The 57,671-nt window shown below is 60.3% G+C and carries 46 protein-coding genes and 1 pseudogene (1 of these 47 cut by a window edge); 26 read left to right on the top strand and 21 right to left on the bottom strand.

All coding sequences use genetic code 11. The annotated features are described in order from the left end of the window. The first annotated feature begins 24 nt into the window (after window positions 1-24). The 5 genes from H8F23_RS20865 to H8F23_RS20845 all read left to right on the top strand — a co-directional run bounded on the left by H8F23_RS20865 (window position 25) and on the right by H8F23_RS20845 (window position 7,967). The gene (locus H8F23_RS20865) at window positions 25-3,192 is read left to right on the top strand and encodes a hybrid sensor histidine kinase/response regulator (RefSeq protein WP_194935631.1); all 3,168 of its coding nucleotides are present in this window, start codon (window positions 25-27) and stop codon (window positions 3,190-3,192) included. A gap of 22 nt (window positions 3,193-3,214) precedes the next feature. Next, complete coding sequence (locus tag H8F23_RS20860) at window positions 3,215-3,862, top strand: response regulator (protein ID WP_110719356.1); 648 nt, start codon at window positions 3,215-3,217, stop codon at window positions 3,860-3,862. Between the two features lie 109 nt (window positions 3,863-3,971). Further along, complete coding sequence (locus tag H8F23_RS20855; RefSeq protein WP_194935630.1) at window positions 3,972-4,562, top strand: fimbrial protein; 591 nt, start codon at window positions 3,972-3,974, stop codon at window positions 4,560-4,562. Between the two features lie 72 nt (window positions 4,563-4,634). Continuing rightward, window positions 4,635-5,384, top strand: coding sequence for a fimbrial biogenesis chaperone (locus tag H8F23_RS20850; protein ID WP_194935629.1), 750 nt, complete (start codon window positions 4,635-4,637; stop codon window positions 5,382-5,384). 84 nt (window positions 5,385-5,468) lie between these two features. After that, window positions 5,469-7,967: a fimbria/pilus outer membrane usher protein gene (locus H8F23_RS20845; RefSeq protein WP_194935628.1), complete on the top strand. Its 2,499-nt coding sequence runs from the start codon at window positions 5,469-5,471 to the stop codon at window positions 7,965-7,967. 191 nt (window positions 7,968-8,158) lie between these two features. Here the strand turns inward: H8F23_RS20845 and H8F23_RS20840 are convergent, their stop codons facing one another. From H8F23_RS20840 to H8F23_RS20830, 3 genes are all read right to left on the bottom strand, one after another. Beyond that, complete coding sequence (locus H8F23_RS20840) at window positions 8,159-11,833, bottom strand: translocation/assembly module TamB domain-containing protein (protein ID WP_194935627.1); 3,675 nt, start codon at window positions 11,831-11,833, stop codon at window positions 8,159-8,161. Continuing rightward, window positions 11,830-13,557: an autotransporter assembly complex protein TamA gene (locus H8F23_RS20835; RefSeq protein ID WP_194935626.1), complete on the bottom strand. Its 1,728-nt coding sequence runs from the start codon at window positions 13,555-13,557 to the stop codon at window positions 11,830-11,832. Before H8F23_RS20835 ends, H8F23_RS20840 begins: the two co-directional genes overlap by 4 nt. 66 nt (window positions 13,558-13,623) lie before the next feature. Further along, entirely contained in the window at window positions 13,624-14,274 is a 651-nt protein-coding gene (locus H8F23_RS20830; RefSeq protein WP_007912451.1) for a GNAT family N-acetyltransferase, read from the bottom strand. 302 nt (window positions 14,275-14,576) lie between these two features. Between H8F23_RS20830 and xthA the strand changes: the two genes are divergently transcribed. Together xthA and H8F23_RS20820 are read left to right on the top strand one after the other, a co-directional pair. Then, entirely contained in the window at window positions 14,577-15,389 is an 813-nt protein-coding gene (gene xthA / locus H8F23_RS20825; RefSeq protein ID WP_064389273.1) for an exodeoxyribonuclease III, read from the top strand. 188 nt (window positions 15,390-15,577) lie between these two features. Beyond that, entirely contained in the window at window positions 15,578-16,912 is a 1,335-nt protein-coding gene (locus H8F23_RS20820) for a substrate-binding domain-containing protein (protein WP_194935625.1), read from the top strand. A 121-nt stretch (window positions 16,913-17,033) separates the two neighbouring features. Here H8F23_RS20820 and H8F23_RS20815 read toward each other — a convergent pair whose 3' ends face one another. Then, window positions 17,034-18,263: an acyl-CoA dehydrogenase gene (locus H8F23_RS20815; RefSeq protein WP_093434163.1), complete on the bottom strand. Its 1,230-nt coding sequence runs from the start codon at window positions 18,261-18,263 to the stop codon at window positions 17,034-17,036. A gap of 171 nt (window positions 18,264-18,434) precedes the next feature. Here H8F23_RS20815 and H8F23_RS20810 point away from each other — a divergent pair, with 171 nt between their 5' ends. From H8F23_RS20810 to H8F23_RS20800, 3 genes are all read left to right on the top strand, one after another. Next, window positions 18,435-19,364: a LysR family transcriptional regulator gene (locus H8F23_RS20810; RefSeq protein WP_016986544.1), complete on the top strand. Its 930-nt coding sequence runs from the start codon at window positions 18,435-18,437 to the stop codon at window positions 19,362-19,364. A 196-nt stretch (window positions 19,365-19,560) separates the two neighbouring features. Then, window positions 19,561-19,959, top strand: a complete 399-nt coding sequence (locus H8F23_RS20805) for a MerR family transcriptional regulator (protein WP_042559912.1) — start codon at window positions 19,561-19,563, stop codon at window positions 19,957-19,959. Between the two features lie 144 nt (window positions 19,960-20,103). Then, window positions 20,104-21,003 carry a hydroxymethylglutaryl-CoA lyase gene (locus H8F23_RS20800; protein WP_134178262.1) on the top strand — a complete coding sequence of 300 codons (900 nt, stop codon included), beginning with the start codon at window positions 20,104-20,106 and terminating at the stop codon, window positions 21,001-21,003. A gap of 668 nt (window positions 21,004-21,671) precedes the next feature. On the opposite strand, the gene H8F23_RS20795 is transcribed toward H8F23_RS20800, so the two are convergent. Beyond that, window positions 21,672-23,369 carry an AMP-binding protein gene (locus H8F23_RS20795; RefSeq protein ID WP_194935624.1) on the bottom strand — a complete coding sequence of 566 codons (1,698 nt, stop codon included), beginning with the start codon at window positions 23,367-23,369 and terminating at the stop codon, window positions 21,672-21,674. Between the two features lie 295 nt (window positions 23,370-23,664). Here H8F23_RS20795 and H8F23_RS20790 point away from each other — a divergent pair, with 295 nt between their 5' ends. Genes H8F23_RS20790 through H8F23_RS20775 form a run of 4 tightly spaced genes read left to right on the top strand, consistent with a single transcriptional unit; the run spans window position 23,665 to window position 29,226 of the window. Next, window positions 23,665-24,828, top strand: a complete 1,164-nt coding sequence (locus H8F23_RS20790) for an isovaleryl-CoA dehydrogenase (protein WP_194935623.1) — start codon at window positions 23,665-23,667, stop codon at window positions 24,826-24,828. A gap of 12 nt (window positions 24,829-24,840) precedes the next feature. Beyond that, complete coding sequence (locus H8F23_RS20785) at window positions 24,841-26,448, top strand: carboxyl transferase domain-containing protein (protein WP_194935622.1); 1,608 nt, start codon at window positions 24,841-24,843, stop codon at window positions 26,446-26,448. Window positions 26,449-26,461: 13 nt separating this feature from the next. Then, window positions 26,462-27,277: a gamma-carboxygeranoyl-CoA hydratase gene (locus tag H8F23_RS20780; RefSeq protein WP_099756674.1), complete on the top strand. Its 816-nt coding sequence runs from the start codon at window positions 26,462-26,464 to the stop codon at window positions 27,275-27,277. Further along, complete coding sequence (locus H8F23_RS20775) at window positions 27,277-29,226, top strand: acetyl/propionyl/methylcrotonyl-CoA carboxylase subunit alpha (RefSeq protein ID WP_194935621.1); 1,950 nt, start codon at window positions 27,277-27,279, stop codon at window positions 29,224-29,226. Before H8F23_RS20780 ends, H8F23_RS20775 begins: the two co-directional genes overlap by 1 nt. Window positions 29,227-29,266: 40 nt before the next feature. Here H8F23_RS20775 and H8F23_RS20770 read toward each other — a convergent pair whose 3' ends face one another. After that, entirely contained in the window at window positions 29,267-29,926 is a 660-nt protein-coding gene (locus tag H8F23_RS20770) for a LexA family protein (protein ID WP_194935620.1), read from the bottom strand. A gap of 130 nt (window positions 29,927-30,056) precedes the next feature. Here H8F23_RS20770 and H8F23_RS20765 point away from each other — a divergent pair, with 130 nt between their 5' ends. The 3 genes and pseudogenes from H8F23_RS20765 to H8F23_RS28935 form a co-directional block, all read left to right on the top strand. Continuing rightward, window positions 30,057-30,395, top strand: coding sequence for a DUF6124 family protein (locus tag H8F23_RS20765; RefSeq protein ID WP_093434137.1), 339 nt, complete (start codon window positions 30,057-30,059; stop codon window positions 30,393-30,395). A gap of 482 nt (window positions 30,396-30,877) precedes the next feature. Further along, entirely contained in the window at window positions 30,878-32,029 is a 1,152-nt protein-coding gene (locus H8F23_RS20760) for a M14 family metallopeptidase (protein ID WP_194935619.1), read from the top strand. A gap of 148 nt (window positions 32,030-32,177) precedes the next feature. After that, a pseudogene (locus H8F23_RS28935) lies at window positions 32,178-32,537 on the top strand (MFS transporter); the annotation flags it as partial. Window positions 32,538-32,673: 136 nt separating this feature from the next. Here the strand turns inward: H8F23_RS28935 and H8F23_RS28930 are convergent. Then, window positions 32,674-33,219: a cytochrome b gene (locus tag H8F23_RS28930; RefSeq protein ID WP_228759314.1), complete on the bottom strand. Its 546-nt coding sequence runs from the start codon at window positions 33,217-33,219 to the stop codon at window positions 32,674-32,676. Next, window positions 33,216-34,322: a catalase family peroxidase gene (locus H8F23_RS20750; protein ID WP_194935618.1), complete on the bottom strand. Its 1,107-nt coding sequence runs from the start codon at window positions 34,320-34,322 to the stop codon at window positions 33,216-33,218. Before H8F23_RS20750 ends, H8F23_RS28930 begins: the two co-directional genes overlap by 4 nt. A 157-nt stretch (window positions 34,323-34,479) precedes the next feature. Between H8F23_RS20750 and H8F23_RS20745 the strand changes: the two genes are divergently transcribed. Together H8F23_RS20745 and H8F23_RS20740 are read left to right on the top strand one after the other, a co-directional pair. Next, window positions 34,480-34,986: an RNA polymerase sigma factor gene (locus H8F23_RS20745; RefSeq protein WP_194935617.1), complete on the top strand. Its 507-nt coding sequence runs from the start codon at window positions 34,480-34,482 to the stop codon at window positions 34,984-34,986. Next, window positions 34,983-35,738 carry an anti-sigma factor family protein gene (locus H8F23_RS20740; RefSeq protein WP_194935616.1) on the top strand — a complete coding sequence of 252 codons (756 nt, stop codon included), beginning with the start codon at window positions 34,983-34,985 and terminating at the stop codon, window positions 35,736-35,738. Before H8F23_RS20745 ends, H8F23_RS20740 begins: the two co-directional genes overlap by 4 nt. Window positions 35,739-35,861: 123 nt before the next feature. Here the strand turns inward: H8F23_RS20740 and H8F23_RS20735 are convergent, their stop codons facing one another. The 7 genes from H8F23_RS20735 to H8F23_RS20705 all read right to left on the bottom strand — a co-directional run bounded on the left by H8F23_RS20735 (window position 35,862) and on the right by H8F23_RS20705 (window position 42,288). Continuing rightward, window positions 35,862-36,833, bottom strand: coding sequence for a Csu type fimbrial protein (locus H8F23_RS20735; protein ID WP_194935615.1), 972 nt, complete (start codon window positions 36,831-36,833; stop codon window positions 35,862-35,864). Beyond that, on the bottom strand, window positions 36,830-39,187 hold the full coding sequence (locus H8F23_RS20730) for a fimbria/pilus outer membrane usher protein (protein ID WP_194935614.1): 2,358 nt from the start codon (window positions 39,185-39,187) through the stop codon (window positions 36,830-36,832). Before H8F23_RS20730 ends, H8F23_RS20735 begins: the two co-directional genes overlap by 4 nt. An 80-nt stretch (window positions 39,188-39,267) precedes the next feature. Beyond that, window positions 39,268-40,056 (bottom strand): fimbrial biogenesis chaperone, encoded by a 789-nt coding sequence (locus H8F23_RS20725; protein ID WP_194935613.1) that lies wholly within the window; start codon window positions 40,054-40,056, stop codon window positions 39,268-39,270. 33 nt (window positions 40,057-40,089) lie between these two features. Continuing rightward, window positions 40,090-40,590, bottom strand: a complete 501-nt coding sequence (locus H8F23_RS20720) for a Csu type fimbrial protein (protein WP_194935612.1) — start codon at window positions 40,588-40,590, stop codon at window positions 40,090-40,092. A 4-nt stretch (window positions 40,591-40,594) separates the two neighbouring features. Beyond that, complete coding sequence (locus H8F23_RS20715; RefSeq protein ID WP_064389251.1) at window positions 40,595-41,131, bottom strand: Csu type fimbrial protein; 537 nt, start codon at window positions 41,129-41,131, stop codon at window positions 40,595-40,597. A 20-nt stretch (window positions 41,132-41,151) separates the two neighbouring features. Next, a complete protein-coding gene (locus H8F23_RS20710; protein ID WP_194935611.1) occupies window positions 41,152-41,685 on the bottom strand; it encodes a Csu type fimbrial protein in 534 nt (177 codons plus the stop codon). Between the two features lie 99 nt (window positions 41,686-41,784). Further along, window positions 41,785-42,288, bottom strand: a complete 504-nt coding sequence (locus H8F23_RS20705) for a Csu type fimbrial protein (RefSeq protein WP_194935681.1) — start codon at window positions 42,286-42,288, stop codon at window positions 41,785-41,787. Window positions 42,289-42,593: 305 nt separating this feature from the next. Between H8F23_RS20705 and zapE the strand changes: the two genes are divergently transcribed. Both zapE and H8F23_RS20695 read left to right on the top strand, forming a co-directional pair. Further along, complete coding sequence (zapE, locus tag H8F23_RS20700; protein ID WP_194935610.1) at window positions 42,594-43,724, top strand: cell division protein ZapE; 1,131 nt, start codon at window positions 42,594-42,596, stop codon at window positions 43,722-43,724. Window positions 43,725-43,939: 215 nt separating this feature from the next. After that, a complete protein-coding gene (locus H8F23_RS20695) occupies window positions 43,940-45,253 on the top strand; it encodes a leucine-rich repeat-containing protein kinase family protein (RefSeq protein WP_194935609.1) in 1,314 nt (437 codons plus the stop codon). 126 nt (window positions 45,254-45,379) lie between these two features. Here the strand turns inward: H8F23_RS20695 and H8F23_RS20690 are convergent, their stop codons facing one another. Then, on the bottom strand, window positions 45,380-46,084 hold the full coding sequence (locus H8F23_RS20690) for a YebC/PmpR family DNA-binding transcriptional regulator (RefSeq protein WP_194935608.1): 705 nt from the start codon (window positions 46,082-46,084) through the stop codon (window positions 45,380-45,382). 221 nt (window positions 46,085-46,305) lie between these two features. Here H8F23_RS20690 and H8F23_RS20685 point away from each other — a divergent pair, with 221 nt between their 5' ends. Beyond that, entirely contained in the window at window positions 46,306-47,697 is a 1,392-nt protein-coding gene (locus tag H8F23_RS20685) for a type VI secretion system Vgr family protein (protein ID WP_194935607.1), read from the top strand. A gap of 105 nt (window positions 47,698-47,802) precedes the next feature. Here the strand turns inward: H8F23_RS20685 and H8F23_RS20680 are convergent, their stop codons facing one another. Both H8F23_RS20680 and H8F23_RS20675 read right to left on the bottom strand, forming a co-directional pair. Further along, window positions 47,803-49,194, bottom strand: coding sequence for an FAD-dependent oxidoreductase (locus tag H8F23_RS20680; protein WP_194935606.1), 1,392 nt, complete (start codon window positions 49,192-49,194; stop codon window positions 47,803-47,805). A 72-nt stretch (window positions 49,195-49,266) separates the two neighbouring features. Further along, window positions 49,267-50,592, bottom strand: a complete 1,326-nt coding sequence (locus H8F23_RS20675; protein ID WP_194935605.1) for an MFS transporter — start codon at window positions 50,590-50,592, stop codon at window positions 49,267-49,269. Window positions 50,593-50,873: 281 nt separating this feature from the next. On the opposite strand from H8F23_RS20675, the gene H8F23_RS20670 reads away from it, so the two are divergent. After that, window positions 50,874-51,746: a LysR family transcriptional regulator gene (locus H8F23_RS20670; protein WP_093434080.1), complete on the top strand. Its 873-nt coding sequence runs from the start codon at window positions 50,874-50,876 to the stop codon at window positions 51,744-51,746. 97 nt (window positions 51,747-51,843) lie between these two features. Here the strand turns inward: H8F23_RS20670 and H8F23_RS20665 are convergent, their stop codons facing one another. After that, the gene (locus H8F23_RS20665) at window positions 51,844-52,704 is read right to left on the bottom strand and encodes a LysR substrate-binding domain-containing protein (RefSeq protein WP_116256038.1); all 861 of its coding nucleotides are present in this window, start codon (window positions 52,702-52,704) and stop codon (window positions 51,844-51,846) included. Between the two features lie 112 nt (window positions 52,705-52,816). Between H8F23_RS20665 and H8F23_RS20660 the strand changes: the two genes are divergently transcribed. The 3 genes from H8F23_RS20660 to H8F23_RS20650 all read left to right on the top strand — a co-directional run bounded on the left by H8F23_RS20660 (window position 52,817) and on the right by H8F23_RS20650 (window position 55,637). Continuing rightward, window positions 52,817-53,926, top strand: coding sequence for a 2-aminoethylphosphonate--pyruvate transaminase (locus tag H8F23_RS20660; protein ID WP_194935604.1), 1,110 nt, complete (start codon window positions 52,817-52,819; stop codon window positions 53,924-53,926). Between the two features lie 144 nt (window positions 53,927-54,070). Further along, window positions 54,071-54,898: a phosphonoacetaldehyde hydrolase gene (phnX, locus tag H8F23_RS20655; protein ID WP_194935603.1), complete on the top strand. Its 828-nt coding sequence runs from the start codon at window positions 54,071-54,073 to the stop codon at window positions 54,896-54,898. A 190-nt stretch (window positions 54,899-55,088) separates the two neighbouring features. Continuing rightward, window positions 55,089-55,637, top strand: coding sequence for a cytochrome b (locus H8F23_RS20650; RefSeq protein ID WP_093434069.1), 549 nt, complete (start codon window positions 55,089-55,091; stop codon window positions 55,635-55,637). A 3-nt stretch (window positions 55,638-55,640) separates the two neighbouring features. Here H8F23_RS20650 and H8F23_RS20645 read toward each other — a convergent pair whose 3' ends face one another. Together H8F23_RS20645 and H8F23_RS20640 are read right to left on the bottom strand one after the other, a co-directional pair. After that, window positions 55,641-56,567 (bottom strand): 1-aminocyclopropane-1-carboxylate deaminase/D-cysteine desulfhydrase, encoded by a 927-nt coding sequence (locus H8F23_RS20645; RefSeq protein ID WP_194935602.1) that lies wholly within the window; start codon window positions 56,565-56,567, stop codon window positions 55,641-55,643. A 200-nt stretch (window positions 56,568-56,767) separates the two neighbouring features. Further along, window positions 56,768-57,671: the end of an NADPH-dependent 2,4-dienoyl-CoA reductase gene (locus H8F23_RS20640; protein ID WP_194935601.1), read on the bottom strand. 1,136 nt of this gene lie beyond the right edge of the window; the window shows 904 of its 2,040 coding nt (coding positions 1,137-2,040); its start codon lies beyond the right edge, outside the window — the gene reads right to left on this strand; it ends in the stop codon at window positions 56,768-56,770.

Raw genomic sequence — 57,671 nt, 5'->3', positions numbered from 1 at the left:
CATCTCCGCTGGTCAGGCGCTGTAATGCCGCATACCAATGCATTTCTGGACAAACTGGCCAGCAGTTCGCTGCGTTTGAACAAAAGTCTGCTGCTGCTCGGCGCACTGGTGTTGCTGCTGTTGGGCATCAGCTATGTGGGGGTGCTGCGCATGCTCGAAGAGCAACGCGACACCCTGCAGTTTCACTTCGCCCGATTGATGGAGAACATCCACGAGCAGGAAGTGTTTCTGCGCGATATCTCGCAAGCCAGTACCAAGGGTCGATATTTCCCTTTGGTGGTGTTGCCCACCTATTCGCAAAAGCTGCTGCCCGATGAAGGCCCGAATATCTATGAAGGTCGCGGCTTGCCGTTTTCACTGCCGTTCAGTGTAAAGATCGATCCGAACAGAATCGCCGCCGACCAATACCCCAAGGTTTTCGCGCTGGGCAGTTATCTGGCCGCCTACTACAGCGCGTTCTGGGCGGCGTCGCACTATCAGTCGCCGCAAGTGATCCTGCTCAATGGCCCCGACAATTTCGACGTGGCCGTGCCCTCCGCCGGACGCTTGCGCGGTGCCGGCCCGATGCAGATCGGCGCGTTTGCTCAAGTGATGAGCCAGGTGAACCAGCATGCACGCGAGCAGCCGTCATCAGTCCCGGATCATCAAGTGCATTGGGTGCCCTACCCGCCCACTCAGGACAGCGAGTCAACACCGACGCTGCTGGCCTACGTCAGGATCAATCTGCTCCAGCCAACGCTTACCATTGAGGGAGCCGATTCCTGGGTAGTGGTCGGCACGTTGCTGAAACTGTCTCAGGTCAACAACATCGAGCGATTGATGGAGTGGTCGATTTACGACGACTTCACCTTGATCACCCCGGCCGGAGTGGTCTTGACCGGCGCACAGAGATCCGATCAGGTACTGGATGAAGGGATAAATTTCGACCGTGACGGTCTGGTGTTCAAGCTGAGCAGCCCCGGCGCACAGCACTGGACCGCGATCTACGTCATCAGCCTGCGCAGTTTTCTCAGTTACGCGCTGTGGCCATTGCTGTGCCTGGTGGCCGTGGTGCTGGCTCTGCTCGGTTGCGGTCGGGTCATCAATCGCTGGTACACCGCTCGGGTGATCATCCCCGCGCAAAGTGCGCACGCGAGCATTGCCGAAAGCGAGGCCTTCAGCCGGGCGGTGATCGACACCGCACCGACCGGCCTCTGTGTGATTCGCCGCAGCGATCACCACGTGCTCCTGGAAAACCAGCGCGCCCAGCAATGGCACGACAGCAGCCGTTTGATGAGCCTGCTCAAGTCACACAGCGAGTCCGGCCATGCCGATCTGGAAATCGACGGGCGTCATCTGCATCTGGCTTTCGTCTCGACGCGCTATCAAGGCCAGGATGCCTGGTTGTGTGCGTTGCATGACGTGACCCGGCATATCGAAGACGCCGCCGCCCTGGAAGAAGCCCGCCAGGCCGCCGACTCGGCCAACCAGGCCAAGAGCCGCTTCCTCGCCACCATGAGCCATGAAATTCGCACGCCGCTCTACGGCGTGCTGGGCACCCTCGAATTGCTCGGTCTGACACCGCTCGCCCCGCGCCAGCAGGATTATCTGGACACCATCCAGCGTTCATCCGCCAGCCTGTTCAAGCTGATCAGCGATGTGCTGGATGTGTCGAAGATCGAGGCCGGGCAAATGACCCTCGAGCTTGAGGACTTCTGCCCGCTGGAGCTGACTGAAGATGTCGTGCGTACTTACAGCGCATTTGCCCGCGCCAAAGGCCTGCAACTGTATGCCTGCATCGATTCGGGCTTGCCGGATCAACTGCGCGGTGACCCGTTGCGCATCCGCCAGATCCTCAACAACCTGCTGAGCAACGCGATCAAGTTCACCGACAACGGTCGCGTGGTGCTGCGCGTGCGAGTGTTGCAAAACGCCGCTGGCAGCGCCCAAGTGCAATGGCAGGTCAGCGACTCGGGGGTGGGAATTTCCCCGGCGCAGCAACAGCAATTGTTCGACCCGTTCTATCAGGTCAACGATGCCGACAGTCAGGCCGGCGCGGGTCTGGGCCTGGCCATTTGCAAATGGCTGTGCGAGTTGATGGACGGCCAGTTGAGCGTGGTCAGCGAACCGGGACTGGGCAGCAGTTTTACCCTGCAACTCACGCTGGAGAACAGGCCGGGCAGTTTGGCCGACTGCCCCGCCTTCGTGGCCGGCAGCCCCGCCGTTTATGTACGCGCACCGATCAGCGAACTGGCGCTGCACCTGATGGCCTGGCTCAACCGTTTTGGTCTGGATTGCCGCTTGGTGACGACCGAGATGCCGCCACTCTCGGCGCTGCTGGTGGACCTCACGCCTCTCGACAACGCTCCGCACTGGAGCGGGCCACGGATCCTCGCTTTGTCGGGCGGCCCAAATCCGGCGCAACTGAATGGCCCCGACTGGGCGGTCGATGCCGACGATGTGCGCGCGATTGCCTGGGCGATTTATCTGGCACAACACGGCGCCAATGCGCAGCGCCCAACCGCATTGCAGGCAAAGACCCGCCCACTGAATCTGCAGGTGCTGGTGGCCGAAGACAACGTGATCAACGCGGCGATCATCAAGGAACAACTGGAGGCTCTGGGCTGCTCGGTGGTCGTCGCCGCGAATGGCGAACAAGCCCTGGCGCAGTGGGCGCCCGGCCGCTTCGACCTGCTGCTGACCGACGTCAACATGCCGGTGATGAACGGCTACCGACTGGCCGAAGCGGTGCGCCAACAGGACGCCACGCTGCCGATCATCGGCGTCACCGCCAACGCCCTGCGCGAAGAAGGCGAACGCTGCGCCGCCGTCGGCATGAACGCGTGGATGGTCAAGCCGCTGAACCTCGCTACCCTGCGCACGCAACTTGAGCAACATTGCAAAATCACTGTGGTACCCGTTATCGATACCCCGCCGTCGCTATCTGCAAAAATGCGCGAGTTGTTTGTCACCACCCTGCGCCAGGATATTCAGACCACCCTGACGGCACTGGATGCCGCCGACGCCAACAGCGTGGCGCAGCAACTGCACAGCATGGCGGGGGCGCTAGGGGCAGTGCAGATCAACGCCTTGGCCAGCGCGTTTGTCGAACTGGAATGTCGCTTGACCGGCATGGCCGTGACGCCCGCTCTGGCCGTGGCGGTGCGACAAAATCTGACGCGGCTGCAAGATCTGCTTGACTCCCTCGAATAACTTCACTCTGGATAAATCACTCATGGAAACCTTCAACGTTGTCATTGCCGATGATCATCCCATCGTTCTGCTGGGGGTACGGGAACTGGTTGAGCGTGACCAACGCTTTCGCGTGGTGGGCGAAGCCGTTGGCTCCGATGAGCTGATCAAGCTGCTGGAGACTAAGCCTGTAGATCTGTTGATCACCGACTTCAACATGCCTGCCGATTCGACCTACGGTGACGGCCTGAAACTGGTGGAGTACCTGATAAGGCACTTTCCCAAGGTTCGAGTGCTGGTACTGACGATGATTTCCAATCCATTGATTCTGACGCGCCTGCAGGAGCTGGGCGTGCTGGCAGTCATTCAGAAAAACCAGTTGCACGACGAAATCGAGACCGCACTCAAAGCCATTGCCAAAGGCAACCCGGTGCGCTGGCAGGCACCCGCGCCGACATCCGTAGTGAACGACGGCGCTGATCTGGATGAACGCTTTTCCCGGTTGTCGCCCAAGGAGCATGAAATTCTGCGTTTGTTCGTTCAGGGCCAAGGCGTCAACGACATTGCCCGTCACTTGAACAGAAGTGCTAAAACCATCAGTACGCAAAAAATATCGGCAATGCGCAAACTGGAAGTCAGCAGTGATCAGGAGTTATTGACTTATTGCATCGAGCGCAACTTGTTCAACTAATCAAACGGATATTGAACTGAAACTTCCGCACATCTAGGAATCGTCTGATGTTCCATTGGTAAACCGCGCTTTATTGTGTTGCTTTAACCCCACCAATGGAAAAAGCAACATGAAAAAGTTGTCCCAAACACTTCTCGCCCTTTCGATGTTCGCTGCCGCAGGTAACGTCCTGGCCGCTGACCCGGTCGTGCCAACCAAAGCCGGCAGCGGCACCATCAACTTCACCGGCACCATCAACAATGACGCCTGCTCCGTAGAAGGCGCCGGCAGCAATAAAACCATTTCGGTCGCCATGGGCGAAGTGTCGATCAAGGACATGGGCACCGCCACGGCACCCAAAGGCAACGGCACTTTGAGCGCCGAGAACTTCGACATGAAGATCAACTGCAATGCCGGGACCAAGGTCGCCATGATCTTCGAACCGACCAAGGGCGCAGGTTCGGGCATCGTTGCCGGGACCAAAGTGCTGAAGCTGATTGACGGTCTGGGCGCGGCCAAGAACGTCGGTATTGCCTTGCTCGATTCCAACGGTGCGTTGATCGACCTGAGTTCGCCCGCTGCGGCGAAGATCGAAAACACCCTGCAGGACAGCAACACCACGCTGAAATTCTCGGCTGCCTACGTCACCACTGCTGACGTTGCAACCGTGGTTGCCGGTCGCGGCGACGCCACCCTGCCGTTCACCCTGCAATACGAATAACCCGCGCGAATACTCGAGCCCGGTGCGGGGCCACGCGGCCCCGTGCTTTCAATCACTTGCGCGGTAACCATCATGTTTTATCGTCACTCATTGTCCTTTTGCGCGGGCCTGCTGGGCCTGTTCGTGGTCAATCAGGCCACGGCCGGCATTTCCTTGAGCAGCACCCGTCTGGTCTTCGACGGCCAGCACAAGGAAGCCGGCATCACCGTACGTAACAGCGGTGCAGATGTCCTGGTCCAGTCGTGGATCGACACCGACGCCAGCGAATCCGCTTCCGTGCCGTTTGCGGTTACGCCGCCGTTGGTGCGCGTCAGCGGCGACGAACAGCAAATACTGCGGGTCATCTACGAAGGCACCGGCATGCCGAGCGACCGCGAATCGGTGGTCTGGCTCAACGTGCAGGAAATCCCGCAGAACGCGAAGACCCAGAACACCCTGCAACTTGCCGTGCGCCAGCGTATCAAGGTGTTCTTCCGCCCGGCTGGCCTGAAAAACAACGCCTACCTGGCACCAAGCGAGTTGACCTGGCGCCTGGCCGAGCGCGCCGGCAAAAGCGTGCTGGTGGTGAACAACCCAGGCCTGTATCACGTGTCCATCGCCGATATCACCCTGCAATCCGGCGCACTTAGCGAGCACCCGTTTGATTCGATGATGATCGCCCCCGGCGAGCGTAAAGAGTTCGCCCTCAAACAACTTCACTCGACTAATGCGGCAACTTTGTTGTTCAGCAGCATTAATGACTATGGCGCACAAGATCGTTTTACCGCGCAACTTTCCAACAGTGCCGAAACCAGCGCCAGTCCAAAGAAAGAAACGCCATAACTCGCGAATCGCTCTGATCGCACACTTTCACTGTATTTCTCTTCGCTCCGTTAGTTCGTATCGGAGGTGATATAGGGTTCCTGCATGTTTTTACTCAAACGCGACGGCCTGGCATCGTTGTTGATCGCCTCGGCTATCAGCACGGCGTGCCAGGCTGACGGCGATGAACAGTTCAACACGTCGTTTCTGCAAGGTGCCGCGTCGACCGTCGATGTGCAATCGCTGCTCGCCAGCAACAGCGTCCTCCCCGGCAACTACCGGGTTGACCTGTACAGCAACGACACGCTGGTCGGGCGTCGCGACATCGACTTCCGTCGCCCCCCCGGCAACGGCAAGATCCAGGCCTGCCTGACCCTGGAAATGGTCCAGCAGTTGGGCGTCGACATCGCCAAGTTGCAGGCCAGCGGCAAACTTGATGCTGACGATCCGAACGCCTGCCTCGACCTGCCGGCATTGATCGAACATGCCAGCGTGCGTTACGACGTGCCGCGCCTGCGCCTGCTGGTCAGCGTGCCGCAAAGCGCCATGGAACGAGGCCGACGTGGTTACGTTGACCCGGAACTGTGGGACGAAGGCGTGCCTGCTGCATTCATCAACTATCAGCTGAGCAGCAACCGTAACAGCACGCAGACCGCCAACACGATTTCCAATAACGTCGGCTTGCGCAACGGCATCAATCTGGGCGGCTGGCGCTTGCGCAACGAGTCCAACTTCAACAGCAGCACCGGCCAGCCGAGCACCTTCAAAAGCAACCGCAGCTACCTGCAACATGACCTGACCGCGTTGAAAGGCCAGTTCAGTGCCGGCGATATTTTCTCCGACGCCGACCTGTTCGACAGCGTGCGCTATCGCGGCCTGAAACTGGCTTCCGATGACGGCATGCGCGCCGACAGCGAGCGCGGCTATGCGCCAGTGATTCGCGGGATTGCGCAGTCCAGTGCGACCGTGGAAATTCGTCAGAACAACTACATGCTCTACAGCGCCAACGTGCCGCCGGGGCCGTTCGAAATCAGCGACATCTATCCGAGTGGTTCCAACGGCGATCTGGAAGTGACGATTATCGAGGCCGACGGTCAGCGCCGGGTGACCGTGCAGGCGTTTTCCAGCCTGCCGATCATGGTGCGTCAGGGGCAGTTGAAGTACAGCGTCTCGGCTGGCCGCTACAACAGCAACAGCGATGACCAGCAGTCACCGCAATTCGTCAGCAGCACGCTGGGCTATGGCATCAGCAGCAACTTGTCCGGCATCGTCGGCGTGCAGGCGACCGAGAATTTTCAGGCGGTGTCCGTGGGCGCGGGGCGTAATACGCCGATCGGTGCCGTGTCACTTGACGTGACGCATTCCGCCAGCCGCACCTTTGGCCAAGTGGTCAAGGGCAACAGTTTGCGGGCGTTGTACGCCAAGACATTTACCGGCACCGACACCAGCTTCACCCTCGCCGCCTATCGCTACTCGACCGAGGGCTATCGCACTCTCACCGACCACGTCGAGGAACTGAGCCACGAGGGCGAAAAACGCACGGGCAACTCGAAAACCCGCACCGACCTGACCATCAACCAGAGCCTGGGGCGTAACCAGCAATTTGGCAGCGTTTACCTCAACGCCAGTGACCAGCGTTATTGGGGACGCGGCGGTTCGCAAAGCCTGTCGGCGGGTTACAGCAACTATTGGGGCGATGTCAGCTACAACCTCGGCGCGACCTACACCAAGGACGTCGGCAACTATGGGCCGGCGAACAACGACACCTTGGTCAACCTGTCACTGTCTTTCCCGCTGGGTTCAAAACCGCGCGCGCCCCGCGCCTTTGTTTCCGCGAGCACACAGAAAGCTACGGACAGCACTCAGGTCGGAATCAACGGCTACCTGACCGAAGACAGCGACACCTATTACTCGGTGCAAGGCGGCAACAGCAGCACTGGTGGCAGCAGCGGTTCGGCCAATATCAGCACGCGGACATCGGTGATGGATATCAGCGCCGGTTACAGCCAGGGGCGCGGCTACAATTCGCAGAACCTCAATCTGGCAGGTTCGATCGTCGGCCACGGCGGCGGGATCAATCTGGGCCAAACCGTGGGCGAGACGTTTGCGCTGGCGCAGGTCGAAGGAGTGTCTGGGGTGAAAATCGGCAGCTTCTCCGGGGCGAAAACCGGGCGTAACGGCTATGCCGTGGTGCCCAACGCACAACCCTACCGGGTCAACTGGATCAACCTCGACACCAGCGATCTGGGCGCCGATATAGAAATCGATAACGCGACCCGGCAAGTGGTGCCGCGCCGCGGTGCAGTGGTGCTGGCGCGCTATGCGAGCAAGACCGGTCGCCGTGTGCAATTTGCCTTGTTCGATGCGCAGCACCAGCCGATTCCCTTCGGCGCGTCGCTTGAAGATGGCGCGGGTAAGCAACTGGCAATCTCCGACCCGAGCGGCAAGGCACTGGCGCTGGTGGAAAACGACACCGGGACGCTCACGATCAATTGGCAAGGCCAGCGCTGCGAGGCGTTGTATGCACTGGCCGAGCGGGACAAGGCGCTGAATTACGAGCGAGCTTCACTGGTATGTCGCCTGCCCACAGCTAATTTGCTGTAAACACAAAATCCTTGCCCACCACAGATCAGTGTAGGAGTGAGCCTGCTCGCGATAAGGCCATCTGCCGCACCATTGATATCGACTGAAAAAACGCCATCGCGAGCAGGCTCACTCCTACAGGGGAACGCATTCCAAATGTAGAAGTGAGCCTGCTCGAGATTGGAGCGACTCGGGTCAGGAGAAAGCGCGCGTTAGAAATCGCGCTTGTAGAAAATATCCAGCGAACTGGCGACACCACTCGCCGCTTCCACATAGACCTTCTTGCTAAGCTTGTAACGCAGCGCAATGGTGCTGGCCGGTTCAAACACGCCCACGCCATAACGCAAACTGAGCTTCTCGGTAATATTGCCGCTGGCCACCACGCTGGTGGCATCGCCGCTGCCTGCCGTGTCGAGCTGGAAGTCCTGAATCCCCAGATCCTTGGCCAGGCCGCTGGTGACCCCGGAACTGCCCATCAAGCCAAGCCCCAACGCCGCTTGCGCGAGCATGTTGTTGTCTTCGCCGTTGGTGCTCAGCGGTCGGCCGAGGACCAGATAGGAAAGCGCCTGCTCCTGGCTCATCGCCGGCTCGGAGAAGATCTGCGTAGTCGGCTGCTCGGCACTGCCGCTCAGGCGAATACCGGCGATCACATCGTCAGTCTGGCGGATCGCTTCGATGTCCAGATACGGTTGATCGAGGGGGCCGGCGAACAACAGACGCGCACGGCGCACTTGCAGGCGCTGGCCGTAGGCACTGTAGCGGCCGTCGTTGAGCCACAGTTCGCCACGGGTGTCCATGTTGTCGCCGATGTGCACATGACCTTGCACGTTGGCGGTCAGGCCGAAACCGGCGAAGGCCAGTTTGTCTTCGCCGACCACCACGTCGATGTCCATTTTCATCGCCATCGGCGGTTTGCCCTCTTCGGTCTGCGCGCCGACGATGATCGTGTCATCGGAGACTTTCACCGTGGATGGCGGCAGCTCACGCACGGTGATTTCGCCTCGCGGCACCTGCACTTTACCGGCAATCGCCAACTCATCACCGGCCATGGAAATCTTCAGGTCCGGCGCCACTTCCAGCTTGGCATAAGGCTCGACGGTGACCGGCAATTGCGTGCCCTTGAGCGCCAGATCGACCATCAGTGCCTGACCCCAGGCGACGTTACCATTCAGACTGCCCTGCCCGCTCTTGCCGCTTTTCCAGCCGCCGTCGAGGCGTACTGATTCGCCGGCAATCACAGCGGTGAGTTGCAGGTTCTGCAGTTCCATCGGCAACTCGGCGCCGGACACTTCACCATCGCTCAGTTGTACGGTGCCGTTGACCAGCGGCGCGAGCAATCCGCCGGAAATCGTGCCGCTGCCATTGAGGCGCCCGGTGAGTTTCTCGACCATTGGCACAAACGGCCGTGCGACGGAAAGGTCCAGCCCGGAGAGACGGAACGAGCCGCTCAACGGTTTGTTTTTCGGCAGCGGATTGAGCTGCGCCTGCACCATCAACTCGCCGAGTTTGCCGCCAACGAAATTGAGTTCGGTATCGACGCGCTTGGGCGTGAGTTTGCTGGTGAGTTTCAGGGTCTGGTACGGGAAGTCCAGCCACTGATCCTTTTCCTTCATGCGCAAGGTGCCGCCGCTGGCGTCAATGCTGACAACACCGTTCGGGCCGCTGGCTGGCAGATCCAATTGCAGATCGGCGTTGAGCTTACCCTTCCAGGCGAAATCTTTTGGCAGCCATTGCGCGAGGCTTTCGATCGGGAACTGCTTGAGGTGGTAGCGCAGTTTCGGCTCCGGCATCAGGCGCTGATCTTCACCGCACAGGCTGGCGTCGCCGGACATCCAGCAATGAGCGCCAAAGTTGATTTTGCCGTCTGCCAGACGTTCGAGCTTGGCCGGGCTTTGCAGTTTCCAGTCCTGGCCACCGGCCTGAATGTCGCCACTGGCCAGCCGCCCACGCCAGTTGCCCTTGTCCAGATTGCCATCCAGACCGAGGGCCAGTTTCAGCTTCGGCCCGATCAGGTCGAGGTTGAGTTTCTGCTTTTTGATATCGCCCTGAGCGCTGGCGGTCAGCGTGCCCAGCGATGTGTCACCGGCTTGAATGCCAGCACCTTTCAGATCGATCTTTGCCCGCTGCGCGCTGTCGAGGGTAGCGTCGAGGTTGAGGCTTTGCAGGCGATTGTCCTGGAAGGCCAGTTGCGAACCTTGCAGGTCGAGTTTGCCCTGCGGTGCTTTCAACGTGCCGGCGACATTGACCTGACCGTTGACCTGCCCGCGCAGTTGCGGCCAAAGCTGAGCCAGACGCGACAGCTTGATGTCGATCTGCCCGGTGAGTTTCTGTTGCAGACTGCCCTTGCCGCTGATGCTGTTGTCGCCGAGGCGGATTTGCAGAGCGTTGAGGTTCCACTGTTCGCCAGCGCCGTCGGCCTTGGCCTGGAGGATCGCCGGTTGCCCGCGCAGTTTGCCTTTCAAGTCGAGGTCGGCGGTCAGGCTCAGGCGTTCATTCTTCATTTCGCCTTGGCTTTTCAGCGGCCCGGCCAAGGTGCCCGGCAACTCGGCGACCCAGTACGCCGGATTCAGCGCCGACAGCTCCAGCGCGGTGTCCCAGGCGATGCCATCGGCGAACTGCACATTGACGTGCCCTTCAGCCTTGCCCTGCCCGGCTTGCATTTTCAATTGCGGCAAAGCGATCTGTTTAAGGCTGCCGCTGAACGGACTGCTCAGGGTAAACGCGCCCGCCGGGCCATCGAGGGCGGCGGCGAAGTTGCCGAGGTACTGACCGTCGGTGTAGGAGACTTCGCCAGTAAACGTACGCAAGGCGACTTGTGGCTCGTCGATTTCGTTGTAGAGCCGATGCCACGGAAAGTCCTGCCAGTTGATGTTGGCTTGGGCGCTGAGGCCTTTGCTCCAGTCAACGCTACCGGTGAGTTTCAGGCTTTGTTTGTCGTTGGCCGTCAGGTCGAGACCGGCGATCTGCGCGCCGCTGGCGTCGACTTTGCCTTGAAGCAGCAGCGCCACCGGGCCTTTGTCGGCGGGTAGCGTGGCGTTGCCGTTGAGCTGGTAGCCGTTTTTCAGGTCACCTTCGCCGGTCAACAGCAATTGATTGAGTTGCAGGGTGTCGGGCAGGTCGGCGCTCGGTTTGAACGCCTCGCTAGTGATGCGCACCTTGGCTGGCAGGTTTTCCGCCAGCGGTTGCAATTCACCACTCAACTGGCCGTCGAGGTAACCCCGGCTGTCGGCATGCAGGTTGAGGGTTTTCAACAGGTCACCGTCGATCTTCAACGCCAGCGTCCACGGCCCCGTGCCCGGCGACGGCAATGTCAGGTCACCGGCGATGTTCAGCGGCCAGTTGCCGGTCGGCGTGAGTGTGCCGGACAGGTTCAGGCTGAGGTCGTCGCGCTGCAATTTCACGCTGTCGATCTGCATGCCTTGCGCGGTCCAGTGCGCCGCCAGTTGCAAACCCTTGAGCTGTTCGCTGCCGTTGAACAACAGGCTGCCAACCTGCACGTCGCCCAGTTCGATGGCCACCGGCAATTGCAGATCCGGCAGTTTGACCGGACCGCTCTCGGTGGTCTCTTCGCTCGGCGGGAATTGCAGAATGACCTGATCAGCCTTGAGCTGTTCGATGCACAGGGTCATGCGCGTCAGGCACAGCGGCGACCAGGCGAAGATCGCTTTGTTCAGCTCGACGCGGCTGCTGTCCTGCTGCCACAGCAGATGATCGGCACTCCATTGCCCGCCGAGGCGACCCTGGAAATTCTCCACCTTCAGCCCCGGCACGAGCCCCAGCACCCAGCGGCTGCCGGCCGCCGTGCCGAGTACGGCGGTGACACTCAATACAATCAACAACACCAGCGCCAACAACGCCAGCGCCGTAATTTTCAAACCACGCTTCACAGCTCAGGCCCCATGGAAAAGTGCAGCCGGATGCCGCCATCGTCGTCGAGTGCGTGGGCCAGGTCGAGGCGGATCGGCCCCACCGGCGAGACCCAGCGCACACCAATACCGACCCCGGTCTTGAGGTTCGGCAGTTCGAGTTTATTGAAGGAGTTGCCTTGGTCGACGAAGGTCGCCACGCGCCATTTTTCGGCGATCGAGTATTGATACTCGACACTGCCGGCGACCATGTAGCGGCCACCGATGCGATCACCCTTGGAGTTTTCCGGCGACAGGCTCTGGTAGTCATAGCCGCGCACACTCTGATCGCCACCGGCGAAAAAACGCAGCGACGGCGGCACCGAGTTGTAGCCGTTGGTGGCGCTGCCGCCGACCTGTACGCGACCGAGAAAGCGGTGTTTGTCGAAGACGGTGGTCAGGCCTTTGACCAGCGCGGTGCCATATAAAAGGTTGTTGTCGGAGCCGAGGCCTTCCTTCGCCACTTTGCTTTCGAAGCTCAGGCGATAGCCGTTGTGCGGGTCGATGCGGTTGTCGCTTTTCAGGTACGAGTAACTGATGCCGGGCATCAGCAAGGTACTCAGGCCGGAGTCGTCGCCGAGTTCATATTCTTCGCGCTGCCACTTCAGCGAGATTACCCGCTGCCAGCCACTCGGCAATTTGCTGTGCCATTCCGGGCCGAAGGTCAGCAGTTTGCTCAGGGTGTCGGAGCCGTCGATGTCTTCGAATTGATAGCCGCCGGCCCAACGCAGTTTGTCGGTCAGTGGCGGGTCGAGCGGGATGTCGTAGAACAGCCCGACGTTTTGCCGAGGTGCCGAGAGTTCGGCTTCCCAGCCATAGCTGTCGCCTTGCGGGTTGACCCAATGGCGCGTCCAGTTGGCTTTGATGCGCGGGCCGACGTCGGTCGAATAACCGAGGCCCAGGCCCATGGTCCGTGGTTTGCGCGTGTCGAGTTTGACGTCGACCGGGATCACATCGTTCTTCGCGGCGGTCGGTGCGGCATCGACGCGTATGCCTTCGAAATAACCGCTCGATTGCAAATCACGGTTCAGCTCGGCGATCAGCTCGGAATCGTACGGCTCGCCTTCCTTGAACGGCACCATGCGTTGCAGCAGGTCTTCGTCGAACGGCGTATCACCTTCGAATTTGACTTTGCCCAGCGCATAACGCGGGCCGCTGTCGTAGATCAGTTCGATGTCGGCGACCCCGGCGCGCGGGTCGACCATGAGTTTTTGACGGGTGAAATGGCCACTGAAGAAACCGAAGCGCGAGGCCTGATTCTGAATAAGTCTTTTGGCGTCTTCGTAACGCCCATGGTTGAGCACCGCGCCGGACTTGAGCGCGTCGCTTTTCGGTACACGAAAGGATTTGAGGGAGGCAGCCGGGCCGTCGACACGAATGGTGACGTTGCGCAGATGAATCGGCTCGCCGGGATCGATGTTCAACACCAGGCGCGGCTTGTCGCCGCCCTTGACGTCACTTTCGATCTGCGGCTGGTAATAGCCCAACGCCTGAGCCGCTTTGCGCGCCTGCTCTTCGGCACCGCGACTGAAGCGCTGCAGGGCTTCTTCGTCACGGTCGCCGAGACTGCCGATATAGCCTTCTATATTGGCCTTGAGTTCATCGTTGGACGGTTTGATCCGCACATCCAATTCACTTTGCGCCAGTGCCGCACAGCTGGATAACAGCAAGAGCACGCCACTGGTAAATCTTCCTGGAAACTTCATAGGCGCGGATGCTATCACGGGCTTGGGAGCGTGATAGAACAGGAAATTTCCCAAGAAGTTCGATTGTTATGCTGTTGCAGTTTGTAACACCTGCGGATTGGCGTGGAAAAATACGTGTTCGCGCACCGGCCCGACGGCAACCTCGCCGATCTCCTCGTAACCCTGTCTTTTATAGAATTCCAGGTAACGCGGGTTGCCGGTGTCGAGCACCACGCCTTGCGAGGTTTCGTCAACGGCGCACCAGTTGTGTACGGCAGTCAGCAATTGTTCACCGAAGTGTTTGCCCTGGAACTGCGGATGAATTCCCAGCAATGGCAGCATGTGCACCGAATCGCTGGGTACGCAGGCAGCAACGGCATCGTGGTATTCCAGATAGCGCCGAGTGCAGCGAAAACCGGTGCTGAGCACCATGCGCAGGCGCCACGCCCAACTTTCGGTGATGCCCAGCCGCCGTTGCGGTGGCGCGATCAGGGCGATGCCGATCAAGCGGTCGTTGACCAGCAGGCCGATGGCCGGCAGATCCTGCAGAAAGTGTTGCTTGACCAGTTCCCGCACCGTCGCCCGCACCCGTTGCTCATAGCCGGGACGCTCGGCTTCGAACAGGTAGCCGAAGGTCGGCTCGTGGCGATAGGCCTGATAGAGCAGCGAGCGGGCTTCGCGGGAATAGCCGCGGTCGAGCATATGAATGTCGGCGATGGCGGTCTGGGTTTCAGGCATGACAGTGACTCTCCCCGGGGCGCGTTCAAATGGCGGCGCTCTTGTTGGTACGAACCTTTTACGGGTGGCGTGGTTCCCCACAGGTATAGACCAACTCGGGATCTTCATCGACTGGGCGGCCGTCAATCGCGAGCAGGCTCACTCCTACAGGGGTACGCATTCCAATTGTAGGAGTGAGCCTGCTCGCGATGACGCCGGTCCAGACAACATCTATCTGGCAGGCAAAGACGATTTCCCCTACCCCACACTGGCCCCCATCCCACATGTCAGCTAGCATCGCCCTTTTGCCAGGACTGCCGACCATGAAGATCGTTTCCTTCAACATCAACGGACTGCGCGCCCGTCCGCATCAGCTGGCAGCGCTGATCGAAAAACACCAGCCGGACGTGATCGGCCTGCAGGAAACCAAGGTCCACGACGACCAGTTCCCGCTCGAAGAAGTCCGCGCCCTCGGCTACCACGTGTATTTCCATGGCCAGAAAGGCCATTACGGCGTGGCCATGCTCTCGCGCAAGGAGCCGATCGCCATCCACAAAGGTTTCGCCACCGACGAAGAAGACGCTCAGCGTCGCTTTATCTGGGGCACGTTCGCCGACGCCAATGGCGTACCGGTGACCATCATGAACGGCTATTTCCCTCAGGGTGAAAGCCGCGACCATCCGACCAAATTCCCCGCCAAGCAGCGTTTCTACAGCGATCTGCAAGCGCTGCTGGAAAGCCAGTTCCACAACGAACAGCCGCTGGTGGTGATGGGCGATGTGAACATTTCCCCGGAGGACTGCGACATCGGCATCGGCCCGGACAACATGAAGCGCTGGCTGAAAACCGGCAAATGCAGCTTCCTGCCGGAAGAGCGCGAATGGATGGCGCGCCTGAAAAACTGGGGTTTGACCGACAGCTATCGCCACTTGAACCCGGATGTGACCGACATGTTCAGTTGGTTCGACTACCGCAGCCGTGGCTTTGAAGATGAGCCCAAACGTGGTCTGCGCATCGATGTGATTCTGGCATCCCATGGTTTGCTGCCGCGGGTGAAGGCCGCCGGTGTCGACTATGAATTGCGCGGGATGGAAAAGCCTTCCGATCATGCGCCGATCTGGCTTGAACTCAGCTGATCCCTAGCCTTACGCAATCCCTGTAGAAGTGAGCCTGCTCGCGATAGCGGTGAATCAGACGACATAAATGTTGACCGGTACATCGCTATCGCGAGCAGGCTCACTCCTACATTGAATCGGTGTCATCTTTCGGTCATGCGCCTGACTTAATCTCCCCGGCAATCCCCTTGGCTTGATTCGGTGCCGGCATGACCCTGCGTGTTTTGTGCGTTTTTCTCTTGAGTGCATGGCTGACGGTTTCTGCCGCTGCCCTGCCCCTCCCTGAAAACGGCCCGGCGCTGCGCATTCAAGGTTCCAACACCATCGGCGCCGAACTCGGCCCGGCACTCGTTGAGGGCCTGCTGCAAGCGCAAGGCCTGCTGAAAATCCACCGCGAAACCCCGGACACCGCCAACGAACTGCGCATCGTCGGCCAGACCAGCGAAGGTAAACGCGTGGTCGTTGAAGTCGCCGCCCACGGTTCCAGCACCGGTTTCACCGCGTTGAAAAATGCCAGCGCCGACCTTGCCGCGTCTTCCCGCGAGATCAAGGACAGTGAGTTGCAAGCTCTGCAATCACTGGGCGATCTGAAAAGTCCCGCCGCCGAACAAGTCATCGCCATCGACGGCCTGGCGATCATCCTTCATCCCGATAATCCCCTCCAACAACTGGACACCGAGCAACTGGCGCGGATCTTCGCTGGCGATGTGAAAACCTGGGAAGACCTCGGCGGGCGTGGCGGTGCGATTCATTTATATGCGCGCGATGATCAGTCCGGCACTTACGACACGTTTAAGGAACTGGTCCTGAGCCGGCGTGGGAAAAGTCTGAACAGCGCCGCGAAACGTTTTGAATCCAGCGAGCAATTATCCGACGCCGTGAGCGCGGATCCGCAAGGCATCGGTTTCATCGGTTTACCCTACGTGCGTCAGGCCAAAGCCGTGGCCATTGCTGATGGCGCATCGCAGTCGATGCTGCCGCTCAACAGCCTGATCGCTACCGAAGACTATCCACTGTCGCGGCGGTTGTTCTTCTATCTACCGCCCGAAAGCAACAATCCTTGGGCGAAAGCCTTGGTGACGTTTGCGCAGAGCCGTCAGGGCCAGGCGATTGTCGCGGCAAACGGTTTTATCAGCCAGACCGTGCATGCGATGAGCGTCGCGCCGAATGCACTGATGCCCGAGGGCTATCAATCCCTCAGCCGTCACGCCCAGCGTCTGACGGTGAATTTCCGCTTTGAAGAAGGCAGTGCGAAGCTGGATAACAAGGCACGTCAGGATCTGGCGCGAGTGTTCGACTATATAAAGCGTCATGACAAGACTGAACGCGCGGTGACCTTGGTCGGGTTTGGTGATGCCAAGGACGATCCGGCACGCGCGGATCTGCTGTCAAAGCTGCGGGCGATGGCGGTACGACGGGAGTTAGTCAAGAACGGCGTGGTGTTGCGCGAGGTTCGCGGCTTTGGCGCGTTGATGCCGGTGGCGGCGAACAATGTCGATGAGGGGCGGATCAAGAATCGGCGGGTTGAGGTTTGGGTGTATTGAGCCTGATGGTTATGTACTGAATGGGCTGGCCCTTTCGCGAGCAAGCTCGCTCCCACATTGGATCTGTGGCGTTCACAAATCCTGTGGGAGCGAGCTTGCTCGCGAAGCAGGCGACGCGGTCTTAATGACCGCTACGCAGCATTTCCTTCGGCACATATTTGCCGATCTCGAATTTGCCGATCGCCGCGCGGTGCACTTCGTCCGGGCCATCGGCCAGGCGTAATGTGCGTTGCATGGCGTACATGTAGGCCAGCGGAAAATCGTTCGACACCCCGGCCCCGCCGTGCATCTGGATAGCCCTGTCGATCACCCGCAGCGCGACGTTTGGCGCAACCACTTTGATCTGCGCGATCTCGCTTTTCGCCACTTTGTTACCGACGGTGTCCATCATGTACGCCGCTTTCAGTGTCAGCAGACGTGCCATGTCGATTTCCATCCGCGAGTCGGCGATCTTGTCGACGTTGCCGCCCAGACGCGCCAGCGGTTTACCGAACGCGGTGCGGCTCACCGCCCGTTTGCACATCAATTCCAGGGCCCGTTCAGCCATGCCGATCGAGCGCATGCAGTGGTGAATGCGGCCTGGGCCAAGGCGACCTTGAGCGATCTCGAAGCCACGACCTTCACCGAGCAGGACGTTTTCGTACGGCACACGCACGTTGTCGAACAGCACTTCGGCGTGGCCGTGCGGGGCGTCGTCGTAGCCAAACACCGGTAGCGGACGGACGATTTTCACCCCGGGGGTGTCGACCGGCACGAGGATCATCGAGTGCTGCGCATGGCGCGGCGCATCAGGATTGCTCAGGCCCATGAAGATGAGGATCTTGCAGCGCGGATCGCAGGCGCCGGAGGTCCACCATTTTTTTCCGTTGATCACCCACTCGTCACCATCACGCACGGCGCGGGCGGCCATGTTGGTCGCGTCCGAAGAGGCAACGTCCGGTTCGGTCATGGCGAATGCCGAGCGGATTTCACCGCGCAACAGCGGTTCGAGCCAGCGCTGTTTCTGCTCTTCGTTGGCGTAGCGCACCAGCACTTCCATGTTGCCGGTGTCCGGCGCCGAGCAGTTGAACGGCTCCGGGCCGAGCAGCGAGCGGCCCATGATTTCCGCCAATGGCGCGTATTCGAGGTTGGTCAGGCCGGCACCGAGTTCCGACTCAGGCAGAAACAAATTCCACAGACCTTCGGCCTTGGCCTTGGCTTTGAGCTCCTCCATGATCGCCGTCGGCTGCCAACGATCGCCTTCGGCAACCTGGCGTTCGAACACCGCCTCGGCCGGGTAAACGTAAGTGTCCATGAACGCGGTCACGCGCTCACGCAGTTCTTGCACCTTGGGCGAATAAGCGAAATCCATGATCAATTACCTTCTTGGGCAGAGGTTGTTTAAGTCATGCAATCGATGCTAGAACAGCGTTGATAATTTACCTAGCCTATTCTCGGCGTGTATAAACATTCATCACCGATATATGATCGGCTGATTGCCAGCCCCTAAAACACTGCCCTAAATAACAAGAGAAGCCGCGTTATGAATCTGAGTAAGGTCGACCTCAACCTTTTCATCGTCTTCGACGCGATCTACACCGAAGCCAATCTGACCCGCGCCGGGCAGATTGTCGGTATCACCCAGCCGGCGGTGTCCAACGCCTTGGCGCGGTTGCGCGAAACCTTCAACGATCCGCTGTTCGTGCGCACGGCTCAGGGTATGGTGCCGACGCCAATGGCGCAGAACATCATCGGCCCGGTGCGCAACGCTTTGTCGCTGCTGCGTGTGTCGGTTCAGGAAAGCCGCATTTTCAACCCGGCCCAAGCGGTCAAGACCTACCGCATCAGCATGACCGACCTCACCGAGGCGGTGATTCTGCCGCCGCTGTTCCAGCGCCTGCGCCGTCTGGCGCCGACCGTGATTATCGAAAGCTTTTTGTCCAAGCGCCGCGAGACCACCAAAGAGCTGGCCGCCGGACGTCTGGATTTCGCCGTGGATGCGCCGCTCAACACCGACCCGCAGGTGCGCCACGTCAAGCTGATGGAAGACCGTTACGTGTGTGCGATGCGCAAGGGGCATCCGATGGCAGGCAAGGAAAAGCTCTCGCTGGATGATTACTTGTCGCTGACCCATATCCATATTTCCAGCCGTCGCAGTGGTCTGGGTTATGTCGATCTGGCGCTGGGCAAAATGGGCATTCAGCGCAAGATTGCCCTGCGCTCGCAGCATTATCTGATGGCGTCGCAAGTGATGCAGCAGACCGACATGGTCATGACGGTGCCGGAGCGCTTTGCCCGTCGGCATGAATTGCAGGCGTTTAATCTGCCGGTGAATGATGTGCCGCCAGTGGAGACGCACTTGTACTGGCATGAAAGCACTGACCAGGATCCGGCGAATCGCTGGATGCGCGAGCAGATGATCGAGTTGTGCCAGCAGGTGACGGCGCAGGAGAAGAAGCTGGATAAGGTGTAGGGCTTTTTACCGCGGCGCTGCCATCGCGAGCAGGCTCACTCCTACAGTTGACCGTGTTTTATCTGAAGAAATGCAACCAATTGTAGGAGTGAGCCTGCTCGCGATGAGGCCAGCATGAACACCACAGATCATCCCGCTTGACGTAAACGTCAACCTGCCATTAGCTTAGCGCCAAGACCTTTTTTCGAGCGCTTCCATGAGCAGCCAGACCTACAGCATCTCCGACCTCGCCCGCGAGCTGGACATCACCACCCGGGCGATCCGCTTTTATGAAGAACAAGGCCTGCTCAGCCCTGAGCGCCGTGGCCAGGAACGCATCTATTCACCGCGCGACAAGGTCAGTCTGAAACTGATCCTGCGCGGCAAGCGCATCGGTTTCTCGCTGGCCGAATGCCGCGAACTGATCGAGCTTTACGATCCGTCCAGCGGTAACACCAAACAGCTCAACAGTATGCTGGCGAAAATCAGCGAGCGCCGCGAACAGCTTGAGCAGCAGTTGCTCGACATTGAGCAGATGAAGCTGGAACTCGATACCGCCGAAGAGCGCTGCGTGCAGGCGCTGGAGCAGACGCTCAAGAGCCAGCAGGCCATCTGACAAACAACACAAATCCCCCTGCAGGAGTGAGCCTGCTCGCGATAGCGGTGTATCAGGCAAGCAGTTTTTATCTGGCACTCCGCGATCGCGAGCAGGCTCACTCCTACAGGGGTTCTCCACGAATTCACCAGAGCAGGTCAGCCCATGTCCCTCCCCTCCCAAGTACGCCTGATCGAAGTCGGCCCACGCGATGGCCTGCAGAACGAAGCCCAACCGATCAGCGTGGCCGACAAGGTGCAACTGGTCGATGCACTCAGCGCTGCCGGTCTTGGCTATATAGAAGTCGGCAGTTTCGTTTCACCGAAATGGGTCCCGCAGATGGCGGGTTCCGCCGAAGTGTTTGCACAGATCCAGCGCAAACCCGGCGTGACCTACGGTGCACTGGCGCCAAACCTGCGTGGCTTCGAAGATGCCATCGCCGCTGGGGTCAAGGAAGTCGCCGTGTTCGCTGCCGCCTCCGAAGCCTTCTCGCAGCGCAACATCAACTGCTCGATCAGCGAAAGCCTGGCGCGCTTCGCACCGATCATGGAAGCGGCGCAACAGCACGGCGTTACTGTGCGCGGTTACGTGTCCTGCGTGCTCGGTTGCCCGTACGAAGGCACGGTCGCGCCGGAACAAGTGGCGATGGTCGCGCGCGAGTTGTATGCGATGGGCTGCTACGAGGTCTCGCTGGGCGACACTATTGGCACCGGCACTGCGGGCGCGACTCGGCGCCTTTTCGACGTGGTTTCAGCGCAAGTGCCACGAGACAAGCTCGCCGGGCACTTCCACGACACCTATGGTCAGGCCATGGCCAATATCTACGCGAGTCTGCTTGAGGGCATCTCGGTGTTCGACAGCTCTATCGCGGGCCTCGGCGGCTGCCCGTACGCCAAAGGCGCGAGCGGTAACGTTGCCACCGAAGACGTGGTGTACCTGCTCAACGGCCTGGGTATCGAGACCGGTATCGACCTGGACGCCTTGATTGCTGCGGGTCAGCAGATCAGCGCGGTGCTCGGCCGCCCGAGCGGTTCGCGCGTGGCCAAGGCCCGTAGCGCACAGTGAGGGGGGAAGGTGTTACCGCTGTGTCCGGAATGTGGGTTTAAGCGAGTAACACGGAAACAAATTGTCTGGTTTCGCTAGAGTGAAAATTTTCTGAAATTCTCAAAGCATTGATTTATAAGGATTTTCAAAAGTTGGCACGGCTTCTGCTATCTCTATGGCATAACAAGAATAAAAAGCAGCAAACCAATAAAAATAAGACGTACCGACTCTGACATAACAAAAACAACACGGCAGAGACGCAGCTAACAGATTTTTTTGGAGAAGGTGTGCTTTTCAGGGTGCTCTCAGGAGTGACCCGCAACCGGGCAGAGAACAATAAAACTACCTTCAGGTAGCCCCCGAATCGGTTGGATCGCTTAGCGAGAAAGTAGATCAGCGCTCAAAAAAATACGTTTGCTCTTGACCCCGGATGGGGGTCGCCAAAAACAGCGGTAAAGGGCCACGGTTGCCAAAAACAACAACAGACCGACCCTCAATAATAAAAAAGAGCACGCGACGACAAAATTAAAGGGGAGCTTCGGCTCCCCTTTGTGCTTTCTGTGATTCCTCTTTCCAACACATATCCCTTGTAGGAGTGAGCCTGCTCGCGATAGCGTCGTGTCAGTCGATGAAAATATTGACTGGTACACCGCTATCGCGAGCAGGCTCACTCCTACAGGGGTTTTGTGTCAGGCGTGCTTTTCGCGTAGCTCTTCGATACTGATCTCTCGCATTTTGAATTTCTGGATCTTGCCCGTCACCGTCATCGGAAACTCTTCAACGAACTTGAAATGCCGTGGCGTCTTGAAATGCGCGATACGTTCCTTGCACCAGGTTTGCAGCTCCAGCTCCGAGGCGCTGTGGCCGGGGTGGAATTTGATCCAGGCAACAATCTCCTCACCGTAACGCGAGCACGGAATGCCGATCACCTGCACGTCCGCCACCGCCGGATGGGTGAAGAAAAACTCTTCCAGCTCACGCGGGTAAATATTCTCGCCGCCACGAATGATCATGTCCTTGTTGCGTCCGGCGATGTTGACGTAACCCTCCTCGTTCATGCTCGCCAGGTCGCCGGTGTGCATCCAGCCCGCGTCATCGATGGCTTCGGCGGTGGCTTGCGGATTGTTCCAGTAACCGAGCATCACGCTGTAGCCACGGGTGCACAGTTCGCCGATAGTGCCGCGCGTCACGAGGTTGCCGGCTTCGTCGATGATCTTGCTTTCCAGCTGTGGCTGGGTGCGGCCGACGGTGGTCACGCGCAATTCCAGCTCATCGGTCGGCCCGGTCTGCAGTGACACCGGGCTGGTTTCCGTCATGCCGTAAGCAATCTGCACTTCGCTCATGTGCATCTCGCTGATGACCCGGCGCATCACTTCGATCGGGCACGTCGCACCGGCCATGATCCCGGTACGCAGGCTCGACAGGTCGAACTCTGCGCGTTGTGGCTGATCGAGCATGGCGATGAACATGGTCGGTACGCCGTACAGACCGGTGGCGTTTTCCTCGGCGACGGTTTGCAGGGTCAGCAACGGGTCGAAGGCATCGCTGGGGTAAATCATCGTGCTGCCGTGGGTGATGCAGCCGAGGTTGCCCATGACCATGCCGAAGCAGTGGTAAAGCGGCACCGGGATCACCAGACGATCGCGCGGGGTCAGGCCGATGCTTTCACCGACCATGTAGCCGTTATTGAGGATGTTGTAGTGGCTGAGGGTTGCGCCTTTAGGGAACCCGGTAGTGCCGGAGGTGTACTGGATGTTCACCGGTTGATCGAAGTGCAGGCTGTCGCTGCGTTCGCGCAGTTGATCAGGAGAAATGCTGGTAGCCAGATCGGCCAGTTGCGACCACGGCAGAAAACCTGACGGTGGTTGCGCGTCAAGGCTGATTACCCCGCGCAGTTCGGGGAGGCGTTCGCTGCGCAGTTGGCCGATGGATTGCTCGGCCAGTTCCGGCACCAACCCTTGCAACATGGCGTGGTAGTTGGAGGACTTGAACGCCCCCGCGCAGACCAGCCATTGGCAGCCGGATTGCTTGAGCACGTATTCGAGTTCGGAACTGCGATAGGCCGGGTTGATGTTGACCAGGATCACGCCGATTTTTGCCGTAGCAACTTGGGTGATACACCACTGCGTGCAATTCGGCGCCCAGATACCGAGGCGATCGCCGGCCTGCAAACCCAGGGCGAGCAGCGCTCTGGCGTGCAGGTCCACCGCATCGGCCAGTTGTCGCCAGGAGTAACGCAACTGCTGATGGCGCACGACGAGCGCTTCGCCGTCCGGGTACTGCGCGACCGTCTGATCGAACTTCTGCCCGATGGTCATCGCCAGCAAGGCTTTGTCCTGAGAACCACGGGTATAGCTGCGCTGCGGGTTTGCACTGGGTTGATCCATGACGACCCCCTATTGTCTTTATTTATGGGTTGCCGACGGTCACTTGTAGGAGTGAGCCTGCTCGCGATCTCGATCCTACTGTCACCATTTACGTCGACTGACACGACGCCATCGCGAGCGGGCTCACTCCTACAAAAACTAATCAGCTTTCAATCTTGAACTGCGCCTACTCTCGCTCAAGTTGACGTTAACGTAAAGGGTGATTGACAGCCATCCAGCGCAGGCTTACGTTAACGTAAAGGTGAGAGCTGAGTAACCGCCCTCCCCACCCTACAAAAAAGCCAAAAGGTGACCCATGAGCTATCCCTCCCTGAACTTCGCCCTCGGTGAAACCATCGACATGCTGCGCGATCAGGTTCAGTCATTCGTCGCCAAGGAGATCGCTCCGCGCGCCGCGCAGATCGACAGCGACAACCTGTTCCCCGCCGACATGTGGCGCAAATTCGGTGACATGGGCCTGCTCGGCATCACCGTGCCGGAAGAGTACGGCGGCGCGGGTCTGGGTTACCTGGCGCATGTGGTGGCGATGGAAGAAATCAGCCGTGGTTCGGCCTCGGTGGCGTTGTCTTACGGCGCGCACTCCAACCTTTGCGTCAACCAGATCAACCGCAACGGCAACCACGAACAAAAAACCCAATACCTGCCGAAGCTGATCAGCGGCGAACACGTCGGCGCCCTCGCCATGAGCGAGCCGAACGCCGGTTCCGACGTGGTCTCGATGAAACTGCGCGCCGACAAACGCGGTGACCGTTTCGTGCTCAACGGCAGCAAGACCTGGATCACCAACGGCCCAGACGCCAACACCTACGTGATCTACGCCAAGACCGATCTGGAAAAAGGCCCGCACGGCATCACCGCGTTCATCGTCGAACGCGACTGGAAAGGCTTCAGCCGCAGCAACAAATTCGACAAGCTCGGCATGCGCGGCTCCAACACCTGCGAGCTGTTTTTCGATGACGTCGAAGTGCCGGAAGAAAACATCCTCGGCGCGCTCAACGGCGGCGTCAAAGTGTTGATGAGCGGCCTCGATTACGAACGCGTCGTGCTCTCCGGCGGCCCGACCGGGATCATGCAATCGTGCATGGACCTGATCGTTCCATACATCCACGACCGCAAACAGTTCGGCCAGAGCATCGGCGAGTTCCAGCTGATCCAGGGCAAAGTGGCCGACATGTACACCCAGCTCAACGCCAGTCGCGCCTACCTCTACGCCGTGGCCCAGGCCTGCGAGCGCGGCGAAACTACCCGCAAGGATGCCGCCGGGGTAATCCTCTACACCGCCGAGCGCGCCACGCAAATGGCCCTCGACGCGATCCAGATTCTCGGCGGTAACGGTTACATCAACGAATTCCCGGCGGGCCGCTTGCTGCGTGACGCCAAGCTGTACGAAATCGGCGCCGGTACCAGTGAGATCCGTCGCATGCTGATCGGTCGCGAACTGTTCAACGAAACCCGCTAAACGGAGCTGGCCATGGCTACCCTGCACACTCAGCTCAACCCTCGTTCAGCGGAGTTCGTCGCCAACAGCGCGGCGATGCTCAAACAGGTCGACGCCCTGCACACCCTGCTCGCCCAAGTGGCGCAGGGTGGCGGCGCGAAAGCCCAGGAACGCCACACCTCACGCGGCAAACTGTTGCCTCGTGAACGCATCAACCGCTTGCTTGATCCGGGTTCGCCATTTCTGGAAATCAGCCAATTGGCCGCCCACGCGGTGTATGGCGAAGACGTGCCGGCCGCCGGTGTGATTGCCGGGATCGGCCGGGTTGAAGGCGTCGAATGCATGATCGTCGCCAACGACGCGACGGTTAAGGGCGGTTCGTACTACCCGCTGACCGTGAAAAAACATCTACGCGCACAAACCATCGCGCAACAGAATCGTCTGCCGTGTATCTATCTGGTCGATTCGGGCGGCGCCAACCTGCCGCGTCAGGACGAAGTGTTTCCGGATCGTGAGCACTTCGGGCGGATCTTCTTCAACCAGGCCAACATGAGCGCGATGGGCATTCCGCAGATCGCTGTGGTCATGGGCTCGTGCACTGCCGGCGGCGCCTATGTACCGGCGATGGCGGACGAAGCGATCATGGTGCGCAATCAGGCGACGATTTTCCTCGCCGGGCCGCCGCTGGTGAAGGCCGCGACCGGTGAAGTGGTCAGCGCCGAAGACTTGGGCGGTGCCGATGTGCACTGCAAGATTTCCGGGGTCGCCGACCATTACGCCGAGAGCGACGAACACGCCCTCGCCCTCGCCCGCCGCAGCGTTGCCAACCTCAACTGGCGCAAGCTCGGTGACGTGCAGCAACGCGCGCCGATTGCGCCGCTGTACGCCAGCGACGAGTTGTACGGCGTGGTTTCAGCCGACGCTAAGCAGCCGTTCGACGTGCGCGAAGTGATTGCGCGACTGGTCGACGGTTCGGTGTTCGATGAATTCAAGGCTTTGTTCGGCAGCACGCTGGTGTGTGGCTTTGCGCATCTGCACGGCTACCCGATCGCGATTCTGGCGAACAACGGCATCCTCTTCGCCGAAGCCGCACAGAAAGGCGCGCACTTCATCGAACTGGCCTGCCAGCGCGGCATTCCGCTGCTGTTTTTGCAGAACATCACCGGCTTCATGGTCGGCCAGAAATACGAGGCCGGCGGCATCGCCAAACATGGCGCGAAACTGGTCACGGCCGTGGCTTGCGCGAAAGTGCCAAAATTCACCGTAATCATCGGCGGCAGCTTCGGCGCCGGTAACTACGGCATGTGCGGGCGCGCTTACGATCCGCGCTTCCTGTGGATGTGGCCGAACGCGCGGATCGGCGTGATGGGCGCCGAGCAGGCGGCGGGCGTGTTGGTGCAGGTCAAACGCGAACAGGCTGAACGCAGTGGCCAGGGTTTCAGTGCCGAGCAGGAAGCCGAGATCAAGCAACCGATCCTCGACCAGTATGAAGAGCAGGGTCACCCCTACTATTCCAGCGCACGGCTGTGGGACGACGGCGTCATTGACCCCGCTCAAACCCGCGATGTACTGGCCTTGGCCTTGTCCGCGTCGCTGAACGCGCCTATCGAACCGAGCCGCTTCGGCGTGTTCCGGATGTGATCGGGAGAATCTCATGAGCGATTTCAACACCCTCGAACTGCAAAGCGACCCACGCGGCTTCGCGACACTGTGGCTCAACCGCGCGGAAAAGAACAACGCCTTCAACGCCGAGATGATCCGCGAGCTGATCCTCGCGCTGGACAAAGTCGCCAGCGACGCCAGCCTGCGTTTCCTGCTGGTGCGTGGTCGTGGCAAGCACTTCAGTGCCGGTGCTGATCTGGCGTGGATGCAGCAATCGGCCGAACTCGATTACCACACCAACCTCGACGACGCCCGTGAACTGGCAGAGCTGATGTACAACCTCGCTAAGCTGAAGATCCCCACAGTGGCCGTGGTGCAAGGCGCGGCGTTCGGTGGCGCGTTGGGGCTGATCAGTTGCTGTGACATGGCGATTGGCGCCGATGACGCGCAGTTTTGCCTGTCGGAAGTGCGCATCGGTCTGGCGCCGGCGGTGATCAGTCCGTTCGTGGTGCAAGCCATCGGCGAACGCGCTGCGCGTCGATATGCGCTGACCGCCGAGCGTTTCGGCGGACAACGTGCGCGGGAAATCGGTTTATTGTCCGAGAGCTATCCAGCGGCAGAACTTGATCAGCAAGTCGAACAATGGATCAACAATTTACTGCTCAACAGCCCCGCCGCCATGCGTGCCAGCAAGGATTTGCTGCGTGAAGTCGGTAACGGCGCGCTGACCCCGGCGCTGCGCCGCTACACCGAAAATGCCATCGCCCGTATCCGCGTCAGCCCTGAAGGTCAGGAAGGCTTGCGCGCCTTTCTGCAAAAACGTCCGCCGAGCTGGCAAGCCGCAACCACCACCAAGGAGCCGCGTTGATGAGCGCACCTGTTCTCACCACCCTGCTGGTGGCCAACCGTGGCGAAATCGCCTGCCGCGTGATGCGCACCGCCAAAGCCTTGGGCCTGGCCACGGTCGCCGTGCACAGCGCCACCGACCGTGAGGCGCGGCACAGCCGGGAAGCGGATATTCGCGTGGACCTGGGCGGCAGCAAAGCCGCCGACAGTTATCTGCAAATCGACAAACTGATCGCAGCGGCCAAGGCCAGTGGCGCGCAGGCGATTCATCCGGGTTACGGTTTTCTCTCGGAAAACGCCGGGTTCGCTCGTGCCATCGAAGCGGCCGGGCTGATTTTCCTCGGCCCGCCCGCCTCGGCCATCGATGCCATGGGCAGCAAGTCCGCCGCCAAAGCGCTGATGGAAACCGCCGGTGTGCCACTGGTGCCGGGTTATCACGGCGAAGCGCAGGACCTCGACACCTTCCGCGATGCCTGCGAACGCATCGGTTATCCAGTGCTGCTCAAAGCCACGGCCGGCGGTGGTGGCAAAGGCATGAAAGTGGTCGAGGACGTCAGCCAGTTGGCCGAAGCCCTCGCATCGGCTCAGCGTGAAGCGCAGTCGTCGTTCGGCGATTCGCGCATGCTGGTGGAGAAATACTTGCTCAAGCCACGTCACGTGGAAATCCAGGTGTTCGCCGATCAGCATGGCAACTGCCTGTACCTCAATGAACGGGATTGCTCAATTCAACGGCGCCATCAGAAAGTCGTCGAAGAAGCGCCGGCACCCGGTCTGTCCACGCAACTGCGGCGGGCGATGGGTGAAGCAGCGGTGCGTTCGGCACAGGCGATCGGTTACGTCGGCGCCGGTACGGTGGAGTTCCTGCTGGATGCGCGCGGTGAATTCTTCTTTATGGAGATGAACACGCGGTTGCAGGTCGAGCACCCGGTGACAGAAGCCATCACTGGCCTGGATCTGGTCGCCTGGCAAATCCGCGTCGCTCGTGGTGAAGCACTGCCGATCACTCAGGAACAAGTGCCGTTGAATGGCCATGCGATTGAAGTGCGCTTGTACGCCGAGGATCCTGCGAATGACTTCCTGCCGGCGACCGGACGTCTGGCGTTGTATCGCGAATCGGCCGAAGGGCCAGGGCGCCGGGTGGATAGCGGGGTTGAAGAAGGCGATGAAATTTCGCCGTTCTACGACCCGATGCTCGGCAAGCTGATTGCCTGGGGCGAGGATCGTGAACAGGCTCGATTGCGCTTGTTGAGCATGCTCGACGAGTTTGCGATTGGCGGTTTGAAAACCAACATCAACTTCTTGCGGCGGATCATTGCGCACCCGGCGTTCGCGGCGGCGGAACTGGATACCGGGTTTATTCCGCGTTACCAGGAGCAATTGCTGCCTGCACCGGGCACGCTGAGCGATGCGTTCTGGGCGGCGGCGGCTCAAGCGGTGGCGCAGAGCCTGCCACAACTCGCACGCCAGGATGACCCTGCTTCGCCTTGGTCAGTCAATAGCGGTTTGCGTGCTGGGCTGCCGCCGGAAATCACCCTGCATTTGAGTTGCGAGGGGCAGGATCGCGCCTTGACGCTGAATGCTGCCGACCACGCCAGACTGTCCGGCGAAGCACTTATCGTCGAGCACGAAGGCGTTCGTCGTACGTTGCGTGCGATTCGCCAGGGCGATGCGCTGTACCTGCAATGGGAAGGCGAGTTGCGCCGTATCGAGACATACGATCCGATCAGCGCCGTCGAAGCCAGCCACAGTCATCAGGGCGGCCTGACCGCGCCGATGAACGGCAGCATTGTCCGCGTGTTGGTGGAGGCCGGGCAATCGGTTGAGGCCGGTGCGCAACTGGTGGTGCTGGAAGCGATGAAGATGGAACACAGCATCCGCGCGCCGCATGCCGGGGTGATCAAAGCGCTGTATTGCCAGGAAGGTGAAATGGTTGGCGAAGGCAGCGCTTTGGTTGAGCTGGAAGAAGTATGAACGTGAGGATCGATCCTGCGCCTGGCGAGGATCGATCTGACTAGTAACGCGCCGTTGCCTGCACCACAACACCGATGATTCGACACTCATCGGTCAGCAGGGCTTTCGGCCACGTCGGATTGAGCGGCACCAGGTAACGCTGGCCGCCCTCTTCGTCGAGTTTGCGAAAAATCGCCTCTGTACTCTCGGGCCACTGGGCGATCACCAGTTTACCGGGCAGCGCTTCGGCGGCCGGGTCGACCAGAATCAGCATGCCTTCGGCAATGCTCTGGCCACTGGGTGCGGTCATTGAATCTCCCGTCACCGTCAACCAGAACGCCGGGCCGCGCGCGTGGTAATCCGTCAACTCGAAGCGCTGCTTGCCTGCTGCCTTGTCGTAGGACGCCGGATCGCTTTCACGCACTTCGCACGTCGTCTGCCAATCGCTGACCGGGTAACGGAAGTACGGGTTGTACTTCTGCGCCAGCGGCATCTCGTCCTCAGGCGTTGGTTGCGGTTCACGGATCACCAGCACCACCTCGAGGAAATCCATGCCCAGCGCTTGCAGCACCCGGTTCATTTCAGTGATACCGGGTTCGCGACGCTTGTTCAGCCAATGGCCGATCCCGCCTTGGGACATGCCGACGCGCTCTCCGAGCTCTGTTTGAGTGATTTTGAGTTCACTCATCTTGGCCTTGACCAACTCAATCCATTTATCCATGTGCAGCACCTTACGTGGACGCCTTCGGCCAGCAAAACACATATTGTAGTATTTAAATTCTCGTCACAACTACACAGAGTACTATCCTGAAGGCACGGATTTTCAATCGACCAAGGAGTGCCCCCTCATCATGAATATCAGCAGCAAAGACTTGCCCGATCTGCAAATGGACACCACCTTCACCTCGCCCCAAGGCAATGCGGCGGCGCAACGAGCGCTGGACTATTACTTGAAACCAGCTGTGTCAGAACCTGAGGTCGACGAGCGTTTTTTCGATGTCAGGCGCCATCTCAGTGGCGAGGAAGCCCTGGTGCATGCTTCGGACCTGTTGCGCTGCGCGGCAGCCACGGCGTTCAAGGCAGCCGAAAACCTGCAAGGCGCGAGTCGCGATCTGGCATTTTCAGTGGTGCATATGGTGGATATGGCGCGGGCGATGGTCGACCATTCACTCGATGGCGATGAAGCCTGAGAAACGGAAGTGCAGGCGGACGGGAAAGAATTTTCCAATCGAGCAGGTAAAAACATTTGACTTGCAAATGATAATGATTATTATTGCATGCAGCTGGTCGCGAGATCAGTCGATGGACCAGAGACCTTAGGTCGGTCTTCTGGACTATCTCCTCATCAGGCTAATCACGGTTTTTGACCCGGCTTTTTGCCGGGTCTTTTTTTTGCCCGTTTTTCAGGCTTATGGCTTCAGGCTAATGAAGTCTTTTAGGTGCTGCAAATTCGATGGCGCGGATAATATCAAAAGAATATTGGTTGGCAAGCGAAGCCCGGCCACATTGGGGCAAACTAATGCCAATTAGCACTTGAGAATCAATCGCACAGTCTCTAAGCTGCTTGCGCGTCATGGAGGACGCCCCCCCGCCACACACCGCAATTCCCCTCGGTTTCAGCCCTGCCTGCGTGTACAGTAACGGCCATAAAAATCATATTCAGGAATCGATTATGACCGTGGCCAAATCTTCGTTCGACATCAGCGCCAACTTCGACAGCGGCAACATCCAAGTCATCGACATCAGCAATCCACTCAATCCGGTTCTGGCCATTCGTCCGGATACTTGCAGCGCGCATTTCCAGTGGTTTCACTTCAAGGCCAGCGGCCTGCATGTCGGCCAGGAACACTGGTTCCGCCTGAACAATGCCAGCCAATCCACGTACAGCAAGGGCTGGCCCGGTTATCAGGCCGTCGCGTCCTACGATCACGTCAACTGGTTCCGCGTGCCGACTATTTACGAGGGCGACTGCCTGCGCTTTTGCCTCGAGGCCACGCAGACCCATGCCTGGTTCGCCTACTTCGAACCCTATAGCCGTGGCCGTCACGACTGGCTGATCGAGCAGGCGCTGAGCAAGGCCGGCACCGAATTACTGGCGACCGGTAAAAGTGTCGAAGGTCGCGACATTCAATTGCTGCGCAAAGGCACTGGCGCTGAAGGCCAGCGCAAGATCTGGATCATCGCTCAGCAACATCCCGGCGAGCACATGGCCGAATGGTTCATGGAAGGCGTGATCGAGCGCCTCGAAAGGCACGATGATCCGGTGCTGAACAAGCTGCTCGCCAATGCTGATCTGTACCTGGTGCCGAATATGAATCCGGACGGCGCGTTCCATGGCCATCTGCGCACCAACGCCATGGGCCAGGATTTGAACCGGGCCTGGCAGAACGCCAGCCAGGAGATCAGTCCCGAGGTGCTCTTCGTCCAGCAGCAAATGGAAAAGTACGGTGTCGATCTGTTCCTGGACGCCCATGGCGATGAAACCATTCCTCACGTATTCACCGCTGGCTGCGAAGGCAATCCGGGCTACACGCCGCGTATCGAGAAGCTCGAAGAGCATTTCCGCAATCACCTGAAACACACCACCAAAGATTTCCAGACCAAGTACGGCTACACCCGCGACGAACCGGGCCAGGCCAACATGACCCTCGCGTGCAACAGCGTCGGCCAGAAATACGACTGCCTGTCGCTGACGCTGGAAATGCCGTTCAAGGATCACGACGACCATCCCGACAACGTCACCGGCTGGTCGGGTAAACGCTCCAAACAGTTGGGTAAAGACGTGCTGACGACCATCGCTGACATGGTTGATACCTTGCGCTGATCCCCTCCTCTGTTCGGTAAAAGATCGCAGCTTGTCTGCGATCTTTTGCTTTCCGCCATTCGCCATCTCGCGCAATCAGGTTGCAAAATAAAACCTGAATCAATACCGCGCTCAAGGTTTTATTTTGAAACCTAAAAGGATGCGGGAAATGAAACCTCTAAAGAGCAGTGCCGTTTTGCTTTTCTCCGTGGCCTGCGGTCTGGCCGTGGGCAATGTGTATTACGCCCAGCCATTGCTGGACGCGATGGCCGAGGCGTTTGCGATGTCGCCGGCGACCATCGGCATCGTCATCACCCTGACGCAAATCGGCTACGGCATCGGACTGGTGCTATTGGTCCCTCTCGGTGATCTGCTCAATCGGCGCCGATTAATCGTTACTCAAACCCTGCTGTCGGCAGCGGCGCTGTTGATGATCGCGCTGGCGCCCAACAGTGCGTGGCTGCTGCTTGGCATGACCTTGACAGGGCTGCTCGCGGTAGTGACGCAGGTCTTGGTAGCTTATGCCGCGGCTCGACCGCGATGTACGCGAGGGCCGGCTGGATCGGCGTGTGCCTGCTCGGCGCCGGCATCAACGTAGTGGCGCTGGCGTACTGGTGGCTGACCCTGAAACATGGCGCATCGCTGCGATGCGCCACGCAAACGGGTTAGCTGCGATCGCGACCACGCAACATGCTGTCGAGCACCTCGTCGCGGCGGATCCAGCCATGAAACAGCGCCGCCGCCAAGTGCAGCAGCACCGTCAGGAACAACAGATAGGCCAGATAACCGTGCGCCTTGCGCAATAACGCGAACAACTGCGCATCGGCCGGAACGATCGCTGGTAACTGCAGCGTTGTGCTGAGCATCACCGGCTCACCCGAAGCGCTGATCATCGCCCAACCGAGCAACGGCAACACCAGCATCAACGCGTAAAGCAGCAGATGGGACGCCTTGGCCGCCAGTACTTGCCAGCCCGGCAGATCGGCGGGCAACGGTGGCTGGCGCGTGGTGAGCCGCACCAGCAAACGCACGATCACCAGCGCCAGAATCGCAATGCCCAGCGGTTTGTGCAGATGGATCAGCCATTCATGCCGCTCGGACACCGAGGTGACCATGCCGGCGCCGATAAACAGCATGGCGATGATCATCAGCGCCATCAGCCAGTGCAGCAGCCGCGCCAACAGGGCGAAATGCGTCGGTTGAGTGCTCATGGACGAGCCTCCTGTTTGGCAGCGGGCAACTGGCTGACTTCGCTGGTGCGACGCAGATAGGAATTGGCGTAACCAGCGGAACGGGCGGCGAGCAACGGGTCGCCGGAACCTTGAATACCGGCCGGCAGCACCAGCGGGTCATAGTTGATGTCCCGGCATTCGCCGCTCAATTGCGGCTGGGTCTTCTCCAGCACCAGCGTACCGGCGTTCAACACTTTGCGCCCCTCGGGCCAGGTCTTGCTGGCGTCGTTCACCGGATCCTCGGGATTGGCCAGAGTGATATTCAACTGAAACCGCAGCGGTGCAGACGACAACCGTTGCACCAGATCTTTCTCGAGAAAGTCGCCGCCCTCAGGCGCACTGGCGCCCGCAGCATCGCGCGCCAACGGTGTCATGCTCCAGCGCACGGCCTGTTTTTTACCGCTGGCGTCGACCAGATAAAACGCGTTGACGCTGTTATAGGTTTCGGTGGCATAACTGGCCGACGGTTTGGCTGTCTTCACCCAGGTCAAAAACGGCACGGTTTCCGGGTGGGAGGCGAAGAACGCCGGAACCTTCGCCGGATCAGGTTTGCCGGTGGCCGGGTCCGGTGACTGCGCCTGCTGCAATTGATAAAACGCCTCAGGCGTGCCGACCGGGAACACCGGCATGCTGTTCATCCCGGTGCGCCACTGCTGCCCGTTGGCCTGGGTGAACCGCAACGCCAGACTGCGAATCGGCACGCTGCTGTCCGGTGCATAGGGATTGCCCGCCGGCAGCGCAAAGCGCCCGACCACTGGAGTCTGCGGCTCGTTGAACACCTGCGCAGTGGAGAATACCCGTGCCTCACCACTGCTTTCGAAATGCCCGATCACGCACACGCCTTTGGCGTGATTACGACGAAACCCGGGATGCACGCCATTGTTCTTCTCCAGCACATCGACCAGCGCCTTTGGCGTCAGTCGCTGTGGGTCGAAGTTACCGTGAACGTAGGCAAACGCCCCGGCCACCGCAGCGACTACCACGGCAATGCCGCCCAGACGCAATATCAGGCTCGCGGCACTCAGTGGCGGGCGCTGGGGCCCGCCGGGCGGTGAAGCGTTGGGTGAGGTGCGATCAACCATGAAGGACTCCAGGGCCAATGGCCACAAGTAGGAAGAATCAGCAAGACGCGCCTCGTCCGGGTTTATTCCACACAACGGTATTTATTTTTCCGAACGTGGAATAACCTCCAACGGCGGACGTCTCCCTAGTCCACAGCGTAGTGACTAGCAGAATTTCATGAGCGAATTCGACGAACAGTTGAGAGAAATCATTCCCAGATTGCGCCGCTTTGCCGTGTCGTTGACGCGCAACAGCAGCAGTGCTGACGATCTGGTGCAGGCCTGTCTGGAGCGTGCCCTGTCGAGTTGGGGCGACAAACGCGCCGACGGCGACTTGCGTGCCTGGCTGTTCGCGATCCTCTATCGGCAGTTTCTCGACGCCCACCGGCGCTCCCGGCGTTATGCGCGAATGCTCGAATTCTTCACCGGTCGCGACGACGCCGAACCTTCGGTGGAGCGCACCGTTATCGCTCAGTCAACCCTGCAAGCCTTCGACAGACTGTCCAGCGAACAGCGCGCGCTGCTGCTCATGGTTTCAGTGGAAGGCCTTTCCTATAAAGAGGTCGCCGAGATTCTCGGCGCCCCGATCGGCACCGTGATGTCGCGCCTGTCCCGCGCCCGCCAGGCCCTGCGCCAACTCAGCGACGGCGAAATCAGCAGCCCTTCTTTGCGGATACTCAAATGATCAGCCTGCCTCCCACCGAGCGTGATCTGCACGCCTATGTCGACCACCAGCTCAGCGACGCCGACCGGCGTGTGCTGGAGACCTGGCTGGCCAGTCACCCGGACGAAGCGGCGCAGGTTCGCGCCTGGCAGCAGGATGCCCAGCAATTGCGCGCGGCACTCAGCGGCGCGTTGCAGCAACCGGCCAACCCGGCGCTTGACCCGGCGATGATCCGCCAGCGCCGTCAGCGCCAGTCGCGTCGTCATCTGGCCAGTGCGGCGGTGTTGCTGATCGCGGTCAGCGTCGGCGGTTTCAGTGGCTGGCAGGCTCGGGAAATGACCCTCGTGCGCCCGGCCATGTTGCCGATGACCGATGCCTTGCAAGCCTATCGCCTGATTGCCCAGCAGGGCATGCTGCCGGCTGATTACCAGGTCGAGAGTGCCGGCGACATGCAGCGCTGGCTCGACCGCTATTTCACCCGGGCCAGTCGCTTGCCCGATCTGAAAGCGGCCGGGTTCGAACCGGTCAGTGGACGCTTGCTCAGCACTGATGAAGGTCCGGCGGCGATGGTGATGTATGAGGATGGCAGCGGCCACAAAGTGAGTTTCTACGTGCGCCCGCCGGGGCCGAAGAACACCTTTTTGCCGCGTGGCACGCGCAGTGACGGAGATTTGCAGGCCCAGTACTGGTCAGGTGGTGGCTATAACTACGCGATGGTCAGCCCGGTCGATACACCGACGGCGCAACAGCTCAAGCAATCACTGCAATTCTGAAAATACCGCTGTTCTATGTAGGAGCTGCGGCACGCTGCGATCTTTTGATCTTGTTCTTAAGGGCAAGATCAAAAGATCGCAGCCTCGTTTCACTCGACAGCTCCTACAAAGGATCGTGTCAGCTCAGAAACCTACATCCAAAACCACATTGTCCAGATAAGTGCCCGCCGGCGGCGTGGTCTGGTCGGTGTAGATCTTCGCGTTGTAGTTGAAAATCTGGCTGCCCGTGCCCAAGCCGTTACCCGGATTGACCTCGGCATCGGTACTCGCCCGCCGCGCCGCGCCGACGCTGCCCCAGCGCGTGGTGCCGGCACTTTTGAAAATGTCGTAGGCCAGATAATTGCTCCCGGAAATCATCCGGCGCCGGCCACCGACACTCACCGCGTTCTGTCCGTCACTCAACCCCACGGTGTAAGCACTGCCTTTGGTGCAGGCCAGATTGATGGTTTGCCCGGTCACCGGCGTGAACGCGCTGACCACCGGCGCGCTGCCGAACGCAATGTTCGGCGCAGTAATCGTGCAGTCGTTGGACACCGTCATGTTCACCGTCAACGAGGTCGTGCCGTTGGCAATATCGCGACCGAGGCAGATGGCACCGATGCCGATTCCCGAGCAGTAATTCCAGTTCCAGAAAATGCTCAGGGTCTCGGTGTACACCCCGGCGGCGACGTTGCTGCCGATGGTTGTACCGAGATAGAGCGGCACGGTTTTCGGCGTCGTACCATTGAGCAGGCCCAGAGCATCGATGATGCCGTTGCGTGCAAAGTCATAGGCCGTGCCGCGCGTCAGCGGGTAGCTGGTGCTGTTGTTGGCATAGATCGTATAGCTGATGAGATCGCCGGTCGGCCCGACCAGCCCGCCTTGCGTCGAAGACACAGTGCCCCAGAAGTGGTCGTTACTGGTCAGCAGCGACAGCAGCGAACCGGTGCAACTCAAACCCGCATTCAGTGTGGAACTGGGCTGCGACGTCGTGCGCACAGCAATCGAACTGAGCGTGCCGAACGCCGCCGGTGTGGTGCTGACCACCGAGCACGCGGCCTGTACCGCCCCCGGCAGCATCAGCGCCAGCGCCAATAGCCATCGCCTGAACATCATTGACACACCAACGGGCCAATCAGCGGCACCTGATCCTGATTCATATCGACGCTGAACTGCGCCTGACAGGTTTTGCCGTCGGCCAGCGTCACTTGCAACGAGTTCTGCGCCTGCAGGTTTTCCAGATACACCAGCCCATCCCAACCGACCACCGTCCGTGTGCCGCTCTGCTCATGCAGCACGCCCGCACCCAGCGGCAGTTCGCGCTGTTGCGCGTCGACCAGCACGATGCTCGCAGCAATCACTCGGGCCAGCGGAAACTCCAGCAGATATCCGCTACCACGCCGTACAGCGATGCGTTGTTCGACATTGGGACTGCGCACATTGGCCGGCAGATTCAGTGGATCGATTTCATACTTGCCGCGGTAATAGGCGCTGCTCCACGGCACCAGCAGATGACCGTTCTTGTCGGTCTGACCAACCTGCTGGTTTTCGTAGCGCACCGGAATGTCGGCAAAACCATCGGTGCTGACCACTACAAACGCGTCGTCGATGCGGTTGGCGGCGAACACCTGACGGTCCATCCACACCAGCGAACCACTGGCGTCGGCCCAACGGGTTTCAGCCTCGGAAGTGCCGTAGACACCGGCCTGCAACTGCACCGACTGCAGGCGCCAGGTGACGTCGGCCTGGCGATAATCGGCGCCATCACCCTTGGCGTAGCCGAGGTTGAAACCCACGCCGCCCTCAGTCGGCACCGCACGACTGTAGTTGACCCGCTGCTGGCTCTGCCCGGTTTTACTGCGATCACTGCTGATCGCCAGACTGCCGCGCAGATCGAACGGAATCACCAGTTGCGCCTGTACCGCCCAGTTGCTGTCGCCGATTTCGCGGTTGGCCGACAGGTAAAAACTGCTGTTGCGCCACAGCGGTTTGCTCCAGCTGAGGTTGAGCAGCCGCGTGCGTGAGTCGTCCGCCGCACGAACATCGAAATAACCGGCGCCGAGGCTGCCCCAACGCTCAAGGTTAAGGCTCAGGGTCGCCTGTTCGCTGCGTCGACTGAGGCTGATGTAGGGGCTGTCGACCACGGTCAGGTCGGCATATTGATCGTGGCGTTGCAGGCGTTGGTAGGAAAAGCTGAAACGCTGGTTGCTGTACTGATAGCCCAGGCTGACCTGGTGACCGCCCTCGCCGTCGAAACGGCTTTGGCTCACGGCACTATTGAGTACGCCGAAATTGCCCAGCCGCAGGTTGCCGCCGAGGCCGCCCAGTGTCAGCGAATCGGCCGCTTCGGCGTGGCTCTCCAGGGTGAAACTGTCGCTGACGCCGTAACGCAGGCTGCCGGAGGTGACACCCGGGCCGTAACTGAAATCCTTCAAGCCATAGTCGCGGCGCAACGTACCGGTCGCCACGGAAAAATCGCTCAAGCCTTTTTGCAACAACGTACTGGTGACATAGAACGGCACCGTGGTCGAGACCTGCCGACCGAGCGCATCAGTGGTCACTACGACGGCTTCGCCCGCACCGTTGATGAACGGAATATTGGTCAGCGTGTACGGCCCCGGCTGCAAATCTGCGCTGCTGGATTTGTAGCCATTGATGAACAGATCCACCGAGGACGGCACCGCCGCTTCACCGGCAAATTGCGGCAACGGATACGTCACCAGATCCGGGCGTACGGCAAAATCCCGAGAAAACTGCACGCCACCCAGACGCACCGAACTGCTCCACGGCAACGCACCGCTGATCACGTCACCGGCCTCGTAGGTGAGCATTCGCTCGTCGTCGGAGTAACGCCAGGTGGTGTCGTAACGCAGGTAGCCATTGTCCAGCGTGTTGAGCGAATCACCGGACAACGTACGCCGGTACTGCCCCGTGTTGGACAGCGTGCCCCAGCTGTCGAACAGCCGCACTTCGTTCCACGCCGCCAGATAAGTGCCGGCATCGTCGGTGTCATTGAGGTAGAGGTCATAGTTGAACAGCGCGCCGAAACTGCTCAGCGCCGGGGTGCGCGGGTAAGCCTGGCGATTGCCGATGAACTGTTCCGGCAGCCAGTCCGGCGGCACGTCCAGCAGCAGGCGCTGACCGACACTGTCGTAATCACTGTGCAGCCCCGCCAGACTGTCGAGATCGACCTCGGCGCCTAGGCTGTCGGGCAGTTTCATGCCGGTCTCGCGCAACGCGGTCACTGGCACGAACAAGCGCCCGTCGCGCTGCTGCACCGCCACCACGCGTCCGGTATTCATCTGGTTGACCACCAGTTCCAGAAACAACTGTGCATCACTCACGGCCTCCATGCCGCTCGGTGGCGGCGGCAGATCGCCGGCCCCGGATGGTTGAACGAACATCAGGCAACACGCGCCGGTGATGAGCCACACCGGACGCTGAATACGACGAACCCGTCCTGGGCTCATACACGTTTTACGTCCGTCAATGGACTGAATCCTCCCTGATACCGCTTTAGCCGACGACAGATAACTGCGCTACGACTCACTCATTTGGCAGGTGTAATGCTCTGCACCTGCGGCGCGCCGTTCACCCGCACCTGCAACGCCGAATCACCGACCAACGGCCCCGGTGCCGGCCAGCGCATTACCGCCCCCGGCAGCACGTAACCCAAGAGTCCTTCGGCCAGCGGTCTGCTCTGCCCTGCCTGTTTGATTGCCACGTCAGTCAGTCGCGCATGCACCGCGCCCTGATTACGCACTTCGACATAGGGCTTGCCGTCCACGGCCACCGTGCGCCAGCTCAATTGCGGCAGGCCGACACCCTTGGGATCACGCGTGCGGCTGCTGTCTTCCTTGCTCCACAGCCCGGCACCATAGGCAAACAACGGCACCGAGTAGCGCATCTGGAAGCGGATCGCTGCCGCTGTTTTTCCGCCGTCAGCAGTCGCGGGTTGCGCGGAAGGAATTTCGTCGATGATGATCCGGTAGGCCAGCTCCTGCCCCGGCGGTACCTCCTTTGTCCGGGTCAGGCGCACCAGTTGTTTCTGCCCCGGCTCGATTTTCGCCACCGGCGGACTGCCGATCACGTCGCGCTGGTTCTGGTATTGCTCGGCGAAACCACTCTGGCTCCAGCCGAACACGCGGATCTGCAGATTGGCGGTTTCACTGCCGCGATTCTCCAGCCACAGCGCACTGGCCTGCTGATCAGCCTCCAGCACCGGATCGATCGGCCAGATCAGCACCGAACTCGCCGCGTGTGCCTGACTTGCCCCAAGCATGACCAGCGTCCACATCGCACAGCGCACGAAAGAATGCCGTGACGTAACTGACCCCATAAACCTGCTCCTTGTCGGCCATTCAACTTCGCCTTACCACGACAGTTGCACCTGCAACACGTCGCTGTACGTCCCCCCAGGCTGATTACCCGGCAATTGCACCTGACCGTAAATCGGCAGGCTGATGTTGTTCGCATCGCTGTAGGCCACCGCCACACTCTGGCCGATGCCCAGGCTCTGGCTGTATGCCGCATCACTAAACAGCGCATACGCCACCCGCGCATTACCGCTGTTGACCTGCATGTGCCGGCCACTGTTGTTGTACTGGCCGCCATCAACGCTCATGTTCAGCGTCACGCCCGGCGTGCATTGCAATTGCACCCCACCCGTCAGCGCGACCTGCACGGTGCCGGTGGCCAGTGCCGAACGCGAACCGAAATTCAGCCCGCCATAGTTCGACACCCCGCCCACCACCAGACACCCGGCGGTGACCGTCGCACTGACCTGAAAGCTCTGGCTCGTCGCCGCTGTCAGCGGCAGCGGTGCACTGCCCGCAAAGAGCATGAGTAGCGCTGCACAGCCATGGCGGCGCATGGCATCAGAACGTCAGTTCAACAGCGACAGTGTCGGTGTACGTCCCCGCCGGCAAACCGGCCTTGCCCACTGCCTGACCGTAGATGTTCACTGTCTGCGCGACACCGGTACTGGCGGCGAGGTTGATCGTCCCGTCAATCGCCAGCAGTTGCGAATGTCCGGCATCGGTGTACAAGTCGTACGGCACGTAATTGGCAACGCCGTCGTACAGCGCCCGCGTGCCACCCGGCGACATTCCGTCGTGGGAGCCCGCACGCACCTTGACCGTCGGCGTGGTGCCGCTGGAGCAGAGAATCGACAACGCCCCGCCGCCACCGCCCAACACCTGCCCGGTGGCGGTGGTGAACAGGCTGTTGGCAGTGCCGAAGTTCAACGCACCGAAGTTCAGCCCGGTGGAACCGCCAGCGCCGTTGACCTGACAGCTGCTGATCAGAATCAGGCTGGAGGTGATCTGGCCGGTGACCGTGGTGGCGGCGTTGGCACTGGAAACCAGCGCCAGGCCAAGCAACGACAAACCTATCCTTGATGCAAACATACGCATGGTGTCCGTCCTCTACGGGGTTACCAGTCGAGCGTCACCGTCAGGGTGTCGGTATAGACCCCTGCCGGTACCGCACGGGTATTCGCCACCACCGTGCCAAATACCGGAATGGGTATCTGCGCACCGCTGGTGACAGCGAAATTGTGTTGCTGGCCGATGCTGTAACTCCGGACGCCGGAGGGATCGACAAACAGCTGATAAGGAAGGGTCTGGCGACCGTTGCTCAGGCGCCGGGTATTGCCGTCACCGTGGGTGCCGCCGTCGATGGTGACGGTGAAACCGGTGACCGAGGGGTTGCAGGCGACGTTGAGTTTGCCGCTGCTGTCGCCGTCCAGACTGGCCTTGATCGGCGCGTTCCAGGTGGGCCCCTGAAGGCCGAAGTCGAGGGTGCCGAAGGCACTGAGCGGACTGTCGGGTGTGCTGGTATTGGTGACTTCGCAGCCGGCAATCAGGATCAGCCGCGCATTGATCTGCCCGCTGACCGCTGCTTGCGCCTCGTCTGCGAGCAATGCCAGCGTAACTGCTGCCATCACCATCCAGTGTTTACCTGTCATTGCGCCCGTCCCTGCTCCTTTACGCTGATTCGATCACCGCGCTCATCATCGAACGCCTTCCTTGCGCACCCGCGTCCAGCGGCTGCCTTGAAACCACGCTCACCAGGTGACCGTCACCTTGACCAGATCCGAATAACGGCTGACCTGCGGCACCTCAGCCAGGCGCTCGATCCGCGCGTACAGTGGCAACTCCACCGTGCCGCTGTCCGGCACCCGCCCACTGACCGGAACATCCACCACCAGCGGCACCCGGCGCGCCGCGTCCTGATACAAGCGGTACGGAATCGGTTTACTGCCTGTTGAACCGACCATATAGCGAACTTCCCCGACACCACCATGCAAACCGCCGTCGACACGCATCTGGTACGGCGTGTCAGGATTGCACTCCAGCCGTGGCAGGCGTTGATTGATCAACGCGGCGCTCAAAGGCCCGGCCGGGTCATCGAGGCGCGCGGTGCTGCCGAAATCAAGCACGCCCAGTTGCTCAATGCCGGCGTTGCGCTGCTGGCCGATCAACTGGCAGCCGCGTTGCACATCGACGCGCACTTCGACCTGAAGATCCGCCGAATAGACAGGCGCAGCGAGCACACCCAACAGCCCCATAACCCCATGTACATTCACTGCGCCATTCCTTGTCAGTGATCGCTTGCGACGTCGTTTCTGTGGTTGAGGTTAGCAACGGTCGACGATTCCGCCAGTCGATTGGATCCATGGATCGGCCGGGATATGTTTCGAAAGATTGGCAACGGGGCGAGCCATGTCGCTAGAAATGGCTGTACGTGCCGCACAAATTTGTTCAATAACCGCCCATTGTCGACACGTCGCGGTGGCTGGTCATCTCGACGTCTGGTTACACTACATCGCCGCGCTCCCGGGAGCCGGTTTTGACGAACACGGAGACGCCGACAGTGCCTGCCCACCCGCCGAAACGATCGCGACTGATCCAGCGCTGGCCGGCGTTGCGCCGCTGGTTCGGCAAGGGTTTGCCGGCCGGCGCCGGGCATGACGCCAGCGCCCAGTCGATCCGCGATTACTTCCGACACAAGGCCAGCGGTCAGGGCTACACCCTCAGCCACAGCCAGCAGCGCGTCATCGAGTGCATGGCGCAGCAGGCCAGTCTGCTGTTGGGCGCCAACAGCCGAACCGCGCCAAGCCTGTATCTGTTCGGCGCCGTCGGGCGTGGCAAGAGCTGGCTGCTCGACGGCTTCTTCCAGGCGCTGCCGATCACTCAGAAACGACGCTTGCATTTCCATCAGTTTTTCGCGCAATTGCATCAGGGCATGTTCAGCCATCGCCTGCAGGACGATGCCCTCGAAGTGACCCTCGACGAACTGCTGCAAGATTGTCGGGTGCTGTGTTTCGACGAGTTTCATGTGCATGACATCGGCGATGCCATGCTTATCACCCGGCTGTTCAAGGCGTTGTTCAAACGACGGATTCTGCTGCTGGTGACCTCCAACTATGCGCCTGAGGGTTTGCTGCCCAATCCGCTTTATCACGCCCGCTTCAAACCGGTGATCGAACTGATCAATACGCACATGCAGGTGATGGAAGTCGGCGGCCCGCACGATTACCGCAGCCAGACGCGTCACTCTGCACACCAGATATTCACCCAGGGACATTACGTGTGGCCGGCCACGCCAGCTCAACGCACGGCCCTGGATCTGCCACCTGCAGAGGCACCGGCCGTTGCGCTAACGGTCGGAACCCGGCAGTTTCAGGCGCGTTTTTTTGAGAATCGGCAGATCGGTTTTACCTTCAACGATCTGTGCGAACAGCCAACGGCGGTGATGGATTATCTGGAACTGTGTCGCCGTTTCGACCGCTGGATCATCGATGATCTGCCGGAACTGGCGGAGTGCTCGATCGCCGCGCAACAACGCTTCATCAACCTGATCGACGTGTTGTACGACCAGGACAAGCACCTGACGCTACTCGGTCGTTTGCCCTTGTGCGCTAGCCTGGATGGCAATGCCATTGACCTGGCGCGCACGCGCAGTCGGTTGGGACAGTTGCAAGAGATACACAACAGCGACTGAGCACGCCGGCCCTGTGGGAGCGAGCCTGCTCGCGAAAACGCCCTGTCAGTCACATCTCAGCGGCTGACACTCCGCCTTCGCGAGCAAGCTCGCTCCCACATGGTTCCATGGCGCTTGCAGCATTCCGCTCAAGCCCGGAACCCGCTTTGCCGTTATCATGTCGCCCATTCCCGGCGCCCCAGCGGCGCGCCCCTGATCAATAGCGAACACCAAACATGCACACCCTTGCTCAATTGCGCGCCGGCGAGTTGTCGGGCATCACTCGACTGGATCTGTCTTGTGGCCTGACCGAATTCCCGCGCGAGATTTTCGATCTGGCCGACACCCTGGAAATCCTCAATCTCAGCGGCAACGCCCTGAGCCGCCTGCCGGATGACTTGCACCGTCTGACGCGCCTGCGGGTGCTGTTCTGCTCCGACAACCCGTTTACCGAACTGCCCGCCTGCCTCGGCCAGTGCGCGGCGCTGACGATGATCGGCTTCAGAGCCAATCGCATCGTCAACGTACCCGCTGCAGCCCTGCCACCACAGCTGCGCTGGCTGATCCTGACCGACAACTGCCTTGAAAGCCTGCCGAGCGAACTCGGTGAGCGCCCTGCCCTGCAAAAGCTCATGCTGTCCGGCAACCGTCTGCAAGCGCTGCCACCCTCGTTGAGCAACTGCCATCGTCTGGAGCTGTTACGCATCTCTGCCAACCGCCTGACCGAGCTGCCGCAGTGGCTGCTCGCGCTGCCGAGCCTGACCTGGCTGGCCTACGCCGGTAATCCGCTGGAAACCGAGGCGGACCCTGCCGCGCTCGACGCGACGGCACAGATCCCCTGGTCTGCGCTAAGTCTGGAGCAACGCCTGGGCGAAGGCGCTTCGGGGGTGATTTCCCGGGCGAACTGGCAACGCGACGATGGTTCGGTGATACCGGTTGCGGTGAAGTTGTACAAAGGTGAAATGACCAGCGACGGCTCGCCGCTGCACGAAATGAATGCGTGTATCACCGCCGGTCTGCATCCCAATCTGATCCGCGTCGAGGGACGCATCAGTGGCCATCCCGACGGCCAGCAAGGATTGGTGATGCAATTGATCGATCCGTCCTTCCACAACCTCGCCGACCTGCCCAGCCTGGCGTCCTGCTCGCGGGATGTGTATGCCGATGATTGCCGGTTCAGTGCCGAGGTCGCGCTGAACATTGCCAAAGGCATCGCTTCGGCAGCCGAACACTTGCATCAGCAAGGCATCACCCACGGCGATCTCTACGGACACAACATTCTGTTGAACGAGCGCGGCGATTGCCTGCTCGGGGATTTTGGCGGGGCGTCGTTCCATGCTGTCGACGACACGCTGGAAACGCGCGCGTTGCAACGCATCGAAGTGCGCGCGTTCGGGATTCTGCTGGGTGAGTTGCTGGCGCGCGTCGACTCGGGGTTGAGTGATGAACTGCGTGCGGTGCTTGAAGAGCTGGAGCGGCGTTGCTGTCAGGCGGATGTGCTGGCGCGACCGGGGTTTGCTGAGGTCATGCGGCAGCTTGAGAATCTGTGACCGCTGCGCGGTCAATCGCGAGCAGGCTCACGCCTACAGTGGACGGTGGTGATCACAAATGATGTGTTCACCTCTGGCCTGTAGGCCTGCGCCTGCTCGCGATGTGGCCATCACTGACGCAGCCGATCAGCCCGCCAGGCCGACAAACATGTCCTGCACGTCATCATGGTTGTCGAGGCCTTCGAGGAACGCTTCAACTTCAGCCATCTGCTCGTCACTCAAACCGCTGACCGGGTTCTTCGGCTGGTAGCCGAGCTTGGCCGACAGCACGGTGAAACCCTGCTCTGGCAACGCTTTCTGCACCGAATCCAGGTCGGTAGGGTCGGTCAGGAACAGCGTTGCGCCGTCTTCGCCCGGCTCGAAATCCTGAGCACCGGCTTCGATCGCGGCCATTTCCGCATCGGCGTCCGGGGTGTCCGGCGAGGCTTCGATCATGCCGACGTGGTTGAAGTCCCAGGCCACGGAGCCGGAAGCCCCCAGTTGGCCTTTACGGAACGCCACGCGGATTTCGGCGACGGTACGGTTGATGTTGTCGGTCACGCACTCGACGATCAGCGGCACCTGGTGCGGGGCGAACCCTTCGTAGGTCACGCGATGGTATTGCACGGTTTCACCGAGCAGACCGGCGCCTTTCTTGATCGCGCGATCGAGGGTTTCTTTTGGCATCGAGGCTTTCTTGGCCTGTTCGACCACCAGACGCAGGTGTGCGTTGGTGGCGGTATCGGCACCGTTGCGGGCAGCGATGGTGATTTCCTTCACCAGTTTGCCGAAGATCTTGCCCTTGGCGTTGGATGCCGCTTCTTTGTGTTTAACCTTCCACTGTGCGCCCATTACTCACTCTCTTGATCTGTGGCGCCGAGACATCTATTGGCCGACGCGTGGCGCCAAGTTTATACGGCCTAAAGTCGGCAATCGACCAAAAAAACGCAATGTGGAATCGACATCTTCACCAGAGCTTGTAGGGGAATTCTGAAAAACGCCTTTGACATGACCATTCAACGCTGCGGTTTCGTACCCTCTCAGGCCCGTATTGCCTGACAGAGCCTGTTCGAATGCTCAATGACAAGGAAAGTCCTTTTACCCTGACCCTGACCGACAGCGGTCTGTGCCTGCCGGTGGTGCGTTTTCACGGCGAGGAAGCGCTCAACCAGCCCTACCGTTTCGACATCGAACTGATCGGTTTGGCCCCCGCCGTGGCGCCGGGCACATTCCTGCACCAACGGGCCTTTCTGCGTCTGGACGACCATCATGGAATCCACGGCGTGATCGACAGTGCCAGTTGCGAACATCGCGGTACGCACCGGATCGGCTATCGCGTGACGGTCGTGCCGCGCTTGCACAGGCTGGCTCAGCCGAGCAAACGGCGAGTGTTCGTGCAACAGAGTGTGCCGCAGATTCTCCAGCAACTGCTCACGGAAAATGCCCTGCCCGCCGACGGCTACCGGATTGAAATGACCGTCGGCCGCTACCCGATCCGACCTTTTTGCATCCAGTACGAAGAAAGTGATCTGGCGCTGCTGCACAGACTTTGCGAAGAGGAAGGCATTCACTATCACTTTGAACACCGGATGGACGGACACGTTGTCGTGTTTGCCGATGACAGCCTCAGTCTGCCGCAAACGCCGGTACTGGTTCCGTTCAAGGCCTGTGAGCAAACGCCTTCTCCCTGCATCACTTCGCTGTACCAGCATCATCACGCCGCGCCCGTCGCCACGCTGCATGCCGTGCGTAACCGAGGGCAGCGGGCGATCAGTGACGAGGCCGCCAACCACATCACGGCAAATCCCCTGCCGCAGGCATCTTCCCTCGAACAACGACACCACGAACAACGCAGCCGTCGACATCTGGAACGGCAACGCTGCCAGCATCGCACGATCAACGGTCGCAGCGACCGGATCGGCTTGCTCAGTGGACAACTGCTGCAAGTGTCGGCGCATCCGGTCAGCCACTTCAACGAACAATGGCGGCTCACATCGATACGTCATCACGGGCAACATCCGTCGATTCTTGACCCGACCCCACCCCTGCACCGCTACGAAAACGAATTTACCGCCCAGCCCTGGTCAAGCGATTTTCGCCCGGCGCTCAACCAACCGCGTCCAGGCATTGCCGGTTATCACCTGGGGCTGGTGCTCGGACCTGCCGGGCAACCGGCGCAGCTCGATGAACAGGGGCGGGTCGCCGTCAGGCTGTGGCCCTCGGAACATCTGCAAACCCTTGATGACCACGCGATCTGGCTGCCCATCGCGATGACTCGCGCCAATGGCCGAGTGGCACGGGAGGAACTGCCCTGCGCTGGCAGCGAAGTGTGGGTGAGTTTCCTTGACAGCGACCCCGACCGGCCGATTCTGTGTCTGGGCAACTCACGCAAGCCCACACCTCGCGAACCACCCGCACGTGACAGCCTATTGCTCGACTGGCTACTCGACAGCGGCGCACGCTGATCCCTTTGCAGGAGCTGCCGCAGGCTGCGATCTTTTGATTTTGATCTTAAAAACAAGATCGAAAGATCGCAGTCTGCGGCAGCTCCTGCATCAACACGCCGTGCTTCAGGCTTTGTCAGCCTTGCCCGCCGCCGCAGCGAATTTCGCCAGACGCACATCCAGATGCCGAGGACGCCGCCCGTGATCCTCGGCGCGCTCCTTGCGGCGGATGGCGTTGCGCACCATCAACGAACCGAGGTAGCGGATTGGCTCCGGCGGGAAATAACCCAGCGGCCCGTTGACCAGCGGCGAACGCGTCCACGGGTTGTCCAGGCCTTGCACCAGCGAAGCAAGAATCTGCCCGCCCATGTGGCACGGGCCGACGCCACTGCCGGAATAGCCGAAGCCGTAAAACACATTGCCGGCGCTGCTCATCTGGCCGAAGAACGGCAAACCGGTGACCGAGCGATCCGACGGGCCGTTCCAGGTGGCATCGACTTTGACATCGGCAAACGCCGGGAAGAAGTCGGCGAGGCTGTTTTTCAGCAGGCCGGCATAAGGCGATGGCTGATCGAACACCGGCAGCATGCGCCCGCCAAACGCGAAGGTGTTGCCACCCTTGCCGAGCATGATCCGGCCGTCCGGGGTGTTGTGGTAGTAGTGCACGAAAATCCGCGAATCGAGCACAGTGACCCCGCTGGTCAGGCCGATCTCCTGCAACAGATCCGGGCGCGGCTCGGTGATCAGCATGTCGCTGGAAACAATCGCCACGCTACGTTCGAACTGTGGAAAGGCACGGGCCATCCACGCATTCATCGCCAGCACCACGCGATCGGCAACAATGCTGCCGTTCGGTGTTTGCAGGCGTGCCGGGCGCCCTTCTTCCAGCCCGGTCATTGCCGTGTTTTCGTGAATCTTCACACCCAACTGCAACGCCACGCGACGCAAGCCACGCACCAGTTTGCCCGGTTGCACGCTGGCCGCTGCCGGCGAGAACCAGCCTTCCAGATGCTTGTTCGAACCGGCCATGCGCTGCACATCGGCCAGCGGACGCTGGGTGAACGAATTTATGCCGTTGCGCTCCAGTGCGGCGATCACCGCGTCGGTCGAGCCGACTTGCGCGCGGTTGGTCGCGGTGTACAGCGTGCCGTCGAGCCGATAATCGGCATCGACGCCGTACTGCTCACAGAACTCGCCAATCGCGTGGATACTGCGCTCCGATTCCTTGACCAGGCGCACTGCTTCCTCGACGCCAAACAAGCGTTCAAGGGTGAAATACTTCGCCGACCACGACAGCGCACAACCACCGTTGCGCCCGCTGGCGCCGGCGCCGCAGATGTCCGCTTCGATCAGCAAGACATCGAGTTCGGAGTTTTGTTGCTTGAGCATGATCGCCGTCCACAACCCGGTATAGCCGCCGCCGACAATGCACACATCAGTGCGGACTTCGCCTTGCAACGGCGGGCAGGTTTGCGAGGTGTCGGCCTGCAAGGCCTGCTCCAGCCAAAACGGTCTCATGGGGTTTCTCCAGTCAGATGGCCACGACCCAGCCTGCCGCGAGCGCCGCAGCAGGCCGCGAGGCAAAGGGTTTCAGGAACGCAGGGGTTTGATCGTCAGCGGACAATTGGGGATCGAGGCGCGCGGCTCCATCACGCCAACCGGGCGGCTGTTCCAGTGCGGAATCAGCACCAGCGCCGAGAACAGCGCGCAACCGGCGAAGACGATGAACACCGTCACCGAGTCGAAGTAACCCGGCAGCAAACCGCCAAGTACCGCACCAACCGAGCCGCAGCCGTTGACGAAACCGGCCGCCGTGGCGCCGGCCTTGGCTTTGCCGAAGTCGATCGCGGCGGCACCGCTGATCATCGAGTCCGGCCCATACAAAGTCAGCCCCATGACGAACAGCAGCGCGACCACCAGCAACACACTGCCGGTATGCAACGCGGCCATAAACAGCGCCAGCGTCACGGTCAGCGCCAGCAAGCTCAACACGCAGGCCGGCATGCGCCGGGCACCGAACAGTTTGTCCGAGGCCAGGCCAATCAGGATCGGCCCGAGCAACCCGGCCAGTTCGAATGAGGTGGGAATGATCGCCGCGCCGACCTTGCCGACACTCGGCATCTGTTCAAAGACAATCACCGGGCCCCACAACAGAATCGCGTAACGCGCCGGTTTCAACATGAAATACGCCAGGCCCAACACCAGCACCGTGCGGTTACGCAGGATTTCCTTCAAGGGCTCCCAGACGCTGAGCTTGCTGTTGGCTGCGGTTTCTTCCGCCGTCAGTTCAGGTTCCGGCTCGACCGCCGGCAAGCCGACGTCTTCCGGCTTGTTGCGCTGGAAGATAAAGAACAACACCGCCACGACGGCAACCACCACCGCACTGGAAATAAACGCCGCGTGCCAACTGCCGACCAGCGTATAGGCCCACCAGCCAGCGAACGGCGACGCTACCAGACCACCAAACGCGTAGCAGGAACTCCATAACCCGAGCACTCGCCCGCGTTGTTGGGAAGGGAAAAAACTACCGAGGTTTTTGCACAGCCCCGACCATCCAGTGGACTGCGCCAACCCCTGTATCAACATGCAGGTGGCGAAGATAGGCAACGTCGCGTAACTGCCCATCACCAGCGCCGCTGCGGCGGAAATCAGCAAACCGCCGAGCACCACGACCCTTGGGCCAAAGCGGTCGGCGAGCATGCCCCAAGTGAACTGGCCGATGGCATAAGCCGCCAGGTAGATCGCATCGAGGTTGGCCATGGCCATCTTGTCGAGCATGAAGGTCGGGTCTTCGGCGATGCCGAGTTTGGCCACCGAAAACGCTTTGCGGGTGAAATAGAAAGCGGCGTACGCAAGCCAGGTGATCGCGAAAATCTGCACGCGCCAACGCGCAATGGTGCCGATGTGCTTGTTCATGGTGGTTCTGACCTCAGGGTGTGAGTGTGCCGGCAGAATCGTTAAGAAAAACGCCTGTGTTTTTATTGTTGAGCACTGCGATATCACCCCGTCCCTGTGGCGATATCGGTCAGATGAGTCCTGTTGTTGCACGCACAGGCTCATGGCCACCGTGCGGCCCGAGCGGGCAGTCAGCGATGGCGTGAGCCGATCAAAGCAATTACTGTTTAATAAATAAAATCGATTTATCGTATTTCACACATAAGCTCAGCTTGTTACTGACTAAACGATCAGGTGACTGCATGTCGGTGTCCCACGCCCAACTCAAAGCCTTCCACGCCGTGGCTGTGCATGGAAGCTTCACCAAAGCCGCCGAGCGCCTTTTTCTCACGCAACCGGCGATATCCGACCAAGTGCGCAAACTCGAAGAGCGTTTTGGCGTTTTGCTGTTTCACCGCAATAAACGTTCCGTACGCCTGACCGACCTGGGCGAGCGCTTGCTGGCGATCACCCAGCGCCTGTTCGTGATTGAAGCCGAAGCGCAGGAATTGCTGCAGGAATCCCAGGCCCTGCAGACCGGCAGCCTGATTCTGGCAGTGGATGCGCCGGTCCACGTGCTGCCGCAGATCGCGCGGTTCTGCGAGCGCTATCCGGGGATCAGCGTGAAGATCGAGACCGGCAACACCGATGAATCGTTATTTCGCCTGTTCAACTATCAGGCCGATCTGGCGTTGCTTGGCCGCGATGTCAGTGATGAACGCTTGCTGTGTGTGCCGCTGCGCAATGATCCGATGGTCGCGTTCGTGTCGCGCCATCATCCGTGGGCCGAGCGCGAATCGATCTGCCTGGCAGATCTGGATGACACGCCGCTGGTGTTGCGTGAACACGGCTCGGTGACGCGGCAGACGCTGGAAGAAGAAATGGCCCGGGCCGGATTTCGCATTCGCCCAGCGATTCAGGTTGAGGGCCGGGAAGCAGCGCGTGAGGCGGTGGTGGTCGGTATTGGCGTTGGCGTGGTGTCGGCGGCGGAATTTGGCGCCGATTCGCGGGTGTGCGCGTTGCCGATTGTCGACTGCACCCGACGGTTGACGGAGACGCTGGTGTGCTTGCGCGAGCAAAGCAATCGACGGGTGGTGGCGACCTTCCTCGATATGGTGCGCCAGAGTCTTGTGTGAACCGTGATGGCCTCTTCGCGAGCAAGCTCGCTCCCACAGGGGTTATGCATTCCAAATGTGGGAGCGAGCCTGCTCGCGAAGGGGGCGCCATGGTGTATCAGGCGGGCGCCAGGCCAAAGAACGCCTGAATCAGGCGCAACTCCCGCCGCCGCTCCATGCAGCCGATCATGTGCCGATTGACCAGCCCTGCCCCGGCAATCGGAATCGCCACCACGCGCGGGTCATGGCTGACCTCCACCGATGACACCACGCCAACACCCAATTCGGCCGCCACCGCTTCGGTCACCGCCTCACGGCTATCAAGTTCCAGCAACACCCGCGGATGGATCGACGCCTGCGCACAGGCGTCATCAAACGTCCGCCGGGTGATCGAACTCGGTTCGCGCAGCACCATGATCACCTGATCCAGTTCCTTGAGTTTCACTTCCCCGGCGCGCATCGCCCACGGGTGCCCTGCCGGCACCAACGCGCAAATCCGTGATTCGCTCAATGCCTGCAGATGCAGGCCTTTGCGCGGTTCGACCTCGGTCAACACCGCCACATCCGCGTGTTCCGACAACAATGCAGCGAGAGTTTCCTGAGCATTGCCCAAGCGCAGGTTCACCGTGATTCCCGGATACCGCGCGCGCAGGCTCGCCAACATTGGCATGACCATGTGCGGCCCGTCCGCCGCCACTTCCAGCCGCCCGGTCAGCAACTGCCGATTGGCCTCGAGCATCGTCTGCGCCTCTTCCGCCAGGCCAAACATCGCGCGGGTGATCGCCGCGAGTTTGGTGCCCTCCTCGGTCAGTTCCACCCGTCGCGCGGTGCGCCGCAACAGGGTGATCTGGTAGTGCTCTTCCAGCGCCTTGATGTGCCCGGTAACCGCCGGCTGACTGATGAACAAGCGCGCGGCGGCACGGGTGAAGCTGCCTTCACGGGCCACGGCGTCGAAGGCGCGGAGCTGGAACAGGTTCATGAATAACTCTCACTGATGGCTGACATAACAACAAACAATTTGATTGATGCAACGGCGAATTGCAACGTATGCCCCGTAGCTTCATCCCACAGCGCTATCCGAGGACACACGAATGAGTATTGCCGAACCCATCCTGCTCACTCCCGGCCCGTTGACCACTTCGGCCCGCACCCGCCAGGCGATGATGGTCGACTGGGGGTCATGGGATGACCGCTTCAATCAACTGACCGCCAGCCTTTGCGAACAACTGCTGGCGATCCTCAACGGCGCCGCGACTCACCACTGCGTACCCTTACAGGGCAGCGGCACCTTCGCTGTTGAAGCGGCCATCGGCACATTGGTGCCGCGTGACGGCAAAGTCCTGGTGCTGATCAACGGCGCCTACGGCAAGCGTCTGGCGAAGATTTGCGAAGTGCTCGGTCGCTCGTTCAGCACCTTCGAAACCGCTGAAGATGAACCGACTACCGCCGCCGACGTCGACCGCTTGCTGCGCGCCGACAGCAATATTACCCACATCGCCCTGATTCACTGCGAAACCAGCACCGGGATTCTCAATCCGCTGCCGGAGATTGCCCAAGTCGTCGCGCAACACGGCAAACGCCTGATCATCGATGCCATGAGTTCCTTTGGCGCTCTGCCGGTGGACGCGCAGCAAGTGCCGTTCGACGCGCTGATCGCCGCTTCCGGCAAATGCCTGGAAGGCGTGCCGGGGATGGGTTTTGTCTTCGCTCGCAAAGAGTCTTTGGCCGCAGCCGCTGGCAATTCGCACTCGCTGGCGATGGACCTGTATGACCAGCACGCTTACATGATGAAAACCGGTCAATGGCGCTTCACCCCGCCGACCCACGTGGTCGCGGCGCTGCATGAAGCGCTGCTGCAATATAACGAAGAAGGTGGCCTGCCGGCACGCCATGCGCGTTATGCCGCCAACTGCCAGGCGCTGATGGACGAGATGGGCAAACTCGGTTTGCGCAGCTTCCTGCCGGCGGCGATTCAAGCGCCGATCATTGCTACGTTCCATGCGCCGCAAGATCCGCGCTACCAGTTCAAGGATTTCTACGAACGCGTCAAGGCCAAGGGTTACATCCTTTATCCGGGCAAATTGACTCAGGTCGAAACCTTCCGTGTCGGCTGCATCGGTCACGTCAGCCCGGGCGAAATGCGCCAGGCCGTTGCAGCGATCGGCGAAGTACTGCGTGAGATGGAAGTGCTAGAAATCTAAGCCCCACCACCAATCCCCTGTAGGAGTGAGCCTGCTCGCGATGAGGCCGTGTCAGTCGACGAAGATGTTGAATGATCAACCGCTATCGCGAGCAGGCTCACTCCTACATTTGAATTGCATTGCCAACTCAGGAATTTAATTGCCATGAACTACGTCAATCCAAACAAACTGCAAGCCGCGATCCTCGACTGGGCCGGTACCGTGGTCGATTTCGGCTCGTTCGCACCCACGCAGATCTTCGTCGAAGCCTTCGCCGAATTCGACGTGCAGGTCTCCATCGAAGAAGCCCGTGGCCCGATGGGCATGGGCAAGTGGGACCACATCCGCACCCTCTGCGATCAGCCGCAAGTGGCCGAGCGTTATCGCAAGGCGTTCGGCCGCACGCCGACCGACGATGACGTCACCGCCGTCTACAACCGCTTCATGCCGCTGCAGATCGAGAAGATCGCCGAACACTCGGCGCTGATTCCCGGCGCGCTGGAAACCATCGCCAATCTGCGTCAGCAAGGCATCAAGATCGGCTCCTGTTCCGGCTACCCGAAGCAGGTGATGGACAAGGTCGTCGAACTCGCCGCCAGCAACGGCTACGTCGCTGATCATGTGGTTGCCACCGACGAAGTGCCAAATGGCCGTCCGTGGCCGGCTCAGGCGCTGGCCAACGTGATCGCGCTGGGCATCGACGATGTCGCAGCGTGCGTGAAGATCGATGACACCGTGCCGGGCATCCTCGAAGGTCGACGCGCCGGGATGTGGACGGTGGCACTGATCTGCTCGGGCAATGCGCTGGGTCTGGATTACGAAGGGTTCCGTGCCTTGGGCAGCGATGAACTGGCCAGCGAGCGCAAGCGCATTCACGCGCTGTTCGAAGGCTCGCGCCCGCACTACATGATCGACACCATCACCGATTTGCCGGAAGTGATTGCCGACATCAACAAGCGCCTGGCCAACGGCGAGATGCCGCAATCGAGCTGATTCCTGCCGCTTGCTGCAAAGAAAAACGCCAGTGTCTTGCCGACACTGGCGTTTTTTATTGGCAAAGCCCCGATTCAGAGCATTGAAAGTCCGATCAGCCTCAGGCAAATCCGCCAAAGCGGATTACAGTTAAAGCATGCCGTCGGCCAAGAACGGCAGGTTTGAACCCTGATCTGTGAGGAAACACCGTATGCCGTGGACAAGTTCCGAATCCCGCTACAGCACCGTCTCGGTCCTGTTGCACTGGCTGATGCTGGTCCTGTTGGTGCTGGTGTACGCCAGCATGGAGTTGCGCGGCCTGTTTCCCAAAGGCAGTGGCGGGCGCACGCTGATCCGCGAAGTGCACTACATGCTCGGCCTGACCGTGTTTGTGCTGGTGTGGTTTCGCCTGCTCGCGCGCAGCATTGGTCCGGCGCCAAAAATCTTCCCCGCCTCACCGCAATGGCAAACCGTGCTGGCGCGGCTGATGCACTGGGCCTTGTACCTGTTCATGATCAGCATGCCGATCCTGGGCTGGCTGATCACCAGCGCCGAAGGACATCAGGTGATGTTCTACGGTTTTGACCTGCCGCTGTTGGTGGCGGAAAACAAAGCCTTCGCCAAGCAGGTCGAACACTGGCATGTGCTGATCGCCACGATCGGTTACTGGTTGATCGGCCTGCATGCACTGGCGGGGATTTATCACCACTATGTGGTGGGCGATAACACGCTGCTGCGGATGATGCCCAAGCGCGGTTGAATATCAGCGGCTGGCGCTAAACCCACGCCGGCCCTGCAGGCCTCCGGTATGAATGAAGATCAGCCGCGTGCCGGGCGCGAATCTGCCTGCCTCCACCTGCTGCTTGAGCGCCAGCAACGCCTTGCCGGTGTACAGCGGCTCCAGTGGGACGCCGCTGGCCTGCTCGGTCTGGTCAATGAACGCGAGCAGCAGCGGATCAACCTTGGCAAAACCGCCACGGCTGGCATCGATCAACTCATAGTCGGCAGTGGCCAGTCCGGCTGACCGCACAATCGACTCGACCTGCGGCGCCACGCCGTGATCCTCAGGGACTGCCAACGCGCCATAGACCCGGTGCGCACCCGCCTCGGCGAGGACCAGCCCGGCGAGTGTCGTCCCCGTGCCGCAGGCCAGCCACCAACCGTGATAGTCGCTCCAGCCCAGCGTAGGCAATTGCGCTTGCGCCTGATCCTTGATGGCTGCACAACCGAGCGCCCCTGCAAGTTCACCTCCACCCTCGGGAACCGCTTGCAGATTGGGGTATTGCTCGTGCCAGGGTTGCCAGAATCCCGGCTCGTTGCGCGCGCGATAACCGCCATAACCCAACCAATGCAATTGCATGCCGAACGCCTGCAGATCCAGCACCGTGGGAGTTTCCTGCGCATGCCCGCGCAGCAGCCCCACGGTTTGGAAGCCCAGCCGTTTCCCCGCCGCCGCCAACGCGTGCAGATGATTGGAGTACGCACCACCGAGACTGATGATGCCCTCGGCCCCCATACGGTCGGCGGCTTTGAGGTGTTCAACGAGTTTGAACCATTTGTTGCCGCTGATCAGCGGGTCGATCTGGTCGAGGCGCAGGATGGCCACTTCAATGCCGGCGGATGTCAGCCAGTCGAGGTGAAGGTGTTCGAGGGGGGCTTGGGGTAGCCAATCGGAGGGAGGCAAAAGCATGAGCGGCGATTCGATCTGGACAGAGCCAGCATTCTAGTCGCTCACAAGCCGCCATCGCGAGCAGGCTCACAAGGTTCGCAGTGTGCACAAATCCTGTGGGAGCGAGCTTGCTCGCGAAAGCGGAGTGTCAGCCAACACATATGTCGACTGCCACCACGCCTTCGCGAGCAAGCTCGTTCCCACAGGTCAAGCAGCGTTGCTTATAGCTCAGCGGCCAGGCGCGAGCCTTGGTTGATGGCGCGCTTGGCATCCAGCTCGGCCGCGACATCGGCACCACCGATCAGGTGCACGTTCTGCCCCGCTTCCACCAGACCGTCATGCAATTCACGCAGCGGATCCTGCCCCGCGCAAATCACGATGTTGTCCACCGCCAACACTTGCGGCTCACCGGTTTCACCGATGCGAATGTGCAAGCCTTGGTCATCGATGCTCAGGTATTCAACGCTGTTGAGCATCTGCACCTGTTTGTTCTTCAGACCGGTACGGTGAATCCAGCCAGTGGTTTTACCCAAGCCATCACCGACCTTGGTTTTCTTGCGCTGCAACAGAAACACTTCGCGGGCCGGCGCGTGCGGTGCGGCTTTGATCCCGGCCACACCCCCACGGGCCTCCAGTTGCGTATCGATGCCCCACTCTTTCCAGAACGCGGCGCGATCCTGGCTGGTGGCCACGCCTTGGTGAACGAGGAATTCCGAGACGTCAAAACCGATACCGCCGGCGCCGATCACCGCCACGCGTTTACCGACCGGCTTGCGCTCAAGGATCACGTCCAGGTAGCTCAGCACCTTGGCATTCTCGACTCCCGGAATTGCCGGCACGCGCGGTGCAATGCCAGTGGCGAGGATGATCTCGTCGTAACCGCCTTCAACCAGTTTCGCCACATCGACGCGGGTATTCAGGCACACCTCAACGTGGGTGGTCTGCAGCTTGCGTTTGAAGTAACGCAGGGTTTCAAAGAACTCTTCCTTGCCCGGCACGCGCTTGGCGATGTTGAACTGGCCGCCGATTTCACTGGCCGAATCGAACAAGGTCACCTGATGGCCGCGCTCGGCAGCCACAGTGGCGGCGGACAAACCGGCAGGGCCGGCACCGACCACAGCAATC

The sequence above is a fragment of the Pseudomonas neuropathica genome (assembly GCF_015461835.1).
GTDB lineage: Bacteria > Pseudomonadota > Gammaproteobacteria > Pseudomonadales > Pseudomonadaceae > Aquipseudomonas > Aquipseudomonas neuropathica.
This window is presented reverse-complemented; position numbering and strand designations above follow the sequence as displayed.

What these genes read in the sequence shown, in the direction of transcription:
- H8F23_RS20865 (WP_194935631.1), top strand. Translation starts at nt 25, where the DNA reads ATGCCGCATACCAATGCATTTCTGGACAAACTGGCCAGCAGTTCGCTG.
- H8F23_RS20860 (WP_110719356.1), top strand. Translation starts at nt 3,215, where the DNA reads ATGGAAACCTTCAACGTTGTCATTGCCGATGATCATCCCATCGTTCTG.
- H8F23_RS20855 (WP_194935630.1), top strand. Translation starts at nt 3,972, where the DNA reads ATGAAAAAGTTGTCCCAAACACTTCTCGCCCTTTCGATGTTCGCTGCC.
- H8F23_RS20850 (WP_194935629.1), top strand. Translation starts at nt 4,635, where the DNA reads ATGTTTTATCGTCACTCATTGTCCTTTTGCGCGGGCCTGCTGGGCCTG.
- H8F23_RS20845 (WP_194935628.1), top strand. Translation starts at nt 5,469, where the DNA reads ATGTTTTTACTCAAACGCGACGGCCTGGCATCGTTGTTGATCGCCTCG.
- H8F23_RS20835 (WP_194935626.1), bottom strand. Translation starts at nt 13,557, where the DNA reads ATGAAGTTTCCAGGAAGATTTACCAGTGGCGTGCTCTTGCTGTTATCC.
- H8F23_RS20830 (WP_007912451.1), bottom strand. Translation starts at nt 14,274, where the DNA reads ATGCCTGAAACCCAGACCGCCATCGCCGACATTCATATGCTCGACCGC.
- xthA (WP_064389273.1), top strand. Translation starts at nt 14,577, where the DNA reads ATGAAGATCGTTTCCTTCAACATCAACGGACTGCGCGCCCGTCCGCAT.
- H8F23_RS20820 (WP_194935625.1), top strand. Translation starts at nt 15,578, where the DNA reads ATGACCCTGCGTGTTTTGTGCGTTTTTCTCTTGAGTGCATGGCTGACG.
- H8F23_RS20815 (WP_093434163.1), bottom strand. Translation starts at nt 18,263, where the DNA reads ATGGATTTCGCTTATTCGCCCAAGGTGCAAGAACTGCGTGAGCGCGTG.
- H8F23_RS20810 (WP_016986544.1), top strand. Translation starts at nt 18,435, where the DNA reads ATGAATCTGAGTAAGGTCGACCTCAACCTTTTCATCGTCTTCGACGCG.
- H8F23_RS20805 (WP_042559912.1), top strand. Translation starts at nt 19,561, where the DNA reads ATGAGCAGCCAGACCTACAGCATCTCCGACCTCGCCCGCGAGCTGGAC.
- H8F23_RS20800 (WP_134178262.1), top strand. Translation starts at nt 20,104, where the DNA reads ATGTCCCTCCCCTCCCAAGTACGCCTGATCGAAGTCGGCCCACGCGAT.
- H8F23_RS20795 (WP_194935624.1), bottom strand. Translation starts at nt 23,369, where the DNA reads ATGGATCAACCCAGTGCAAACCCGCAGCGCAGCTATACCCGTGGTTCT.
- H8F23_RS20790 (WP_194935623.1), top strand. Translation starts at nt 23,665, where the DNA reads ATGAGCTATCCCTCCCTGAACTTCGCCCTCGGTGAAACCATCGACATG.
- H8F23_RS20785 (WP_194935622.1), top strand. Translation starts at nt 24,841, where the DNA reads ATGGCTACCCTGCACACTCAGCTCAACCCTCGTTCAGCGGAGTTCGTC.
- H8F23_RS20780 (WP_099756674.1), top strand. Translation starts at nt 26,462, where the DNA reads ATGAGCGATTTCAACACCCTCGAACTGCAAAGCGACCCACGCGGCTTC.
- H8F23_RS20775 (WP_194935621.1), top strand. Translation starts at nt 27,277, where the DNA reads ATGAGCGCACCTGTTCTCACCACCCTGCTGGTGGCCAACCGTGGCGAA.
- H8F23_RS20770 (WP_194935620.1), bottom strand. Translation starts at nt 29,926, where the DNA reads ATGGATAAATGGATTGAGTTGGTCAAGGCCAAGATGAGTGAACTCAAA.
- H8F23_RS20765 (WP_093434137.1), top strand. Translation starts at nt 30,057, where the DNA reads ATGAATATCAGCAGCAAAGACTTGCCCGATCTGCAAATGGACACCACC.
- H8F23_RS20760 (WP_194935619.1), top strand. Translation starts at nt 30,878, where the DNA reads ATGACCGTGGCCAAATCTTCGTTCGACATCAGCGCCAACTTCGACAGC.
- H8F23_RS28930 (WP_228759314.1), bottom strand. Translation starts at nt 33,219, where the DNA reads ATGAGCACTCAACCGACGCATTTCGCCCTGTTGGCGCGGCTGCTGCAC.
- H8F23_RS20750 (WP_194935618.1), bottom strand. Translation starts at nt 34,322, where the DNA reads ATGGTTGATCGCACCTCACCCAACGCTTCACCGCCCGGCGGGCCCCAG.
- H8F23_RS20745 (WP_194935617.1), top strand. Translation starts at nt 34,480, where the DNA reads ATGAGCGAATTCGACGAACAGTTGAGAGAAATCATTCCCAGATTGCGC.
- H8F23_RS20740 (WP_194935616.1), top strand. Translation starts at nt 34,983, where the DNA reads ATGATCAGCCTGCCTCCCACCGAGCGTGATCTGCACGCCTATGTCGAC.
- H8F23_RS20735 (WP_194935615.1), bottom strand. Translation starts at nt 36,833, where the DNA reads ATGATGTTCAGGCGATGGCTATTGGCGCTGGCGCTGATGCTGCCGGGG.
- H8F23_RS20730 (WP_194935614.1), bottom strand. Translation starts at nt 39,187, where the DNA reads ATGAGCCCAGGACGGGTTCGTCGTATTCAGCGTCCGGTGTGGCTCATC.
- H8F23_RS20725 (WP_194935613.1), bottom strand. Translation starts at nt 40,056, where the DNA reads ATGGGGTCAGTTACGTCACGGCATTCTTTCGTGCGCTGTGCGATGTGG.
- H8F23_RS20720 (WP_194935612.1), bottom strand. Translation starts at nt 40,590, where the DNA reads ATGCGCCGCCATGGCTGTGCAGCGCTACTCATGCTCTTTGCGGGCAGT.
- H8F23_RS20715 (WP_064389251.1), bottom strand. Translation starts at nt 41,131, where the DNA reads ATGCGTATGTTTGCATCAAGGATAGGTTTGTCGTTGCTTGGCCTGGCG.
- H8F23_RS20710 (WP_194935611.1), bottom strand. Translation starts at nt 41,685, where the DNA reads ATGACAGGTAAACACTGGATGGTGATGGCAGCAGTTACGCTGGCATTG.
- H8F23_RS20705 (WP_194935681.1), bottom strand. Translation starts at nt 42,288, where the DNA reads ATGGGGCTGTTGGGTGTGCTCGCTGCGCCTGTCTATTCGGCGGATCTT.
- H8F23_RS20695 (WP_194935609.1), top strand. Translation starts at nt 43,940, where the DNA reads ATGCACACCCTTGCTCAATTGCGCGCCGGCGAGTTGTCGGGCATCACT.
- H8F23_RS20690 (WP_194935608.1), bottom strand. Translation starts at nt 46,084, where the DNA reads ATGGGCGCACAGTGGAAGGTTAAACACAAAGAAGCGGCATCCAACGCC.
- H8F23_RS20685 (WP_194935607.1), top strand. Translation starts at nt 46,306, where the DNA reads ATGCTCAATGACAAGGAAAGTCCTTTTACCCTGACCCTGACCGACAGC.
- H8F23_RS20680 (WP_194935606.1), bottom strand. Translation starts at nt 49,194, where the DNA reads ATGAGACCGTTTTGGCTGGAGCAGGCCTTGCAGGCCGACACCTCGCAA.
- H8F23_RS20675 (WP_194935605.1), bottom strand. Translation starts at nt 50,592, where the DNA reads ATGAACAAGCACATCGGCACCATTGCGCGTTGGCGCGTGCAGATTTTC.
- H8F23_RS20670 (WP_093434080.1), top strand. Translation starts at nt 50,874, where the DNA reads ATGTCGGTGTCCCACGCCCAACTCAAAGCCTTCCACGCCGTGGCTGTG.
- H8F23_RS20665 (WP_116256038.1), bottom strand. Translation starts at nt 52,704, where the DNA reads ATGAACCTGTTCCAGCTCCGCGCCTTCGACGCCGTGGCCCGTGAAGGC.
- H8F23_RS20660 (WP_194935604.1), top strand. Translation starts at nt 52,817, where the DNA reads ATGAGTATTGCCGAACCCATCCTGCTCACTCCCGGCCCGTTGACCACT.
- phnX (WP_194935603.1), top strand. Translation starts at nt 54,071, where the DNA reads ATGAACTACGTCAATCCAAACAAACTGCAAGCCGCGATCCTCGACTGG.
- H8F23_RS20650 (WP_093434069.1), top strand. Translation starts at nt 55,089, where the DNA reads ATGCCGTGGACAAGTTCCGAATCCCGCTACAGCACCGTCTCGGTCCTG.
- H8F23_RS20645 (WP_194935602.1), bottom strand. Translation starts at nt 56,567, where the DNA reads ATGCTTTTGCCTCCCTCCGATTGGCTACCCCAAGCCCCCCTCGAACAC.